Here is a 44,430-nt window from a genome sequence, read left to right as displayed (position 1 = left end):
AAAAAAGCGCGCCGTAATTACAGGCACGTACAAAGAGACATCATTATGGAACTGATATAATAATTCGCTGTTTTTGTGCAGGAGACAGGAACTTTATTTTGCGAGACGACACGGTTTCTCAGCGATCACCAGCTTCATGGTTTTTCTTCCTCCTTTCCCGCAGCCATGCGGTCAGCTGCCGGTGGCAGAATCCCACGCAGGGCTGACCGTCACGGTAATTTCCGCAGCCATAACAGGGGTGGCCGGGAGATAAAGAAGGAGGACGGGAAGTTTCCTTCCCGCCCTCCGGCCTGCGTGTCATCATGCGTTCATAGGGGCTGTCGGTGAAGCGGGTCAAACCGTCTTGTCCTCGCTTTCCTCGTCGCCGCCCCCGTCAGCGTCCAGCTCGTCAGATTCCTCGGTCTCCCAGGAGTCCTCGTCCTCCTGGTCGGTATCATCCTCGCCGTAGTCATAATCGTCCAAATTGTCGTTGCCCTTGGTCTTGGGTTTGTTTTTCACCAGCTTAAAGTAGGCAAAAGCGCCGCCGCCACCCATCAGAGCCAGCACCGCCAAAAGAATGGCCGGATTCAGTCCTGCGGGTTTCTGCGCCGGTTCTTCCGGCTCCGGGGTTTCTTCCGGGGTCTCCGGTTCCGGCTCCTTACCCGTGCAGGCGCTCATATTGATGGCACACACCGGGCAGGCCGTATTCACCGCACCGGCCACACATTTCTCCGTACAGGTACAGGTGGCGGGCTGCTCCTGGGTAGTCTGACTGTCCTCCATCAACGCCATCAGGTCCGCCTCGTCCACCTGGTTCAAGAAGTGGACAGCGGTTTCCTTGTCCTCGTTGGCCCGGTCAATGAGAATGTAGAAGTAGTTGCCCGCCTTGGTGGTGACGGTGATGAGCTGCTTGTTGCCGCCGAAATCATCCACCAGGGCGGCGTTGCCATCCGGGGTCAGGGCCGGACTGTCCTCGGTTTCCTCTACCACCACATTGCTGTCGTTGGTGGCGTCCTCCGCCGGAGGCTGGTCCGTCCCCTGGGCAAAGGCGGTCACCGAAAGGCCCATCATCAGCACCAAGGCGGCGCAGAGGGCCGAAAAGGTCTTGAAAATTCTCTTATTCTTCATGGTCGGTGTCCTCCTGTTCGTCGTAGTCAGCGGAGGCAGCAACCATGCCGGGGACCGTGCCGCCGGAGAGCATGGCATTCAGCTGCTCCGGGGTCAGCCGCAGGGCGCGCACCATCTGGACGATCTCCAGGTTCTCCGCTTCGGTTTTCTGTGCCTCCAGGGTTTTCAGCTTGTCCTGGTACTCCGCGATCTTCTCGCGGACCTTGGCAATCTCCTGGTCAATGCGCTGGATTTTGTTCTTAGCCATTTCAATCACTCCTTTTCTCATAAATCGGCCTTACCAGTTCATCAGGCCGTAGCCCTTGATGCACTCGTAGGTCAGGGAATAACTCTTGATCTTGCAGGCGTCGCCGGAATTGCCCTCCACGGTGTAGACCCGGCTGCCGTCCGTGCCGACCACAAGGCCCACATGGTCGGCGCTGCCATCCAGGTCCCAATCGAAGAAGATGGCGTCGCCGGGGGCAATATTGGCGTAATCACGCCCGCCCCATTGTCCATGGGATTGGAACCACGGGATGCCCTGAGACTGGCAGGCGGCAAAACGCGGCTCAGACAGCCCCATCTGGCCGTAGCACCAGGACACGAAGCAGGCGCACCATTCCACACGGGAATTGAAGCCGTACCAGCTCCAGTAGGGCTGACCGCCCACATTGCCCACCTGACTTTTCGCTATATCCACCACGGCCTGATTGCCGGGGCGGGTGCCGTTGACGAACTCAACACCAGCTAAACTCTCGGAATCGCTGGTGTCGGAGGAACCACCGCCGAAAATCAGCGGCTTGTTGCCCAGCGTCTGCCGGTACACCTGGTACATCTCCAGCTGTTCCGGGGTCAACAGCTCCGAGGCAACAGACGAAATGGGCTTGCTGGTGAGCTTCACATTCAGAATGTAATACTCATACGGGACTTCCACGGTGGTCGTCTCGCCAGTCACGGGGTCCGTGGAAGTTTCGGTGCGGTATCGTATCTCCACTTCCTCGGTAAGCGTCAGCTGATATTGTGCGTCGAATACACGCTCCAGCTCTGCCTGGGCGCTCTGCCGGGTGTAGCCCTGCAAGACAGCGGACAGGTAGGCCGCCAGCTCATGGGGGTCATGCCCGATCATATCCAGGTCGTAGCGGTACTCGTCATACCCCGGATGGCTGCTTTCGATGTTGTCGATCTCGGCTTGCAGCGCCGTTTCTTTAGCAGCGTAGTCCGCCTCCACCGCCACCAGCTCCGGGTCATCCGACGGATAGGTGGTGCCGGACACCACAGAACCGATGCTCTGCGCCATCATGGAGCAGGAGGACATGGTATTGAGCAGCATACAGACCAGCAGGAAGATCGCGCCCGCAATCAGAAAGCCCTTTTTGTGGCGCATGACGAATGACCCGGCCTCCTGTGCCTTCTCTTTGACCGTCTTGGCGGCCTTGCCGGTCTTTTGGGCTGCGGTTGCGGTATTCCCGGCAGCTTGACCGGCGCGCTTGGCGGCAGCGTATTCCTTTTTGATGGCCTGTTTCTGTTGCCAGCGGGAGATGGGGTTGCTGGCAAGCTGGGGATTTTCCCGCAGGGACTTCTGATACAAAGCGTTCACATTGGCCTTTTCCAGCTTCTGCTCGGCCTGGGCTGCCTTGCGGTAGGGCTTTAACTTGTGGCTGCGGTAGCCCTCCCGAACCAACCGTGCGCCGGTCTCAGCAGCCTCCTCGGACTTGTGGGCGCTCTCCACGCCCACATTGTCCTGTTCGGTCTCCCGGATTTCCTTGTGAACTTTCCCCAGGGCGGCATTGGCGGGGGTATCCCGCACCGCATGGGACAGCTTGGAGGGCGGCTTCTTCTTGTCCTCCAGCACCAGCTTGGTGGTCACTTTGCCGGTCTCCGGGTCCACCGTCTTTTGCCGGACCTGTTTTTTCGGGATTTTGGCCTGCGCCTTATCCGCTTTGGCGGCGGCCTTGTCCGCCTTACGGATGGGCTTCTCCATCGCCGGGTCAGCCCGCTCCTCGTCCGTAAAGCGCAGGCGCGGCTCCTTAGTCAAACCAGTTCCCCATCATCAGAGAGGCCGTTATGTAGCGCAGCTCCACATAGACGGCCAGCCCCACAGGGTCATGGGAGGGATGCTGGAGCAGATGGGCGTAGATCTGCGCCACCACATTGGCCAGCAGCTCGGACTGGCCGCCCTCGAAGATGATGACAGCGGGAACGCCGTTCATGGCGCACCAGATTTCCGTCAGGCGCAGCAGGCCCGCCTCGCCGTCCTCGTTCAGCTCCGCAGCCTGATCCACCGCCGTGCGGGTCTCGCTGACGGCATCGGCCAGCTCGGTGAGCAGCTGGGTGCGCTCACTCTCCAGGGCATCGTCAAAAAACATCATGGTATCCAGTTCGGTGTTGGGTTTCATGGTTATTCATCCTCCTTTTTCAGTTCCTGGGGTTTGGTGGTCATAATGCGGTACAGCTCGGTGTTTTTCGGGAAGTGATCCACGAAAGGCAAGATGGTCGCACCGTAGAACAGCAGGCCCTCACCTTCACCGGAATGGGTCACATAGGACAGCTGGTGAGGGGAAATGCCCAGCTGCTTGGCGAGAATCTGCCGGTCTCCACCCGCCTGGTTGAGCATATACACGAAGTCGGAGTTCTCAAAGATGTTCTCCACCTCGCGGGAAGAAAGCAGGTCCTTGACATTCTGCGTGATGCCGGTGGGGATTCCGCCCCATTTTCTGAACCGTTTCCAAATCTCGACGGTATAAGCGGCGGTCTGTTCCTCTTTCAGCAGCAGGTGCATCTCGTCGATGTAGTAGCGGGTGGACTTGTGGGCGGCGCGGTTGATGGTGACACGGTTCCACACCTGGTCCTGGACCACCAGCATACCGATTTTTTTCAGCTGCTTGCCCAGCTCCTTGATGTCGTAGCAGACAATGCGGTTGTTGATGTCCACATTGCTCTGGTGGTTGAACACATTGAGGGAGCCGGTCACATAGATTTCCAGCGCCGTGGCGATGTACTGCGCTTCTTTCTCGTCCTGCGCCCGCAGCAAGTCATACAGGTCCTCCAGAATGGGCATATTCTCCGGGCGCGGGTCGTTCAGATAATCCTGATAGACCAGCCGCACACAGCGGTCAATGATGGTTTTCTGCACCGGCTGCAAACCCTCCTTGCCTCCCACGATCAGCTCACACAAGCTGAGAATGAAGTCGGACTTGAGGGACAGCGGACTTTCATCGTCCGAATAGTCCAGGTTCAGGTCCATCGGGTTGATGTAGTTGGTGGAAGTGGGCGAAATCTTAATGACCTGCCCATGCAGGCGTTCCACCAGGGGCGCATACTCGGCCTCCGGGTCACAGATGATGATGTCGTCATTGGTGAGCAGGAAGCAGTTGGCAATCTCGCGCTTGGCCGAAAAGCTCTTGCCGCTGTTGTGAACGATCAAGCCGTTGGCCAGCAGAAAATTCCCGTACTTGGGTACGGTGAGGTCATAGACCGGCACTTTTTCCGGCAGCCGCTGAAAGGCCACCCGGACCACTACATGGCCGCCGCTGAGCCGCTGGCCATCCGTGATTTTGTTCGCCTCGATAAACTGATCGTCTGCGTCCATAATCAGGTGGGTATCCGTACAGCACAGCCGGGTCCCGTCCTCCAGCTCGATCACCTTCAGCTCGTCCACATATTTTTCAATGCGGATGTCTATGGCCCTGGCGTCCACGATCTCGCCGGTATCGTAGTCATAGGCTTTCACCATTGCTTCCGTGATACCGGCCTCCACCAGCTCGGCAAAGGTCGGGGTGGACCCATCCGCCAGCAGGATACGGGTCTTTCCATCGAAGCAGCCCGGTGTGCCGAGGATCAGGCCGTTGGGGTTTTTGAGCAGCTTGCGGTCCACCATAATCAGGTTGTTGGACAGAGCGTTGATCCCGTAGTACAGCGCCTCCTTGCCGCTCTGGAACAGCTCCTGGGTGGTGAACGGAACAAAGATAGCCGTGGAACTGGTGGTCAGCCCCCGCTGAATCTCGATCTGATTGAGGCCCAGAGGCAGACAGCTCATCAGCCCTTCTTCCTGCTGGAAGTCAAGCCTTGTCAGCTGGCAGTTGTACTTCTGCGCGATGCTGGATGCCTGGAAGATGTTGTTGTCCAGCTGCCGGGGATTGTCCGCCGTGTTCAGCACCAGGAAGGTCACAAGGAACATTCGCTCGTTCCGGCTCTGCAAATCCTGCAAGAGCTTCTTGGCCTCGGCACCGTAGGTGGCAAGGTCGGAGGGAATGATGTCCATGTCATATCCGGCGCGGACGGCCTTTTTCTGCTCCTCGATTTTGGATTTGTCCAGGTCGGTGATTTTCCGCTTGACCGTCTTGATGGCCTTGATCTGGTCCACGGACTGGATATGGAGGCTGACGATCAGAGAGCTTTCCATATCCAGAAAATCCGCCAGCATCCGGTCATTCAGCTCCGGCGCGAGAATCTGCAAAAAAGAAACAGCTCCGTATTTCTTACCCATACGGAACTGCTTGCCGGTGCGGAACTCAAAGCCGGACGGCGCAATGAAGTCCTTGGTGGACAGACCGGACGGAGCCAGCCACTCCCATTCAAAACGGAACGGCACCTGTTCATCCATGTGGAAAATGCCGTGAAGCTGTGCCAGCCGCGCCTTGCCGTCCAGGGACTCGGCGGCCACGCCCACACGCTTAAAGTTATTGAGAATATCGGTCTCAATGCGCTCCAGACGGGGCTTGGCGGCCTTGAGGCTGTCGGCGTCAACCCCGAATGTGAGGTACTTGGTCTTGATAAGGCCGTTGTTGCCCTTTGCCAGCTGGTTTTGCAGCATGGTCATGTACTCCACCCGGATACTGTCAAAATCATCCCCCTGGAGAGGAATGTTGATGGCGCGGGCAAAGGTTTCCTCAGAGGCTGCGAGGTTCAAAAAGGACAGCTGAAACTGAATGGAGCTGTCAAAGTAGTTGAGGAAATCGCACCAGCCCTCGAAGATCGCCGCCTTGTCCTCGTTCTGCGAGAGCTGATAGTTGATGTCCTGGAACTGGATGGTCTTGGTGTAATGGCCGTCTGCCACCCGGCAGATGCCGTCCGGCCACATCCGCTCATAGGGGATGCTGTCCTGGGCCGACTTCTCTTTCCGGTCTGTGCGGTTGGCACGGGCGATGGCGGCCTCGATCTGCCTTCTGTCGGCACGGGACAATCGTTTCTTCTTGGAAACCGGCGGCTGTTTGCCATCCTTATCGGCCTGCCGGTTTTTCGTTGCGGTGAACAATGTCATACACCTCCTTGTCGAGTTTTTCCTGCCGTTCCAGAACGGCATAGAAATTGTTGGTCTTATACGGGCGCTGTTTGGGGCGGATTACGGCCACCTTGATGATGTTGCCCACGATCTTTTCCAGGGGCTGGCCGTGCTTCTCATACATTGCCATCAGAAAGAAAGGCAGCATGACCAGCATCATACACATGGCAGCCACGCTGTTTCCCACAGGCCCCCGGAGCAAAAAGAAAAGCGGTACGCCGATAAGCGCCCCGCTGCCGAAACAGATCAACTGTCTTTTGGTCAGATTAAACGCGACCTTGGTTTTGACTTTCGTCAGGTCTTTGGGTACGGGTACATAAGCCAAAGGGATTACCTCCTTCCTGGTTAGTGTGCATTGAACACGGATTTTGCGAGGCTGCCGGTCTTAAAGAGCGTAAAGCACAACAGTACCGTATAGCCCACACAGCTCCAGATGGCCATGATGATGTCGGATTCGGTGGCGATACTCTGCACCAGCACGGCGTAGATTGCCACACAGACGATGATGAGAAATGCCTGGAAGCCCAGGGCAATCAACGAGCGCAGATAGTTCTGGCCCATGCCGCCCCATTCCTTGCCCATCATGGTGGCCATTGGGATGGGGGCCACCGAGGTCACAAGGTAAATCTCAATCATACGGCCATAGATCACGATAAAGATACAAATGTAAAGCGCCCACATGGTAATGCCGATAAAGAGCGACTGGAACCACAGGCCGAACAGCGGCCCCAGGTCCATATCCATCAGCCGGGACTCCATATCGGTCATGACAGAGGAGATGTCGATGGAAGCGTCGGAACCAATGATGCCCGCCGCCTGCGTCACCACGCTTTGGGCCGCGTCAAACACGCCCATCACGATGTTCCAGGTGTTGGAGACAATGAGGATAGCGGCGGCAGATTTGAACACCCACTTGAAGATCATCCAGGTGTCCACATCGTGCAGGTTGTTTTTGTCGGTAATCATCTGAATCAGCTCCAGCGTCATCACGATAGCCAGGATCACGCCAGCAATCGGCACCATGATGGAGTTGGAGAGGTTCTGGATCATGCTGAAAATACTCCCGTTCCAGCCTTGGGGGGTCTGGCCCACCTGTGTCGCAATGTCTGCGACCTGTTGGTTCACACTATCGAACATCCCCGATAAGTTGCTCATAATGCCGCCTACCAACATTTCCTTGAGCCAGTCAGTAAGGGCATCGAGTAAGAAATCCATACGGTGTCAACCTCCTTTCAGCCGCCCCCGCTTGGGGGCAGGGGCGGCAAGGATTTCTTATGACAGCTTAACGACGGGAACGATCAGACGGTGAACAAGCCGGAAAGCAGGGGTACAAGGACCATGCCGACCACGGCGACGCCAGCGCCAGCCATGAGCTGCTTCATGCCCTGGCTTTTCGCGCCGGGGTTGTCGTTGCCGTAACCTTCCAGGAGGTTGATGACGCCCCAGATGCCGAGGCCAGCGCCGAGGGCGATCACAAGGGTCTGAAGAACGGTGATAGCCTGATTGAAAAATGCCATAAATTATAGTTAGCCGGAATCATTTGAAAAGTTTGATTTAGTCATTCATAGGCATACAAAAGCCGGAACAATCGGCACCCGGGTTCCGGGGCCTGATTCCGGCTGTCCTCCTTTTTTCATTATTTTTTGGTGATTGTCCGCTTTGTACGCCGATGGCCCCAAAAGGGCGGTTGAGGCGGATAGATACGATCACTCCTTTCACAGCGGAACAGATTTAAGCGCCCTCTGCGTCTACTTCGTACACATCGTAGACCTCGTTGGGCTTGAGCTTGAGCCGGGTGGACAGGAACGCCTCGATGTCAAAGGCGTTCTTGGGGTCCGCGTCGGCAGTGTATGGGTAATTGGGGTGCTTGGTGATGTCGTACTTGTCCGAGAGGAAAGGCCGCACACCACGCAGCTGGAGGATGCACTTTCCGCCGTCCATGACAGCCAGTTCATCCTGGCTCATAAGCTCTTTGCCGAGCTTCTGGTAGTTGAGCGAGTGGGAGGTTTCCCGCCCACGGTTCTCGCCGGTGTTGTAGGTGTCGATGGTCTCCTTGCCCAGCACGGCGGCCAGCTCCTTGAGGGTAGTCGGCTCCTTGCCGCCCAGGAAGATGGAGGTATCCATGTTGCCGATGATGGTATCGGCGTTGTCCTTGTAGATGGCCTTGAGCTGGGACTGTGCTTGCAGCACCAGGCAGGCAGAGATCTCGCGGCTGCGGATGGTGGCGACCAGCTTTTCCAGCCGGGGAATCTGGCCGATGTTGGCGCACTCGTCAATGAGACACCGCACATGGACTGGCAGCCGCCCGCCGTACACATCGTCCGCTTTTTCACAGAGCAGGTTGAACAGCTGGGTGTAGCACATGGAGATCAGGAAGTTAAAGCTATCGTCCGTGTCGCTCATAATGAGAAACAATGCAGTCCGGCGATCTCCCAGTGTATCCAGTTCCAGCTCATCGTAGGAAGTGACCTCCCGTAGCTCGGCAATGTCAAATACAGCAAGGCGCGCACCGCAGGAAATCAAGATACTCTTGGCGGTCTTACCGGCGGCCAGCTTGTACTTCTTGTACTGCCGGACCGCAAAATGATTTGGCTTCTCAGCCTCCAGCGCGTCAAACATCAGGTCTACGGGGTTCTTGAACTCCTCGTCATCCTCCCGGACCTCCATCGCGTTGATGAACTCGATAAGGGTGGAGAAATTCTGTTCCTCCACTGGGGCCTCGTAGTGGATATACCCGATGAGGGCGCAGTACAAAAGCGTTTCCGCCTTGACCCAGAAATCGTCCCCGGCCTTGCCCTCGCCCTTGGTGTTGGCAATCAGCGTTGTGACCAGCTTCAAGATGTCCTTTTCGGAGTGGATGTAAGCAAAGGGGTTATAATGCATGGACTTCTTGAAGTTGATGGTATTGAGGACTTTGATCCGGTAAGGCTCATAGATGACCTTGCCGTGCTTATCCTTCATGGGCTTGCCGTCCTTGCCCAGTTTGGGCGTCCCGCGCTGGAGCATCTTGCCGCACTCCACCAGGATGGTGCCTTTGGGGTCTGTGACTACATAGGAGCTGTGCATCTGCATCAGGTTCGGCTTCAGCCAGAACCGGGTCTTGCCGGAACCGGAGCCGCCGATTACCAGAACATTTTTGTTTCTGGCAGTCTTGGGGTCCTTGGGGCGGCTGTTCATGGTCAGGCTCTCGGTTTTGGTCAGAATCACATTGTTCTGGAATACCGGGTCGATGTAAGGTGCAATATCCTCATGGGTTCCCCATCGGGCGGAGCCATACTCCATGCCATGCCGGTACTTCTTGGCGTTCTTGCTTTTGAGATAGACTGCCAGCCGCAGGCCACCGCCGCAGCACAGGCCCACCAGCAGGTCCAGCGGATGCAGACTGGGCCACCAGCTGGCCAGCGCCACCGGCAGCGTGGAGAAAAACGAGAGCATTTTTGCCGAAGCGTCCGCACCTACGGCCATCCGCCATCCTTCACCGAAGTTGGTGGCGAACAGTCCCATCAGGATATACGGCATATTCAGCAAAAGGAGCTTTTTGATGTCAAGCTGCTTTTTCATCGTTCCAGCTCCTTCCGCTTGTTCCGGTCCACGACGGCGTGTTTCACCAGCTCTTTGAACTGGCTAAGCTTTGCCAGCACGGACGGACGCTCTGTTTTCTGCGCCTTTCTGACCTTCTTGCCGGTGTACTCGGTAAAGGCAGCGGTCAGGGCATCCGCATCCCGGCCTTTGAAAAAGATCAGGTACTTGGGCGGGGAGCTGCTGCGGTCCTTCTTCACCGCATAGTCCACGCCGTATTTCCGGGCGATCTTCTCAAACTCTTTGATGGAGGGGTCGGTGATCTCGATGTTGGAAACGCCCTGATTCTGGCCGATCAGCTGCTTCACCGTCTGCTTGCCGTGGGGAATCACGGGGGTATCCCGGCTTTTCTGCTTTTGCAGCTTCTTTTCCTTGCGGTGGGCAAGGTACTTGGTGATGGCGGCTTTCAACAGCCGCCCGGTAAACTTTGTTCCGCTGACTACCAGCGTCAAAGTCCTGTTTTCCACTTCCTCCTGCATAGGTCATCGCCTCCTTTCCACGGATTTTGCAGGGGTGGCGCTTGATACTAAGGCGGGACCACCAGCCGCCGCAGCAGGTATTTCAGCATGGCAGGCTCCTTTCAGCGCAGCTGGTCGGAGCGGTCATAGTACAGATGGCCCTGGCGCACTTTGGCATGGCTGAGAATCTTGATATGGCCCTTTTCCTGGTTCTCCAGGCTTTTCTGGTATCCGGCCTCCGTCAGAAACAGGCGGGTCCGTTCGCCTTTCCAGCCCACCGGCGAATCGTGGGTCAGCACATCGAAGATAATCATGTGCCGGGTGCCCTCGGCAAACCGTTGCAAATCCATGTATTCGTGGCCGTGGTAGTTCTGCGCCCCGGCCTTGAGGCGCATTTCCTCCATCAGCTGGCCCACAGTCTTACGCTCAGGCATGGCGCACACCTCCTTTCCCGCGCCCCTGGCCCTTCACGGTCAGAATGCCGTCCAAGGTGGTGGCGGTAATCCGCAGGCGCTCGGCGGTGGCAATGTCATTCTTCACGGTCTCGTCGATGCCGTGGCCGCAGACCACCAGCACATGGGACCGGCGCAGGTAGTCCCGCGCCATATCCAGCCCGTCCTTGTGTTCCTGGGGAATCTCGTCCTTGAGGAAGGTGGGCAGGAACAGCACCGGGCAGATGGGCGAATACCCGGCGTCGTACACCTGACGGCAGTAGGCCGCAGCGTTCTCGGCATTCTCATACTGGCTGTTGCTCCAGGGAGCCGTAATGTAAGCAAGGGGTCGTTTCATGGCAAAATCCTTTCTCCCGGTGTGTCCGGGTAGCAGAAAAGCGGCTGTTTACCAGCCGCCTGCGTACATATCGTGGTTGACTTGTGCGGTGTAGTGATTGCTGATCGTGGTAGGCGCGTTGAACAGCACCGCAAGCAGATACTGCTTCATGTTGCGGATTTCGGTGGTGTTGTTCCGCAGGCACTCCATGACAAACTCGATATGGGAGCAGTCCAGCTTCAAAAACCGGGAGCGGACTACCTCATGGGGGAAGTCGCTGCCAGCGATCCGGGTGGTTTTCCGCTTGGCGCAGACAGTCTCCACCATCAGCTCCACGATCTCGTCCAGGTCCTCCCGGTAGGTGGTAAACTCCCGGCACAGGTGGTCATACTCGATGTTCTCCAGAATCAAATCCCGATAACTTTCCATCTCTGTGAGCGACATCGTTTCCCTTCCTTTCCGTTCCGGCGGTCTTGCCGCCGCTGTTTCCTGGAAGGGAATGGAATCGGTACTTGATCCATGAGTAATTGATTTTTGGGTATTTGATTTCTCTATATTTAATTCTGCGGGCTTTTCCGTATCCGGTTTATCCAGATACGGGTTTTCCGTATCTGGTGAAGCCGTATCTGGTACATCCGTATCCGGCCCAGGCGTTTCCGGCTGCCGGGGCTGGGGCTGTTCATAAATAACATACTCGGTGTCGCTGATCCGGCCCTGCCGGTCCCGCAGCTGGTGGCGCACGATGTAACCGGCGGTTTCCAGCTCCCGCAGCGCATTACCGATGGCGTCCACGCCCTCCTTGCAGATTTTCGCAAGGCCACGGGTGGTATAGTTCCAGTCATCCGGCAGGGACAGCATCATGGAAAGCAACCCCTTTGCCTTCAGGGACAATTCATGGTTCCGCAGGTGATGATTGCTCATTACCGTATAGTCGCGGGTTCTTTCAATCCGAAAGACCGCCATTGACTTCACTCCTTTCTGCTCTCAGGGCATGAAAAAAGCCACAATCTTTTGTGAAAAAGACTGTGGCGTTTAGCTGTTCTTGATTTTCGTGTTCTTCCGGGGCCGGTAGGGACGCTTGGGCAACGGCGGCTGGTCGAACAACGATTCATGCCCCGAAAACGGGAGGGCCTGCAAAACCCGGTCAATGTCGGTGGATTCCATGTCATACTGAGACTGGCAGTTTTCCCGGATAGCATCCTTGATGCTCTGGACAGTACACATATTCATTCCTTTCCTTTCGTGGTAGTGGCAGGTTTACGGGTGGCGGCGACGCTTGTCCGGCTTGAAGTCGAGAACATGGCCCTCGATCACACGGGCATACCGCTTGATTTTGATTTCCCGGCGCTTCTGGCTTACGAGGGCGGCCTGATACCCGTCCTCGGTGAGAAACAGCCGCATTTCATCGCCGGGGCTTCCGTAGGAACAGGGACGCAGGATGGAAAACTCAATCATCCAGCGGGTGTTGTCCTGAAAACGCTCTACGGCGAGAATGTTATGTCCTTTCAGCTCACGCGCTGCAATATCCCTCATAGGCGGCTCCTTTCATCGTTCCTGGTCTCTCTGGCGCTTTTTCTGCCACCCCTCCAGCAGCTTGATGATGGTTTCCTGCATCCGCTGGGGCGTGTAGCTCTTGGGAAAATACTTCCGCAGGATGTCGGCAGAAAGGGTCACTTTGTCGAGATCGCTTTTCTTTTCCTCGCCCATGATGACGCGCATCATATCGAGGGTCAGATGCCCCTCCTGACTGTATTTCTTGAGCCGCTGGGCCTGGGAGAGAGAGGGGGTAGCCTGTTCGCTGTCCATCGCGTCCAGCAAGTCCCGCTGTTCCTCTTTTTTGAGGAAAGACAGCTCATAGGCCGGATTGAGCGCGATTTTCTTTTCATCCACCATATCCAGCAGTTCGGGAATCAGCTCCGTCAGGCGGATATATCGTTGAACCTGTCGCTGGCTTTCACCGGCTTGGCTTGCAACAAGCTGAATAGAAGTCTGCGACTTCTCGCCAACTTGGCGAGAAGTTAAGTCAGAGCGTTCCCCCTGATGTTTAATAGCCTCCAGCTTCATCTTATAGGCAAAGGCCCTCTCGCTGGGGAGCAGGCTTTCTCGCTGCAAGTTGCTGTCCACCATGATGATGGTGGCGGCATCATCGTCCAGGTCTCGGACAATGACCGGCATGGTTTCTTTCTCGGCCAGCTCACTGGCCCGGTACCGCCTGTGACCGGCAACCAGCTCATAGCCGCCCTCCGGGTCCGGGCGGGCAATCGCCGGAACCAGAACACCGTACTGCCGAACACTGTCGGCGGTCTCCATCATGGCCTCGTCATCCTTGACTTTGAAGGGATGGTTCTTGAAAGGATGCAGCTCAGACAGCGGGATTTCCCGTACTTTTTCCAGCTTGGCATCCTGGCGGCTTTCTTCGGTGGAAAACAAGTCATCGTATGGAGCCAGCTCTACTTTTTTCGCGCTGCTTTTCAAGTTTTATCACCTCCTGGGTCAGATTTTTGTACCCCTCGGCTACCTTGCCATTGGGGTCATGGGCAAAAATGCTCTTGCCCTCGGCGCTGATTTCCTTTGCCCGGACAGAATGGGGAATCTCGCTTTTGAAAACCGTGATTTTGCTGCCGTAGGTCTCCCGCAACAGAGCGGCGATCTCCTTGGCAAAGTTGGTGCGGTTGTCCACCATCGTCAGCAGTATGCCGTCGATCTGGAGCTTGGGATTGATTTGCCGCTTGACCTTATTGACCGTCCGGAGCAGCTGTTCCAGGCCCTTGGCGGGCAGATACTCTGCCTGGACGGGGATTATGATCCTGTTGGCGGCTGCCAGTGCGTTGACCGTGAGCATACCCAGGGAAGGCTGGCAGTCAATTAGGATATGGGAATACTGTCCCTTGAGCGTGTCCAGGTATTGCCGCAGGATGGTCTCTCGGCTCATGGCGTTCACCAGGGAGACCTCCATGCCGGATAGCTGAATGTCAGCAGGCATCAGGTCAACGCCTTCCGGGTGGTGCAGAATACCCTCACCGGGCTTGATTGGCTCGTCCATCAGGATGCGACCCATAGCATCGGACAGGGTAAAGGGCAGCTTGTCCGGCTGGGGATGGTCCAGGCTGATGGTCAGGCTGCCTTGCGGGTCTCCGTCGATCAGCAGCACTTTTTTCCCAGCCTGCGCCAGACCTACACCTAAGTTCGCGCAGGTGGTTGTCTTGCCAACGCCGCCTTTCTGGTTGGCGATGGCGATGATTTGCGTGTTCAATGACTTCACCTCATTTCTGAATTGTTCTATGGCTTCTGGAAATAGAAAAAGCCGCCACTTCAAAAATTGAAAGTGACGGCCTTTTCTTATCCCGGAATGAAATTCCCCGGAAATGCAAAAAGCGCCCAGTAGAAAAATACTGAGCGCTTGGCGATTAGATTTATTCTGTTGTATTCAAATTAGGTCAAATTATCTCAAACCAATCAAATGAAAATGGTCAATAAAGGAGAAGAAAAAGCCACCTCTCCAAAGGGCAAAAAACGGCCTTCGGTTATCCTATTTGGTAACCACTTGGCCCTCTTTTTACCCTATTTTTTGCCGGTTATCCACTTGGTAACCACTGAAAGTTGGGTGAAACTGGATCTTGTTTCGTCAAATCCAGTCAAACTATATCAGCCTTTCAGGGCATAGGAAAAGCCCGGAAAACCTTGATTTTCCGGGCTTTTTGAACCATTTTGATGCAGTTTGAACAGCTGATTATCTCTTGCTGAACTGCGGAGCGCGACGGGCGGCCTTGAGACCGTATTTCTTACGTTCTTTCATACGTGGATCACGTGTTAAGTATCCAGCTGCTTTCAGAACCGGTCTGTAATCAGCATCTGCTTCAAGCAGAGCTCTTGAAATACCGTGACGGATTGCACCAGCCTGTCCTGTATATCCACCACCGTGTACATTTACTAATACATCAAATTTATCAGCTGTCTCAGTTGCAACCAGCGGCTGACGAACTACAACTTTTAAAGTTTCCAGTCCGAAATATTCGTCGATGTCTCTTTTATTGATTGTGATCTTACCTGTACCCGGTACAAGGTATACTCTTGCGATAGATTTTTTTCTTCTTCCTGTTCCGTAGAATTTAGCATTAGCCATTGTAATATCCTCCTTTCACACCTTCAACTAAAATGTTAAAACTTCCGGCTTCTGTGCCTGCTGTTCATGCTCTGGTCCTGCATATACATGAAGTTTCTTAATCATAGTTCTTCCTAAAGGTCCCTTCGGGAGCATTCCCTTAACAGCCATCTCAATAACTGCTTCCGGCTTCTTAGCCATCATTTCTCTTAATGTAGTTTCTTTCATTCCACCTACATAGTCTGAATGATGATAGTATACTTTCTGGTCTAATTTCTTACCAGTTACTTTTACTTTTGCAGCGTTTACAACTACTACGTAATCGCCTGTATCAATGTGCGGTGTGAATACCGGTTTATTTTTTCCTCTTAAAACTTTTGCGATCTCTGCAGAAAGACGTCCGAGTGTCTGTCCTTCAGCGTCAACTACATACCATTTTCTCTCAATCTTATCTGGATTAGCCATGTAAGTTTTCATTGGTTGACCTCCTATGAATTTCCATTTTTACTAATTATTTTCATTGTAGATTCTATTGGAAAACAATCCACTCCGGGGCTTTGGTGTAAATTGTCTCTTCCTCGTGTCATACTTTATCATTATATTATGGTGCCTTTTCCATGTCAACTGTTTTTTTGATTTATTCCTTATTTTTTTCGACTCCCCGCACAATTCGTTATCGTATATACAATCACAGAAATTTTACAGTAGCCCGGTCATCTGTTCCTATGGTATAATAAGCACATATGAAACCACACAAAAATACAAGAAACGAGGTACTGACACATGTGGGCTTATGAAGGCATTTTTTATCAAATCTATCCGATTGGATTTACCGGAGCGCCGACTTCCAATGACGGCAACGTAGTTCCGAGAATTTTGAAGTTGAAGGAATGGAGCAGTTATCTGCAGGAACTTGGTGTTTCTTCTATATTATTGAACCCGATATTTGAATCGGACAATCATGGATATGATACCCGCGATTTCAAAAAAATCGACTGTCGCCTTGGGACAAACGAGGATTTCGCAGAGGTCTGCAAGGATCTGCATGCACATAATGTGAAGATTGTTCTGGACGGTGTATTCAACCATGTAGGGCGCGGTTTCTGGGCTTTTAAGGATGTGCAGGAGAAGAAATGGGATTCTCCCTACAAAGACTGGTTCTGCATCAATTTTGACGGTAATTCTGCCTATAATGACGGCTTCTGGTATGAAGGCTGGGAAGGTCACTATGAACTGGTCAAGCTGAATCTCTACAATCCGGCTGTTGTCGATTATCTTCTGGAATGCGTGAAGGGCTGGGTGGAAGAATTCGATATCGACGGACTGCGGCTCGATGTTGCCTACAGTCTGGAGCGCAATTTTATGAAACGCCTGCGCAGCTTCTGCCAGGAACTGAAACCGGATTTTGCTCTGATCGGCGAGGTATTGTTCGGCGATTATAATCTGATCGTAAATGATGAAATGCTCCACAGTTGTACGAATTATGAGTGCTACAAAGGAATCTACTCCAGTTTCAACAGTATGAATATGTTCGAGATCGCTCATTCTCTGAATCGCCAGTACGGTCCGGAACAGTGGTGCATTTACCGCGGAAAGCATCTGATGTCCTTTGTCGATAATCATGATGTAACACGAATCGCCAGCATTCTGACCAATAAGAACCATCTTCCGCTGGCTTACGGTCTTCTTCTAGGAATGCCGGGAGTTCCGTGTATTTATTATGGCAGCGAATGGGGAGAAGAGGGCGTCAAGGCTCCGAATAATGATTATGCACTTCGTCCATGTTTTGAAGAGCCGAAGCCGAATGAACTGACGGAATTGATCAAGGAATTGATTCATATTCGCACAGGCAGTGATGCGCTTTGTAACGGAACCTATCGCAATGTTGTCCTCACCAACCACCAGCTTGTTTTTGAACGCAAAACGGATTCCGAACGCATGCTGGTTGCAATCAACGCCTCCGATGCACCGTACACCGCACAGAATGGGGAGCTTGGCGGAACGATGACCGATCTGCTGACCGGCGAAGTCATTGAGATGAACGGACATCTGGAGATGCCTCCTTACAGCGTGAAATATCTAAAATAACGGATCCCTTCTTAGCAAAATAGGGATTCAACTCCAAAAGATTCAACAGATCATTTTAGAATATGCATGACAAGATAAAAGGACAGTTAGTGTAAAAACCTTCTGTCCTTCTGTCTGTATTATGTTTTTATAGTCAGCTATTTTCCGGTCAGAGTTCTGCCACAATGAACTGATACGGCTTCAGTGTCAGCAGCCAGCCGTCTTTCACCTTCAGGACTCTTTTCTCGATATTATCCTCCGGATAATTATTGACTAGGATTTTTTTGCTGTCAAACTCCATCGGTATGGTCCGCTCTTCGTTCTGATAGTTGGAAGCTACCAGCAATGTATGGTCTTCATCCTTTCTATAGAAAGCAAAAAGTCTCTTTTCGCCTTCATATGCAGGTATCATCTCTCCATACACAACGGTATTACCATATTCCGGATCTTTGCGGAGACGAATCATTTCTTTATAAAATTCGAGAACAGATCCTTCTCTTCCTTCCTGGTCGGCCACATTGATTTCCTTATAATTCGGATTTTCTTTAAGCCACGGCGTACCATCGGTAAATCCTGCATGCTCAGTGTCATCCCACTGCATCGGTGTGCGGGCATTATCGCGACTGAATTTCGCAACAATATCCAGTGCTTCCCGCTCGTCATAGCCCTGCTCTCTGGCAAGGCGATATTCTTCGATCGTGCTGATATCATTGATATCGGAAATGCTTTCGAAACGGGTATTTGTCATACCGATTTCCTGTCCCTGATAGAGAAACGGAAGGCCATAAGTCATCATCATAAGTCCTGCCAGCATTTTCTTGCTGATTTCCGTCACTTCTCCTTCCGGAATATAACGGCTTACCCCGCGAGGCTCATCATGATTCTCGATGATATTCGCCATCAGTCCTGTTTTTTGCGACGTAAGTTTACTTCTCATCACCGTATCCCGGTATGCATCCGGGTCCACCGGCTCACAGGCATACCATCCCTTTTGATTTCCGCCAATTAAATGCGGCGCAAAATCAAATATGGATTCAAAACAGCCGTTCTCTCCGATATATTTCTCCATCTCTTCCTCGCGAAAATCAAAAAGCTCTCCTATCGTGAATGCCTGATACGGCGCAAAGGCTTTTTCTTTCATCTCCTGAAGAAATTCATGAACCCCCTGCGCATTTTGGAGCATCAGCGCTGCGCTGCACATTCCGTCTTCACGGTCAGCCGGGAAATCCTGGAAACGAAGATCTTTCTTAATATTGATAATTGCATCCAACCGGAAACCGGCCAAGCCTTTTTCCATCCACCAGCGGATCATTTTATAGATTTCTTCCCGCAGCTTCGGGTTCTCCCAGTTCAGATCCGGCTGTTCTTTCGCGAACATATGAAGATAAAACAGATTCTCATATCCCGGAAGTTTTTCCCAGACACTGCCTCCGAAATAGGAGCGCCAGTTGCAGGGCGGTTGCCCGTCTTTTCCTTCTCTGATATAGAAATATTTTCCGTATTCTCCATACGGATCCTGAAGTGCCTTTTGAAACCATTCATGCTGATCTGAGCAATGATTTACAACCAGATCCATGACGATGTACATATCGCGTTTTTTTGCTTCCTCAAGCAGTTCGTCCATGTCTTCCATCGTTCCAAATGCCGGGTCAATAGCATAATAATCAGATATGTCATATCCCTGATCTACAAACGGAGACTGATAGATCGGGGACAGCCAGATGATATCCACGCCCAGATCTTTCAGATAGTCCAGTTTACCGATAATTCCCCGGATGTCACCGATCCCGTCTCCGTTGCTGTCCATAAAGCTTTTCGGGTAAATCTGATATGCTGTTTTTCCATGCCACCATTTCTTCTTCATCGTATTTTTCTCCTTGTTGCTTACATTTTTCATCCAGTCATACGATCATATTTCCATTTTTTTCAGTTCCTGATACACTCTGGCGATCGGAAGTCCGACAATATTGTTGTAGTCCCCCTCTATTCCCCGAATGTAGATTGCGAAACCGCCCTGAATCCCATACGCGCCAGCTTTATCCATAGGTTCTCCGGTTCCAATATAGTCACGGATTTCTTCCTCCTCCATCGGATACACCGCCACGTGACTGCATTCAAAAAATGTATTCTTCTTCTGTCCTTCATTCGTTTTCGCCAGAAGTGTCACTCCGGTATATACCTGATGCGTCCGGTTCTGGAGCAGGGAGATCATGTGGTATGCGTCTTCCTCACTTTTCGGCTTGCCAAGGATCTCTTTACCGGATGCCACAACGGTATCCGCACCAATCACGACAAATTCTTCATCCGGATGCCCTTTCTCATAGCCTGCGTAGACGTCTTCTGCTTTCTGCGCAGAGAGCTCCATGACAACCTCTTCCGGCACCACAGAGCTGATCGTCTCCTCACAGCTTGATGGGATGACTACATGACGAATCCCCGCCTGTCCCAGAAGTTCCGTTCTTCTGGGTGAAGCAGATGCAAGAACGACCGTGATGTTCTGCTTCCATCTACCCATAGCATTAATCCTCTTTTACGAGTACTTTGACAATTTCGCCCATATACATCGTATGCATATCGCGATCCGGATACCATTTTTCCAGATTCTTGCGATCATCAAAGTTTTCTTCTCCCATTCTCTGATGGAACACCTTACGGCAGACAAAGATCAGACGTGCCTCCGCAATCGCTGACGTTCCGTCTATATAGTACGGAGTCAGTCCCGCATCTTTCATCTTGTCCGTATCTCTTCCGGAAACCCTTCCGCAGAGACTCAGCGCCGGTCTGTATGTTTCCTCGAAAAATGATAAAGTATAGTACTCGCTTCCATCTACAAATTCTTTGGTAAAACGGGAATCACGGATATAGGCTGTCGCAGTCGGTTTTCCCCACATGATTCCGACGCCTCCCCAGCTTGCAGTCATCGTATTGCATTTCGTCTCATCGCCCGCCGTGATCAGCATCCACTGTTTTCCGATCAGATCGAATGGATTTTCTTTCAGTTCTTCCGGTTTTATTTCTCTAAAACTCATCACGTATGCCTCCAGTCCGATATTACTTACGCTTTGTTCACTACTTTACGGAAATTCTTTTTACCGCGTCTCAAGACTTTTCCGTCTCCGTCAAATTCTTCTCTGGCAAATGTTGCTGCGATGTCTGTAACTTTCTCACCGTCCACCGCTGCACCGCCCTGCTGAACGGCACGGCGCGCCTCAGATTTGGAAGGGACCAAACCGCTCTTATGAAGGAGGGTCAGGATGTCGATCTTCCCGTCTGTAAAATCTTCCTCAGTCAGCTCTGCTGTCGGCATATCTGCTGCATTTCCGGAGCTGAACAGCGCACGTGCTCCCTGCTGTGCCTTCTCGGCTTCTTCTTCGCCATGAACCAGTTTTGTCAGTTCATAAGCAAGGATTTCTTTGGCCTTATTCAGCTGGGCGCCTTCCCATTTGTCCATCTCATCAATCTGCTCCAGCGGAAGGAACGTAAGCATACGCAGGCATTTTAACACATCCGCGTCTGCCACATTTCTCCAGTACTGGTAGAATTCAAACGGAGAAGTCTTATTCGGGTCAAGCCAGACTGCACCGGACTGTGTCTTGCCCATCTTCTTGCCTTCGGAATTCAGAAGAAGCGTGATTGTCATGGCGCTTGCATCTTTTCCGAGTTTACGGCGGATCAGCTCCGTACCGCCGAGCATGTTGCTCCACTGGTCATCTCCTCCGAACTGAAGATTACATCCGTATTTCTGGAACAGCATGTAGAAATCATAACTCTGCATGATCATGTAGTTAAATTCCAGGAAGCTCAGTCCGCGTTCCATTCTCTGCTTATAGCATTCCGCAGAAAGCATACGGTTTACGGAGAAATGCGCACCGACTTCACGCAGCACTTCTACATAATTCAGATCCAGAAGCCAGTCCGCATTATTTACCATCAATGCCTTTCCATCCGAGAAATCGATAAAACGGCTCATCTGTTTCTTGAAGCATTCACAATTATGCTGAATCGTTTCCTCCGTCATCATCTGACGCATATCCGTACGTCCTGACGGATCTCCGATCATAGCTGTACCGCCGCCGATCAGAGCGATCGGTCTGTTACCGGCTTCCTGCAGACGTTTCATCAGGCAGAGCGCCATGAAATGCCCTACATGCAGACTGTCTGCAGTCGGATCAAATCCGATGTAAAATGTTGCCTTTCCGTTATTTACCAAATCGCGGATCAGCGGTTCATCAGTTACCTGGGCGATTAGTCCTCTCGCCTGAAGTTCTTCGTAAATTCCCATTTTCGTTATCCTCTCTTTCAAAAATTATTTAATCAATTTTTGTTTTTGCGAAAAAAAGCCCCGTCCTTACTTTTTTTCTGTAAGGGCGGGGAATAATCCCGTGGTACCACCTTATTTCACATGCAGCTCGCGCTGTATGCCTCCGTGAGTGACTCTGCCATCGCATCCATCACTGCAGCGGTATAACGTCCGCCATTCCGTCACAGCCTACTTACCTGTTCTCTTCTCTCTGCGTTCGGTGTGATGCTCCAGGATGTATTCATCTCTGACTCTTCCTGCACCTCTCATCAACCGGTAACTTTCTGTTTGAGTCTTGTCAGAAACTACTTCTTCCTATCACAGCATTTAAATATTTCGTCATGGAGTAATACTAACTTATATTGATTCATTTGTCAAGGAAGATTCTGTTTTTCTGTCCCGCTCAAAAAACAAAAAGAAAGCGGTTCCCGTTTCCAGAAACCGCTTTCTTTTCGATTTATAATATGTTAGCCTGATTAGCCTTTTACCGCACCGGCAGCAACACCTTTGATGATATACTTCTGTCCTGCCAGGTATACAATGATGATCGGAATGACAGTAAGCATGATACTTGCCATCATCGGTCCCATTTCCACTTTACCGTAACTTCCTCTGAAGTACTGGATCAGCATCGGAATAGTCTTATATTTCTTGATATCAAGAACCAATGTCGGAAGCAAATAATCATTCCATACCCACATAGCTTCCAGAATACCAACAGAGATCATCGTCGGTTTCAGTATATGTACGTCGATCAGGAAGAAGGTCTGAAGCGGATTGCATCCGTCGATCATAGCAGCCTCTTCTACTTCGATCGGGATTGATTTTACAAATCCACAGAACATGAATACTGCAAGTCCTGCACCAAATCCCAGATAAATAATCCAGATATTCCACGGAGTGTTCAGCTTCAGTTTATCTGCTGTCTGAGACAGTGTAAACATAACCATCTGGAACGGGACTACCATTGAGAATACGAACAGGTAATATAATACCTGTGAAATCACGCCTTTTACACGGGTGATATACCATGCACACATAGAACAGCAGATCAGAATTGCCGTAACAGAGGTGATGGTGATAAATGTACTGAATCCCAAACTGCTCAGGAATCCCTTGGATGCAATCGCATCAATATAGTTTGCAATACCTGTAAAAGAGTCTGCCGTAGGGAGTTTGAACGCAGCAGCTGTACTGATTGCAGATTCTTTTTTCAGAGAATTTAAAAGAATCATGACAACAGGATATATCCAGAGAACAGAAGCGATTCCCAAAATAATGGTCCATATCATACTACCCGGCTTTCTTTTTTTATCCATTACTGCTGCACCTCCTTTGAACGGGTTGCTCTAAGCTGAGCAAACGAAATAACAATTACGATAAGACAGAAAATAACTGCCTTTGCCTGTCCATAACCCTTCCACTGCATACCGGAACGCGCATAGAAAGTCTGGTAAATGTTGAGTGCCAGCATTTCTGTTGTATGGTTCGGATCACCGCCGGTGAGTGCGAGGTTCTGGTCGAACAATTTGAATGAGTTTGTCAATGTCAGGAATACACAAATAGTAATGGATGACATAACCATCGGTACTTTGATCTTAATCAGTGTCTGAAGGTTCGTAGCACCATCGATCTTAGCCGCCTCAATCAAAGAATCCGGCACATTCTGCAGTCCTGCAATATAGATGATCATCATATATCCAATCTGCTGCCAGCACATCAGGATGATCATGCCCCAGTATCCGGCTTTGCTGTTCAGTGCAAGCAGCGGCTGAGCAGTAAGTGACAGCACACAGTTGATCAAGATCTGCCAGATATATCCAAGAACGATACCGCCGATCAGGTTCGGCATAAAGAATACTGTTCTGAAAATGTTGGTTCCTCTCAGATTCTGTGTCAACAGAAGTGCAAGTCCGAATGCAAGCACATTGATAGTCAGAATAGAGACAACCGAGAACATAACTGAAAATTTAAAGGAATCAGTAAATGATGTATCTTTGATTGCTGCAATATAGTTTGTAAGTCCTACCCATGTTGCATTGTCTACCGTCGTAAATTTACAGAATGAAAGATATAAGCCTTCTATAAACGGTACGATAAATCCAATTACAAATGCAAGAAAGGTTGGAAGAATAAAAATCGGTGCGTAACGCTTTAACGCTTTTTCCATAGAGCTCCTCCTCACTCATAACCAGATCTGACAAGGCAGATAACCGTTTGCCTTTCAAATCCTCACATAATAAGGACAGGCAGGAACGCTGCCTGTCCTTTTTCATGTTTACTCCAGTTCCTTATTACTGCTGATTTGCCAGCTCGTATTCTGTTTTCCATCCATCTACGAAAGCGGATACAACACCAGCCCACTGTTCATCAGTCTGATCTGCTGCATATGCTGTAAGAGCCTGGCCTACACCATTCTTCCACTCTTCTGACGGCATTGTCGGGAAATTCCAAGATACAGGTGTTTTTCCTGCTTCTGTCATTTCTTTATCCTGTTTTACGAACAGGTTCTGAGATTCTACTGCATTCTTGAACGGAATAACGAATCCCATATCTTCGCCCATAGCTTTTGTTCCTTTTTCAGAAGTTACACACCAGTTCATGAAATCCAGAGTAGCCTGAATATCAGCTTCGTCTGCTTCTGAGTTTACACACCAGTAGTTTTCAGTACCGGTACACAGTCCCTGATTTGCCTCATCGCCTGCGCCGATGTAGATTGGGATCATAGCAAGGTCATCATCTGTAAATGTTCCGTCTGCTGTAAGGTTGCCGTATTCCCATGAACCATTCTGGAAAAATACTGCCTGGCCTGCCAGGAATTCGTTACGGGAGTCATCACCTGTCTTGGCAGCCAGTTCAGCCGGTGCGCAGGTACTGTTGTTGATGTACAGATCCCAGATATTACGATAGTTGTCAAGGTATGTTCCCTTGATTGCATCAGTTGTTCCGATTCCGTCCTCCTGATATTCGAAATAGATCGGAAGGTTTGCAAGATGTGTCTTAAATCTCCAGTCAGAAGATCCATCCATACCTGCTGATGTAAATGCTGCAAATCCGAGTTCAGAAGAACGTGCTGTGATATCTTCTGCAACTTTCTTCAAATCTGCGAAAGACTGAATATCGTCAATTGTGTAGCCAGCTTTTGCAAGCAGCGTTTTATTCACAATCAGGCCATAAGATTCAATAACGTAAGCGATACCAGCTACTTTGTCGCCATCTTTCAGTGCATAATCTTCGCTTGTCAGCTGTTTGTAAACATCTGAACCTGAAAGGTCATAGCAGTAATCTTTCCAGTTAGCAAGTCCAACCGGTCCGTTTACCTGGAACAGTGTCGGAGCACCGCTCTTACCCATTTCACTCATCAGTGTGGTTTCATACTCTCCGGATGCAGCTGTAACAACTTCAACTTTTACTCCGGTTTCTTCCGTGTAAGCTTTTGCAAGTTCCTGCCACTGTTCATCCTGTTCTGGTTTGAAGTTCAGATAATATACAGAACCTGTTGCTTCTCCGTCGCCACCTTCTTCTTTCTTTCCGCCACAGCCTGCAAGTGTTCCTACTGCCATTGCTGCAACCAGTCCCAGTGCGATCCATCTTTTTTTGTTTTTCATAACAAATTCTCCCTCTTTTCTGAAAACTTGGTTTTCTTTTTTCTGTAATAATCATAGCAGAGAAATATTCCTGTCCGTTATCAAGAAAAAAACCTGAACTATCAAAAAACATACCTTTTATTTTTAATAGTTCAGGTTTACACTTTACTGTTCAGCTTCATATTCCCGGATACTCTCATCCGCTTTTTTCAGGAATTCTTCTACTGTAATCTTCCCTTTAGCCAGTTCCGGAAGACACTCTTCCAAAGTTTCTTCCTGTAAGATGGAATTCCATTTCACCTGGTAATTCGGAACGATCTGTGGGTCCGCCGAAAAAGCGTCAATATAATCACTCAGTGCAGGCACATTCCATCCCTCACCGGATTTCATCAGGCGTTCCCTTTCTTCCCTATTATACTTTGTGCGGAATTTCAAGAATTCCACAGCCCCCTTCTTCACTTCATCACTATAATCAGAAACCACCGCCCATCCGAATGTCTCAGGAGACGAGATCAGTTTATTTCCCGGGAATGCCGAAAAGCGAGTCTTCCCCCGCCATCCATCAGGTATCTGTTCGATCATCCAATATCCATTCGGGATCATGGCCGCCTCTCCCGAAAAGAAATTGGTAAATGAAACATCGAAATCGGCATGCATTGCATCATCTGTTGTATAAGAAAACAGTTTCTTAAGCGTTTCTGCCAGCATAACACCGCTTTCATTCTGATATGTATCCGGGAAAAGCTCTTTCATAAATTCAGCACCATCCGATGTATCAGCAATTACCGCTGTTGCAATCAACATGGGAGCCCATCCTGTTCCTTCCGTATGCAATGCAAGTGGTGTAATACCGCAACTCTGCAGCCTGTCGCAGCATTCCCAGAATTCTTCCCAGGTCTCCGGGAATCGCTCTATCCCTGCCTTTTCAAACAATTCTTTATTCCAGAACATACCGGAGCAGGAAAATGCCGCCGTACTGATCGGTGCCAAGTACACTGCACCATCCTCTTCCATACACGCTTCCATTACCGCAGGCTCAACCATATTTCTCCATTCTTCATCCGCTTCCAGATACGGTGCAAGATCTTCCAGACGGCCATCTTCGATCATCATCTGATAAAATGACGGCAGCATCCGCAGATCTGTGATTACCGCAGGAAGCGAATCCGTCACATTCTGCCGTTTCAGATTCTGCCGGTATTCCTCTTCTGTCTCCAACACCCACTCTACATCAACCTGATAGATTCCGTCATATTCCTCATTGAAAGCTTCTGTAAGCTGTTGGTTACTCTTTTTACCATTCGTAGGATTTACAGTAAAGATTACAGGAATGTGGATTTCTCCCCGTTCTTCTTCCTTGGTCTGTGTCTGTTCGCTCTTTTGGCATCCACAGGCAACCCCTGCCAGCATCACAACACAGAGCAATACTGATAACAGTCTTCTATAATTCTCTATTTTCTTTCCCATCATCCGGAATCCGGATAATACATCTGGTTCCGTCATTTTCTGCTTGATATTCAAAATGTACATCCTCTCCATATTTCAGACGCAGCCTCGTAATAACATTAGTCACGCCGTATCCATGTTTTTTGTCCGGGAAACACTCCCGGAGATCCTTAAGCGGCGCCCCGTTAAGCGCATTGATCTTATCTGCCATTTTACCGTCAATCGGCTTTCCGCTGTTGTAGACTTCCAGACTCAGCTGCCCCGCATCTTCTTTTACCGTAATCCGAATAAATCCCCCTTCGTAGATTTCACAAAAGCCATACTTAATTGCGTTTTCTACAAGCGGCTGCAAAATCAATTTCAAAATCCAGGTCCTCTTTGCATCCACCTGACATTCAATCTCATATCGGAACAGATTTTCATTTCGGATCTGCTGGATCTCCATATAACTCTTTACATTTTCCAGTTCATCTTCCACTGTAACGATATCATTACCCTTGCTGAGTGACAAACGGAGATATTTTGACAATGCCTGTATCATTTTCATTGTCGTTTCCTCACCATTGATTCTTGCCAGCATGTAGATCGTATCCAGAGTGTTATACATAAAATGGGGATTGATCTGACTGATCAGCATATTCATTTCACTAGTCCTCAGTTCACGTTCCTGTAATTTGATCTCATCCAAAAGATTTTCAATATTTACAAGCATCTGATTATAGGATTGTCCGATCTGATCCAGTTCTGTATTCGTGTTCAGTTCAACTTTCCTGCTAAAATCATTTCCGTCAAATCCCGTCATCGCTTCACTGATTGTCTGGATCGGTCTCGTAAATCGTTTGGAAAAATAGATACTCAAATTCAACGCAACGGCAATGACGAGAAGATAGATCCCGGACAAAATGATCAGAATTTTTCCCAAATCCTTAGAAATCACACTATTTGGTACGATCGTGTAAACGATAAGTCCTGTCTCCTTCTGCCGGTAAGCCGACAGAAGGCCACTGTGAATTTTCTCTCCGTTGGCGATCATACCTTCTCCGTCTGTTCTCGCTATTTCTTTCATGATCTTCTGATCTGCATCCGGCAGATCGTATCCGTCCGGATGCCACATTTTCCAAAACTGTCCATTCCCATCCATGATTCCAACCGCAGCATCTGATATGGAAGCCGGATTGCTGCCCAGAATGTCATCCAGAAATTCTTCTTCCATTTTCAGGAACAGCATTCCGGGTTCATGTGCATATTCCATACTGTGCACATACCGCCCGATAAATACCGCCTGCTTTCCTTCTCCGAATAACGTATCCGGGGCAAGAAACCATTTCGTCTTTGCGTACGAATCCCCGAGCCGAGCAGACATTTTACTCTTTTTAAAATCCTCGTAATCAATCTTGGAATATGAACGCGTATATACATTCTGTTTATTATCAACATAACAGTATTCCGATACATGTTCCATGTCAATGTAAGCAAAGTATTTACTGATCGTCGTCTTCTCAACCTCTTCCAGATTTCCCGTTCTGAGGCTGTCCTGCACGTCTGTATTGAGGATACACTCTGCCAGGACTTCATCACTTTTCTGAAACAGAGAATCCAGTGCAATCCCCATTTTCTCATCGAGAGAAGTGTATTTATCCACAATTGCCGAGCTAAGACGACGATAAGTGAACATCCACACACCTATGCTTGACATTAAGAGTGCCAGAATCAAAAGTGCTATGGTGTATTTTAAATATTTTTTTTGAATTCCGGACTTCATTTTCCCGATCTTCATCTCTGGCCGTTACCCTTTCTCACAATTCCGTTTATATTCACTGGGAAGCATTCCCGTGGATTCTTTGAACAAATGAGAGAAATAGGAAGGATTGCTTATTCCCACCTGCTCGCAGATACTTCCTATGCTCTCATCCCCCTCAGACAGCAGTTTCTTTGCCCGCTCAATCCTCTGCTGGAGCAAATATTTCTTAAATGTCATATGAAATGTATTTTTGAAAACTCTGCCAAAATAAACCGGATTCAAATAAATATGAGTTGCTACGGAAACGATGGATAAATTCTCATCATTCAAGTGTTCTTCAATATATCCGACTGCAACAGACATATACTCTTTGAAGTACCGGGTCTCATCTTTACCTGCATGCTTCTTTCTTTCTTCAATGACACTGCCGAGAATCCGATAACATACATCTACCGATTTTGCCGCACTGAGATTCTGGATATTCGAATAATAATTGCGAAACTGCTCTCGTAGACTGTCCACCATTCCATAGGAATCCTTAAGCAAAAATTCCACTCTCAGCATCAATTTGTGCAGGAGCTGGCATTGCATTTCTTCCGCTTCGGGCAAATTGTAGATAAAATGCACAAAAGCCTTTTTCAGCTCTTTTTCATCATTTTTCCGAATAGCATTGACAATCAGAAGTTCGGCATCCTCAAAATCCGTACGTTCCTCACTTTCCTCAATCTCCTCAGGCATAGTAAATGCGCTTGCACCGGACGCACTCGCAAGACCGAATAATTTTTCAGCCTCTTCATAGCTCCGTCCAATCCCTTTCATGCCTTTATAAGGTTTTGAAATTGATGCCACGACCGGACAATTCTGTTCTTCTTTAATATGTTCCATCAGAAGTTTCAATTCTTTGACGGTATCATTCTTACTTGTTTTCACCAGAAAAACAAAATATCCTTCCTCGCTTTCAAAATGCCAGAAGAAATATTTTCCATTCATCACCTGTTCCAGATACCGAATCAGCGACAACTTTGTTGCTTCATAATCAAGCGAATTCGTAATCTTATATGTAAGATCTATATCTACACACAATGTAATAAAACGATCCCCATCCCGGATCACATCATCGACCGTTGCAAAGACCTGTTCCATCTTTTCATATGTAATTTTCTTTTGAAGGTATTTCTGTACAATGACTTGCAGGAAACTGTCAGAATCTTTTTTCACCATCTTCTCCCAACTCTCAATACGCTGTACATTTTCAATCTGTGCCATGCAGTTTTTGTATGCATTCTCCATGGTTTCCTGCAATTTATCGTCCTCAATCGGTTTCAAAAGATAGGCAAAAGCCCCGAGCTCACATGCCTGGCGTGCATATTCGAAATCCCTGTACGCACTCAGCACGATAAAAAGGCAATCCATGTCCTCTTTCTGAATCTCCTCCATGACCATCAGACCAGAAATCTGTTTCATACGGATATCCGTCAGAACCACATGCGGTTTCTTCTCCTTGATCACCTGAATCGCCTGTTCCCCACTCTGTGCAGTTCCCACCACTTCAAACCCCATGCTTCCCCAGTCATAAGTTTTAAGCAGCCCCTGCAGCAGGATTGGTTCATCATCTACTACAACCAGCTTCAGTAATTTCATTTTCCTTCCTCATATTCATCATCCAAATTCTTCCACATAACAAATCGCCGTTTTCCGCCATATTTCTTGACATCAGCAGCGATTTTCATTCCAAACCGTTCTACATTTCGAAGACTGTACACATTTTCCGGATGAACAGTTGCCATCAAGTATCGGATTTCAAGCTCGTTCCATCCATTTTTCAATATCCGCTGTGCCTCCACCAGAAGTTTATATTGCAGGGAATTTCCTCGAAACTCCGGAGAGACTACCGCGATCTCCAAATGTGCGACCTTCTGCATTTCTTCCTCTGAAAGTTCCAGATATTCTCCCAGATTATCTTCTTCACGTTTCGGGAAACGTACAATAAGCAATGCTGCCGTATTTGTCCGGTCGATCTCAGGCTGCGCCAGAATGATAAACCCTTCTTCCGAAATATGCCTGCGTACAAATTCCATATCTTCCGCTTCAAACCAGTCCGGATCCGTGATACCTGACTTCGCCTGCCTGATCATCTTATCTATGGCAGGCACATCCTCAGCTCCTGCTATTCGAAACACAAAATCCATCGTTTTCATATACTATCTCCATTAGACACAATCCCTGAGGAGGTGCAGTGACTGCCTCCTTTTTTCGTTCCCTACCTTCAAGAAGCTCCAAAACCTTCTCCGGTTCATAAAACCCTCTCCCGACGCGAATCAGCACTCCTGCGATGATCCGCACCATATTGTACAGAAATCCATTTCCTGTAATCCGGATTGTAATTTCTTCCGGTTTCAGCGGATTCTGCTGAATTTGAAGATCTGTGACCGTCCGCACTGTTGTCTTTGCGTTGGTCCGGATGCAGCAGAATGCAGCGAAATCATGTTCCCCCAACAGATACTGGGCTCCCTGTCTCATGCGGTTCACATCGAGGTCAAAACTGACGAAGCAGTTATAAAGCCGCTTCGTCGGAACAGGAGTCTTCGTATTCAGAATATGGTATTCATAAGTTTTCAGACTGTTTTGATATCTGGGATGCCAGTCCAGTGAAACCTCCTCTGACTTCGTCACCACAATATCTTCCGGAAGTCTCTGATTCAGCGCATAGGAGAAGCGTTCTGCCGGTATTCTGCTCCCGGTGTCAAACACAGCAATATTCCCCATTGCATGAACCCCTGAATCAGTCCGGCTGGCACCGATTACTGCAATCTCTTCACCGGTAAGTGTGCAAATTGCTTTATTCAGCACTTCCTCTATCGTAATTCCATTCGGCTGCACCTGCCATCCACAATAATTCGTGCCATCATATGCAACTGTCAATTTAATTCTTCTCATTATCTGCTCCGTTTCTGATTACATTATTAGAAGATCCAGATTTTAAACGGAATATATCTTCCTGCCACAAAGGAGATTGCAACATAAGCAATCGTCACCGCATAAGCTGCATAATCCCTGCCTTTATAGATCAGTGGCTTCATTTTTGTTCTTCCTTCACCGCCATGATAACATCTCGCCTCCATCGCCATTGCAAGATCATTCGCTCTCCGGAATGCAGATACAAACAGCGGTACAAGAATCGGTACCAGAGCCTTAGCTTTCTGAATGATATTTCCGCTCTCCAGATCAGCGCCGCGCGCAATCTGCGCTTTCATGATCTTGTCCGTTTCTTCCAACAGAATTGGTATGAAACGAAGAGCGATCGACATCATCATCGCAATCTCATGCACCGGAACATTCAGATGTCCCAGCGGCTTAAGAAGACTTTCCAGACCATCTGTAAGGGCATTCGGCGTCGTAGTAAGCGTCATAAGCGAAGATCCCATAATCAGATAGATCAGCCGGATTGCCATATATACAGCTGTATTTAAACCCTGTTCTGTAATCTTGAGCGGTCCGAAATGAAAAAGCAGCCTTCCTCCCGGCGTCAAAAAGAGATTAAACAAAACTGTAATCATAAGAAGCATTATGATCGGTTTTAGTCCTTTAAGGATATACTTCACCGGAACAGTCGACAATCTGACCACACATACAAGAAACAAGGTCGCCAGAAGATAACCGATAATACTTTTAAACATAAAAAGCGAAATAAGGTACAAAAGTGTACACACAATTTTCACCCTCGGATCCAGGCGGTGAATCCTGCTGTTCGCCGGATAATATTGTCCTATTGTAATATCTCGAATCATTCCGTCTTCTCCTTCTTAGTCACAGCAGCCATGATCTCATCCGCCGCTTCCTCAATCGTTGTCGCATGGACGGACACATCCAATCCGTTCTCCTTCAGTTCGTGCATGATGTAAGTCACCTGTGGAGCCGCCAGTCCAACGGATTCCAGTTCCTTATAATGTGAGAACACGCGCTTCGGCACATCATCAAACATAACTTCCCCATGGTTCATCACAATGATACGATCCACATATTTTGCGATATCCTCCATACTATGAGAAACCAGGATCACCGTCATATCACTCGTCTTATGCAGATATGCGATCTGATCCAGGATCTCATCCCTGCCTTTCGGGTCAAGTCCTGCTGTCGGTTCATCCAGAACCAACACTTTCGGACACATGGCAAGCACTCCGGCTATTGCCACTCTTCTCTTCTGTCCACCGGAAAGTTCAAACGGAGACTGCTCATAGTATTTCTCCTTGAGTCCTACCAACTTCAAAGCTTCCCGGGCACGTTCTTCACACTCTTTCTCCGAGAATCCCTGATTTTTCGGTCCGAAACATACATCTTTGAGCACATCCACTTCAAAAAGCTGATGTTCCGGATATTGGAACACCAATCCCACCTGGCTGCGCAGTTCTTTCATATTATAACCGTCTGCGTAAATGTTTTCTCCGTTATAATAAACCGTTCCGCTCGTCGCTCTGATCAGGCCATTGAGATGCTGGATCAGAGTAGATTTTCCCGAACCGGTATGCCCGATAATTCCGACAAACTGTCCATGCGGGATCTCCAGACAGATATCTTTTAAAGCCTGTTTTTCATAAGCAGTATCTGCGCTGTAAATATAATTCACATGTTCTAATTTTATCGACATAATATTTCCACCAATTCTTCTTTTTTCAAAATACCTGCAGGAATATCAAGCCCTCTCTTGCGAAGCTCATCCGCAAGGATCGTAACCTGCGGCACGTCCAGTCTGTACTCTTTCAACAAATCAACCTGTGAAAAGATCTCTCTTGGAGTTCCCTGCATCACAACATGTCCATGATCCATAACGATCACCTGATCCGCGTCCACAACTTCTTCCATATAATGCGTAATCAGAATGACCGTAATATGTTCTCTCTTTCTCAATTCCTGTACACTTTCCAATACTTCCTTGCGTCCGTTGGGATCGAGCATTGCAGTCGGTTCATCCAGTACAATACACTTCGGGCGCATAGCCATAACTCCTGCGATTGCCACCCTCTGTTTCTGCCCTCCTGACAGCTTATTGGGAGAGTGATGCCGATACTCGATCATCCCGACCGCCTTCAGGCTTTCCTCCACTCTCTTCCAGATCTGTTCCGTCGGCACTCCGAGATTCTCCGGGCCAAATCCGACATCTTCTTCCACCACTGTACCGATGATCTGATTATCCGGATTCTGAAAAACCATCCCCGCACTCTGCCGGATATCCCATAAATACTCTTCTTCTTTTGTATCTTTTCCGTCCACCCACATCGTTCCTTCTGTGGGTACCAGAATCGCATTCATATGCTTTGCCAGCGTAGATTTTCCCGAACCGTTATGCCCAAGAATTGCTATAAACTGCCCAGGCTCAATATCCAGATCCACCTCATCCACAGCACGGCTCATTCCGATGATATTGCCTTCCTCGTCACGTTTTGCATATTCAAATACCAGCTTATCTGTCTTAATCATCTTCATGCCATTTCCTCATATTTATCAAGGCAGCGCCTATATCAAACGCTGCCTTTCCCGTTTTTCTTATTAGCACTTCTCCGGTTCCGGATATTCTGTACCAAATGTTTCAACCGTCACCTTTTTCATCTTCTGATCTGTAATCGGTTTATCTCTGAAATCAGTGTCCGTCTCAGCAATCTTATTTACCACATCCATGCCTTCGATGATCTTACCAAATGCTGCATAAGCACCGTCCAGATGTGGAGAATTCTTATGCATAATAAAGAACTGTGATCCCGCTGAATCCGGATTCATTGCCCGAGCCATGGAAATCACACCCGGTTCGTGTTTCAGTTGATTGTCGAAGCCATTCTGAGCGAACTCTCCTGCAATAGAATACCCCGGTCCGCCCATACCGGTTCCATTCGGGCATCCGCCCTGAATCATAAATCCATTGATGACACGATGGAAGATCAGCCCATCATAGAATCCTTTATTTACCAGTGAAATAAAGTTATTAACTGTATTCGGTGCAACTTCCGGATACAATTCCACCTTCATTACATCACCATTTTCCATCTCAAATGTTACGATTGGATTTGCCATATTATCAATCTCCTTTTTTTCTTATTACTGTACCCTATTTTAACGAAACTCTCCCGGTTCGTAAATAGTTTTCTTCCAATTCTCTTATATTTCCGCTCATTCAGCCACTTTTTGTGTAGAATAAAAAACAACTGCAAGGATCAGAGCACCGCCTGCGATCTCCCTGATTCCGGGGATCTCTCCGAGAAAAATCAAAGCACTTACGATTCCGTAAACTGATTCCAGTCCGGAAATAATGCCGGCCGTCTGCACGCGTACCGTGCGAAGTCCATTTATAAAAAGGGAATGAGCAACGGCAGTAAACACAACGCCGAGAAGCATCAGCACACCCACATCTTTCAATGTGACTTGCGGTCTCAAAATCAACAACATCGGGAACAACACGACCGCTGCCGTTACCTGTTCATAGAACGATACGACCGTTGCCGGGTAACTCCCCGAAAACTTCCGATTCATCAACGACAGCACTGCATAAGTCACTGCACTTAAAAGTCCCCACAGAACACCCCTTGTCATCGTATTCTGAAGCGTAAATTCCGGAACGATCAGAAATACACCTGCCAGCATGACAACTGCACAGACAACATCCGATGCTTTGAGTTTCTCATGAAATACATATGGTTCCATAATTGTAACGAAAAGGGGAAATGTAGAAAATGCCAAAGTTCCAACTGCCACCGTGGAACTCTGAATCGCCTGCATGAAACTGCTCCAGTGTACCGCAAGAATCACACCGGCTGCGATCATCCACAGATAATCTGCTCGCCTCTTTAATCGGATTCTCTGTCTTCGTACCAACAAAAAGCCCCATAAAAACACCGACGAGAAAAGCACTCTTCCCAAAACAATAATAACCGCAGGGAGATCCACCAGTTTGGCAAAAAGCCCGACCACTCCGAACAAAAATACGGCCAGATGCACTGACAAAAGTCCTTTATTGTCACTCTTTTCCATGCCCTCGTTCCTTTCCGCCTATTGTTTAACCCGGAAATGCTCCATCAAAATCGGCATATATTCCTTACTGTATTCCGCAAGCGAATAGCTTCCTCTGTTCAGGCACCAGTCTGAAACAAGCGCGCGTTCACAAAGCGAATAATACTTTGTGATTTCCTGGATCGACTTTTCCCTGCTGATCTGGTTTCTCACATGCCCTTCTTCCACAATTCTGCTGATCAGGCGATAATATGTCCGGTTCTGATCCAGAAGATTACGTTCTCCTTTTGCGATCAGCTGTGTGGAATACAAAGATGCCAGAAGCGTCACATCAATCTTCGTCTCCATAAACAAATGCGACTTATAATTCAAAAACATCAGCTTATCAAAGCTGTTCATATTTTCATCAAGCTCTTCCTCCAGATTTGCATAATACTCATCCAGAATTGTCGAAAGCGTGTCCAGCAACGCATCTTTTCCAGAAAAATAATAATAAAACGATCCTTTAGAAGTATCAGATAATCGAATGATATCATCCACAGTTGTATCGTCATATCCTTTTTCATAAAACAATTCCCACGCTGCATCTACGATTCGACGCTTAACATTTTGCTTTGATGCCACTTACCTAACCTCCTCAAACTGCCTGCATCCAGCCGGCAGACGTTCTGGAACTCCAACATTTCAGAACATATATAGAAATGACCGGATGCACAAGTACACCCGGCCTCTTTCATTATTGTATCATAATTATAAGTTTTTTGCAACCTCTGCACAAGCTTCCATCGCCTCAAAAACAGCACTTCTAAGCCCTCTCTCTTCAAGAACACGAACCGCTTCAATCGTTGTTCCTCCTGGTGAGCATACCATATCTTTAAGTACACCCGGATGCTCGCCTGTCTGAAGAATCATTTTTGCACTTCCCAGCACTGCCTGTGCAGCAAATTTATACGCCTGATTTCTCGGCATTCCTTCTTTCACCGCTGCATCGGCCATTGCTTCAATAAATATAAAGATATATGCCGGTGAGCTTCCGCTTACAGCGACAACCACATCCATAAGGTTTTCTGTAATCACTTCTGTCTTTCCAAATCCCTGAAGAATCCGACATACATAATCCAGTTCTTCCTTCGTCACATTTTTATTCGGAGTCACTCCAGTCATACCTTCCCCTACCATCGCCGGAGTATTTGGCATTGTACGGATAATTTTTACAGTATCACCAAACTGCTCTCCCAACCATTCAAGTGTCTTTCCCGGAGCAATCGTAACGATCAGCTGTTCCGGCCTTACCAGAGATTTTATTTCTCCAATCACGCTTTCATAAAACTGTGGTTTAATGGATAAGATCACAACCTCAGATTTCTCCACAACTTCCTTATTATCGTCTGTCACATGAATTCCATACTGCTCTTTCAAACGTTCTCTTCCCGGAGCAAATAAATCGGAACCAATTATTTCATCTGGTTTAAAAATATGATTCTCAATGATTCCTTTCATCATAGCTCCTGCCATGTTTCCACACCCAATAAATCCTAATTTCATACCCTTCTCCTCCTGAAATATCCTGCATACGGCTTTTGACCGATTGTGCTTCTTTAATTCTGTTGGCTGTTTTTTGCGTTGTTTCATTGTATACAATCATTCAATTTGTATACAATTTCCTCATTTGCATACAATTTACCATTTCTTATCGCAAAAGTCAATACTGCTGCGTCACAAAAATATCCATAAGACAATTTTCTACAAAACCTTGAATTTCCCTTCTCTTTTTTATACAATATATACAATACTTTTTTTAAAAACAGAAAGGGAAAATCATGGTTGCTCCAAGAAAATCACTTGCCGATCAGGCTTATGAAAAAATCAAGAACAACATACTGAATCTCACTTATGCCCCCGGTATGACACTCACGGAATCAATGTTGACTCAGGAACTGGGCATGAGCCGTAATCCGATTCGGACTGCACTCAAAATGTTGCAGTCAGAAGGACTGATTGTGACGGATTACTACAAATCCATGCGTGTAAAAGAGATCAGTTACCAAGCCGTCACAGAAATCTATCAGATTCGTGAACTGTTCGAAGGTGCTGCTTTCAAGCTGATTTTTGACAGCGGTCGTGCAGAAGAATTCTCCTATAAAATAGAGGCCCGTGTTGTTCGCATGTGTGCTGTGGCCGCCGACCCTTTTGAATGGGAACTTGCAGATACCCAAATGCACCTGGAAATCATCAGCATTTTTGAAAACGAACGTATTACCCGTTTTTACGAATCGAATCTTGCAGAATTGGTTCGTATCGGACTCTATTCAGTCCGAAACGGTATGCAGATTGACGCTACAAATACAAATCTAAAAAAAATGATCACATATATGCGCGAGAATGATTATGAACACGCTTTCAGCATTCTCCATGATGATCACTTTACACTGGGGAAGGATAATGCACTCGAAAATCTTCTTTCCACAAGCTAGTACGAATTATTTTTCATTTTTAAAAAAGATCATTGATTTTCTCCTTACTTTTCTCTATACTCTAAATGTTAGATGAATATATTTCCAAACAAGGGGGAAACAGTATGTCATTCAATTTACCAATTTCAAAAGAGCAGCGCCATGCGATTACATCTCTTGGCACTGCTGTTTTCGGTGCTGTCATGTTTGCCTTTGGGTTGAATGTGATGATCATTCCGCTTTCATTATATAACGGCGGTTTCATGGGTATTGCACAGTTAATCCGTACCCTGCTCATCGCAATCACCGGTATTTCATTTGGGCAAACAGATATTGCCGGTATTATTTACTTTCTGCTCAACCTGCCACTCATCTATCTGGCATGGTCAAAAATGGGGAAAGGCTTTTTTGTGCGGTCCATGATCGTAATCGTAGTTCAGACTGCGGCACTTACCTTGATTCCGATTCCATCCACACCGCTCATCGAGGACTATCTGACCGCATGTATCATCGGTGGCATTATTGCAGGTGCAGGTTCCGGACTTATTCTTCGCGGAGAGAGTTCAGGCGGTGGGCAGGACATTCTGGGGATCTATATGACCCAGCGCTTTCCAGGCTTTAGTGTAGGAAAAGTAGGACTGTTGATTAACATTTTTGTGTACAGTATCTGCTTTTTCATGTTCAACATCGAAATCGTAATCTACTCATTGATCTATGGCGTTGTGTACGCAACAGCATGTGACCACATACATATTCAGAATATCAATGTCAGCGTTATGATTTTCACTAAGAAAGCGGGTATTGCTGAAGCAATCATGGAGCAGACGCGGCGTGGTGTTACGAACTGGGATGGAGAGGGCGCATACACACATGCAGATTCCTCTATCCTGATGGTTGTCGTTTCAAAATACGAAGTCAACGAGTTGAAACGCATTGTAAAATCTATTGATCCGAACGCATTTATGATTTTCACCGAAGGATGCGATATAGACGGTAATTTCGAAAAAAGACTTACATAAGCTTGACAAAAAGGACAGTCCGATTGGAACTGTCCTTTTTTCTATGCTTCTTTTCCATCACAATTTGCAAACTAATGTCCCATGATCCCTTCAATCTGCTCGATTGTTCTCGGGATTGCATGAGAAAGATTCTCACATCCATTTTCTGTAATCAGGCAGTTATCCTCCAGACGGAAGCCGATTCCCCACTCTTCGTGATATATTCCGACATCCACACAGAATACCATGTTCGGTGCGGTCAATCTTTCTTTCGCATCTACCACATCATGTACATCGAATCCGACATGATGCGCTCCACCATGCCACATATAAGTACCGATATCTTCATAATTGCTGCACACTCCGGCCTGTTTCAACTGCTCAAAGTTGTATTTACGAACCATATTGTCTACTTCCTTCATCGGAATTCCCGGTTTCAGTGTACGGAACATATATTCAGATGTATTATATGCACACTGATACAGCAATTTCTGACGCTCAGAGAATTTTCCGTTACACGGCCATCCTCTGGAAACATCATTGATTTCATAATCCCAGACAGCGCCCACGTCATTCAGAATCATATCTCCATCCTTTGACTGTCCGCGATAGTCATAATAATGGATACAGAAGTTATTATTTCCCGCTGAGATAATAGACGGAAATCCCGGTGCAAGGACCCCTCTCTGTGCCAGCGCATAATCAAACTCTGCTTTATACTGATATTCATACATACCCGGTTTGGACGCACGCATCATGGCTTCGATTCCGGCACCGGTAATGATCTCGGCCTTTCTCATCGCTTCAATTTCACATGGCTTTTTAATCGTACGCTGACGTTTCAACTGTGGATGAATATTTTCAAGCGCAATATACGGTGCAGTTTCCTTCAGTTCTCTTGCAAGTGCAAATGCTTCATTACCCCCATCATTCTGGAAGGCTTCATCAAAGTCAAGGCATACACGTTTCACATTGCCTGAACGGATATTTTTTTCCATATCTTCTTTAAAAGTTCCCACATAACCAAACGCATGAACTCCAGATAACTCCTCCGCTTCCGCCTCTTTGATTCTTCGTCCTGTCCATCTTTCTTTCATGGCATCCGGTGGCAGAATATACAGTTTTTCTTCATATTCCCCTTCTTTGCCTGTCACTGCCATAAGAACGGTATCAGCCTGTTCAACACCTGTTAAGTACAGGAAATTACGATTTGTAAAAAACGGGTAGTCTTCATCATTTGTTTTGCGTGGTGCATGTCCCGCAAACATAATGACAAGCGACTGCGGTTCCAGACTCTTATACAATTCTTTTCTGTTTTCTTCGAAAAACTCTCTCTTCATTTTTCCATTGCCTCCTGAAGTTGTATTATAAAATGTTCGTAACTGTTCATGAAAGGGACGTAACACAATACAATGTTACGTCCCTGCCTTATGCATTTTTAATTAAGATTAATTAAAGCTCTGCTCTGTACGATTGATAATTTCATCCTGGAGCGCTTTACTCAGGTTTCTGAAATGATCACTGTATCCGGCAACACGAACGATTAGGTCTTTGTATTCCTCTGGATTCTTCTGTGCTGCGATCAGAGTCTCACGGTCGATAACATTGAACTGGATATGATGTCCATCCATATTAAAGTATGAGCGGATCAGGTTTGCCATCTGATCAAGTCCTTCTTCTCCGGCTACTACACTTGGAGTAAACTTCTGATTAAGAAGCGTTCCTCCGGTCATCAAATGATCCATCTTTGCACATGATTTGATAACTGCAGTCGGTCCATTTGTATCTGCACCCTTTTCCGGAGAGATTCCTTCTGAAACCGGAACATGAGCAAGACGTCCGTTCGCACTGGCCATCATAACATCTCCGAAGTAAACATGGCAGGTAGTCGGAAGCATGTTCACGCGATATGTTCCGCCCAGCATATTCTTTCTTCCGGTTACTTCTCCCTGATAATATCCGAATACGCTCTTCATGATATCATCTGCATAATCATCATCATTTCCGTACTTCGGTGTATGATTCTTCACCAGATTCAGAATTCTCTCATGTCCTTCAAAGTTGTCATCCAGAGCCTGCATCAATTCTTCCATGGTAAATGTCTTCTTATCGTATACATTATATTTTACAGCTGCCAGACAGTCTGTGATAGTTCCGATACCAACGCCCTGAAGATACTTGGTATTGTATCTTGCTCCGCCTGCATTGTAGTCCTTTCCTTTGGAAATACAGTCATTTGTAATAATAGAAAGGAACGGTGCCGGCATATATTCTGCGAAAATCTTTTCGATTACATTACTTCCTTCGATCTTGATGTCGATGAGATACTTCATCTGCTTCTTAAATGCATCAAACAGCTCATCATATGTCTTAAAATCCGTTGCATATCCCAGCTTTAATCCAAGCTGTTTGCCGCTCATCTTATCAAATCCGTTGTTCAGTGTCAGTTCAAATACTTTCGGAATATTGAAATATCCGGTCAGGATATATGCTTCATTTCCAAACGCTCCGGTCTCAACACACCCGCTGGTACCACCGCGTCTTGCATCCTCCAGCGACTTTCCTGCATTCAGGAGCTCCTGAATAATTGCTTCCGTATTATAGAATGCCGGCTGTCCCCATCCTTTACGAGAAATCTCACATGCTCTCTTAAGGAATTTCTGTGGAGTCTTGCGGCTGATCTGAACATTGGAGCTTGGCTGAAGCAGTTTCATTTCATCCATGCAGTCCAGAATCAAATAACTTACATCATTTACACCGTTCTCTCCGTCCGGCGTAATTCCACCTGTATTAATATTTGCGAAATCAGTATAGGTGGAGCTCTCTTTCAAAGTAATTCCAACTTTCGGCGGTGCCGGCTGATTATTAAATTTCACCCACAGACATTCCAGAAGTTCCAGTGCTTTCTTTTCATCCAGAATTCCTGCCTCTGTATCCTTTACATAGAATGGATTCAGGTGCTGATCAAGACGTCCCGGCGAATAAGCATCCCATGGATTTAACTCTGTAGTAACTCCCAGATGAACGAACCAGTACATCTGAATTGCCTGCCAGAATGTCTCCGGTTTGTGTGCCGGAACAACATCACAGTTTGCTGCAATCTGAAGCAATTCTGCTTTTCTCTGTTCATCCGTCTCTTTTTCTGCCAGTTCTCTCGCATATGCCGCATAACGTTCACCAAGTTTCATAATGGCATCACATGCTTTAGACATACCGCGAAGCTGGTTTCTCTTATCAAATGCTTCCGGATCATTCTGGAAATCCAGTGCCTCGATAGACTTCTGAATATCTTCTTTATAATCAAGGAATCCTTTTTCATAGATCTTCACAGATCCTACCGTATGTCCCGGTCCTCTCTGCTCCATGAATTCTGTAAAGATACCTGCTTCGTAACAATCCTTCCACTCCGGTGTCATATTTGCAATGATCTTGGAACGGGTAGAACGGTTATCCCAATACGGAATAACAACTTTCTCCTGATAGTCATAATCTTCTTCCTTTACAGAAAAATTGATCAGTTCACGATCATTCATTACATGCATATCTTCTACAGTATGGCAGCAAAGCTCCGGAAATGTCGGTGCCGCCTGCGGGCTGTCACCTTTCTCACCAACAATTAATTCTCCTTCTCCAATGTAAAGAGTCTTGGTTGAGAAATAGTCATAGAGAACCTGTCCACGAAGTTCCGGAATAGACAGCTGTCCTTCATATTTCTTATAAGTCTCCGTTTCACTCTTTGCACGTTCCAGGTCAATGTGCGGCTGAGTGCTCACACTCAATTCACGAAGTGCCTGAACTCTTGCATTCATACCTCTTTTTTCCATAGCTTTACCCTCCTATTTTTGTGTTTTGAAATCCTGCTTTTTTAAACAGTTCTGTAAAATGTTCCATTTCTTCCTTGGCAGGTGTCTGTAGTGCTTCCCCCGGATAATCCGTCTCCAGCCGTCCGTACTTACTGCTTCCAGTATTATGGTAAGGCAGGAGGTTCACCTGCGCCACCTGTATATGATGAGATTTCAGCCAGTCGATGACCGCCTGCATACTCGCATCATCTGCATTTACCCCCTTGATTGTAGGAATACGAATATAGATTTTTGCTTTCCGTGCCGGATCAGCGCTCAGTTTTTCAAGATTCTCCAGAATCAGCTGATTGCTGACTCCGATATATTTCTGATGTACTTCATCGTCCATCACTTTTATATCATAGAGAAACGTATTGATATATGGAAGAATCTTTTCAAAATTCTCATAAGGCGCATAGCCGCATGTATCAATCGTAACCGTGATTCCATGCCGATCCAATTCCTTTACAAGCGGAAGAATATAGTCCATATCCATGCACATCACTTCTCCGCCGGACAGGGTTACTCCTCCTCCAGATTCTTCATAGAACATTTCATCTTTCTTCAGCTCTTTTACGAGCTCTTTTATCGCATATTCCTTTCCCGCGACTTCCCGGATGTTAGCCAGGCAATACTCTGTACATTTTCCACAACCATCGCATTTATTGTGATCAGTAACCGCTTTACCGTCCTCTATCCGAATCGCTCCATTCGAGCAGGCCTGCACGCAGGCTCCGCATCCGGTACATTTCTCCCGATTCGTCAGAATCTGTTTCTTAAAATTCTGTGTTTCCGGATTGTGGCACCATGCACATTTAAGCGGGCAACCTTTAAAAAAAACACTGGTTCGAATTCCATCTCCGTCATGTATGGAATACTTTTGTATATTCGTAATTAACGTCATAAGTTCTGTCTCCCTTGAACGCTTTAGACCATTGTTTGAACTTTGGTCTAATTTTACCATTCTTCCCTATTGCTGTCAATAGCTTTTCACGTTTAAAGGAGGCATACGCAAAACCGCATACCTCCTTTATGAGTAGTATATCAAAATTTTACAAAGCGTCTTTTCCTCGTTCGCCGGTCCTGATACGAACAATATCTGCCACATCTGTAATGAAAATCTTTCCATCTCCATACACACCTGTTCGTATTTCCCGACAAACCTTTCGAATAATCGGTTCAGATTCCTCTGCAGTAACAACACATTCCACCTTCAGTTTCGGGATTGTATTGCCCGACTTGGGCATCACTCCACGCCACATGTGCTGATCTGTGACTCCCTTCTGATTACCATATCCCATAATATTCGTAATCATAATTCCATGATATTCGCATACTTCCAGCAATTCTCGTAAATCATCCAATTTACCTGGTCTGATGATAATTTCTATTTTTTTCATTTCTCCTCTCCTATGCTCTACCTGCCCTTTGCCAGCAATACGACTGCTCCGGACAGTATATTTAGAAAACACAAAAGCGCACTACATGTTACTGTAATGCGCCCTTACATTTCCGTCAGATAAAATTTAGAGTCCCGGGATAAAAACAAAGGCATTGCACGATGAATGCAACGCCTTTGTTCGCTTCGTTCTTTATGAACTTGTGATTATTCTACCCTAAACTCCCATGCCCGCACACTTGGCACCACCATAAATGAAACTGTGTAAGCCGGAAGGTATTGAGTTTGTTTATGCCGTTCTGTATACTTATAGTAACGGCAAAG

At 47.8% G+C, this 44,430-nt stretch carries 44 protein-coding genes; 3 read left to right on the top strand and 41 right to left on the bottom strand.

Translation table 11 applies throughout. The features are described 5' to 3' along the window. Positions 1 to 333: 333 nt before the first annotated feature. The 18 genes from ACTNBR_RS11905 to rplM form a co-directional block, all read right to left on the bottom strand. The gene (locus ACTNBR_RS11905; protein ID WP_441018398.1) at positions 334 to 1,107 is read right to left on the bottom strand and encodes a DUF4366 domain-containing protein; all 774 of its coding nucleotides are present in this window, start codon (positions 1,105 to 1,107) and stop codon (positions 334 to 336) included. Continuing rightward, positions 1,097 to 1,354 (bottom strand): DUF4315 family protein, encoded by a 258-nt coding sequence (locus ACTNBR_RS11900; RefSeq protein WP_096920752.1) that lies wholly within the window; start codon positions 1,352 to 1,354, stop codon positions 1,097 to 1,099. Before ACTNBR_RS11900 ends, ACTNBR_RS11905 begins: the two co-directional genes overlap by 11 nt. 30 nt (positions 1,355 to 1,384) lie before the next feature. After that, positions 1,385 to 3,121 (bottom strand): CD1108 family mobile element protein, encoded by a 1,737-nt coding sequence (locus ACTNBR_RS11895; RefSeq protein WP_441018396.1) that lies wholly within the window; start codon positions 3,119 to 3,121, stop codon positions 1,385 to 1,387. Then, positions 3,114 to 3,482 carry a DUF3851 family protein gene (locus ACTNBR_RS11890; protein WP_441018394.1) on the bottom strand — a complete coding sequence of 123 codons (369 nt, stop codon included), beginning with the start codon at positions 3,480 to 3,482 and terminating at the stop codon, positions 3,114 to 3,116. The genes ACTNBR_RS11895 and ACTNBR_RS11890 overlap by 8 nt, the downstream gene beginning before the upstream one ends. Before the next feature lie 2 nt (positions 3,483 to 3,484). Then, positions 3,485 to 6,346 (bottom strand): VirB4-like conjugal transfer ATPase, CD1110 family, encoded by a 2,862-nt coding sequence (locus ACTNBR_RS11885; RefSeq protein WP_441018392.1) that lies wholly within the window; start codon positions 6,344 to 6,346, stop codon positions 3,485 to 3,487. Further along, complete coding sequence (locus ACTNBR_RS11880) at positions 6,306 to 6,692, bottom strand: PrgI family protein (protein ID WP_441018390.1); 387 nt, start codon at positions 6,690 to 6,692, stop codon at positions 6,306 to 6,308. Before ACTNBR_RS11880 ends, ACTNBR_RS11885 begins: the two co-directional genes overlap by 41 nt. Positions 6,693 to 6,712: 20 nt before the next feature. Then, complete coding sequence (locus ACTNBR_RS11875; protein ID WP_412619984.1) at positions 6,713 to 7,582, bottom strand: VirB6/TrbL-like conjugal transfer protein, CD1112 family; 870 nt, start codon at positions 7,580 to 7,582, stop codon at positions 6,713 to 6,715. Positions 7,583 to 7,665: 83 nt separating this feature from the next. Beyond that, positions 7,666 to 7,884 carry a Maff2 family mobile element protein gene (locus ACTNBR_RS11870; protein WP_027644084.1) on the bottom strand — a complete coding sequence of 73 codons (219 nt, stop codon included), beginning with the start codon at positions 7,882 to 7,884 and terminating at the stop codon, positions 7,666 to 7,668. A gap of 214 nt (positions 7,885 to 8,098) precedes the next feature. Then, positions 8,099 to 9,928, bottom strand: coding sequence for a VirD4-like conjugal transfer protein, CD1115 family (locus ACTNBR_RS11865; protein ID WP_441018388.1), 1,830 nt, complete (start codon positions 9,926 to 9,928; stop codon positions 8,099 to 8,101). Beyond that, entirely contained in the window at positions 9,925 to 10,425 is a 501-nt protein-coding gene (locus ACTNBR_RS11860; RefSeq protein WP_441018386.1) for a PcfB family protein, read from the bottom strand. Before ACTNBR_RS11860 ends, ACTNBR_RS11865 begins: the two co-directional genes overlap by 4 nt. Positions 10,426 to 10,526: 101 nt before the next feature. Continuing rightward, positions 10,527 to 10,838: a DUF5720 family protein gene (locus ACTNBR_RS11855; protein WP_441018384.1), complete on the bottom strand. Its 312-nt coding sequence runs from the start codon at positions 10,836 to 10,838 to the stop codon at positions 10,527 to 10,529. Continuing rightward, a complete protein-coding gene (locus tag ACTNBR_RS11850; RefSeq protein ID WP_441018382.1) occupies positions 10,831 to 11,193 on the bottom strand; it encodes a DUF7768 domain-containing protein in 363 nt (120 codons plus the stop codon). Before ACTNBR_RS11850 ends, ACTNBR_RS11855 begins: the two co-directional genes overlap by 8 nt. A 48-nt stretch (positions 11,194 to 11,241) precedes the next feature. Then, positions 11,242 to 12,135: a DUF6017 domain-containing protein gene (locus ACTNBR_RS11845; RefSeq protein ID WP_441018381.1), complete on the bottom strand. Its 894-nt coding sequence runs from the start codon at positions 12,133 to 12,135 to the stop codon at positions 11,242 to 11,244. Positions 12,136 to 12,429: 294 nt separating this feature from the next. After that, positions 12,430 to 12,705 (bottom strand): DUF5720 family protein, encoded by a 276-nt coding sequence (locus ACTNBR_RS11840; RefSeq protein WP_441018379.1) that lies wholly within the window; start codon positions 12,703 to 12,705, stop codon positions 12,430 to 12,432. 12 nt (positions 12,706 to 12,717) lie between these two features. Next, entirely contained in the window at positions 12,718 to 13,647 is a 930-nt protein-coding gene (locus tag ACTNBR_RS11835; RefSeq protein WP_441018377.1) for a ParB/RepB/Spo0J family partition protein, read from the bottom strand. Beyond that, on the bottom strand, positions 13,604 to 14,425 hold the full coding sequence (locus tag ACTNBR_RS11830) for a ParA family protein (protein WP_441018400.1): 822 nt from the start codon (positions 14,423 to 14,425) through the stop codon (positions 13,604 to 13,606). The genes ACTNBR_RS11835 and ACTNBR_RS11830 overlap by 44 nt, the downstream gene beginning before the upstream one ends. Before the next feature lie 477 nt (positions 14,426 to 14,902). Continuing rightward, complete coding sequence (rpsI, locus tag ACTNBR_RS11825; RefSeq protein WP_427806969.1) at positions 14,903 to 15,295, bottom strand: 30S ribosomal protein S9; 393 nt, start codon at positions 15,293 to 15,295, stop codon at positions 14,903 to 14,905. A 27-nt stretch (positions 15,296 to 15,322) separates the two neighbouring features. Beyond that, positions 15,323 to 15,751, bottom strand: a complete 429-nt coding sequence (rplM, locus tag ACTNBR_RS11820) for a 50S ribosomal protein L13 (RefSeq protein WP_427806968.1) — start codon at positions 15,749 to 15,751, stop codon at positions 15,323 to 15,325. A gap of 306 nt (positions 15,752 to 16,057) precedes the next feature. On the opposite strand from rplM, the gene ACTNBR_RS11815 reads away from it, so the two are divergent. Then, positions 16,058 to 17,362, top strand: coding sequence for an alpha-amylase family glycosyl hydrolase (locus tag ACTNBR_RS11815; RefSeq protein ID WP_427806967.1), 1,305 nt, complete (start codon positions 16,058 to 16,060; stop codon positions 17,360 to 17,362). 148 nt (positions 17,363 to 17,510) lie between these two features. On the opposite strand, the gene ACTNBR_RS11810 is transcribed toward ACTNBR_RS11815, so the two are convergent. The 19 genes from ACTNBR_RS11810 to proC all read right to left on the bottom strand — a co-directional run bounded on the left by ACTNBR_RS11810 (position 17,511) and on the right by proC (position 36,959). Further along, complete coding sequence (locus ACTNBR_RS11810) at positions 17,511 to 19,205, bottom strand: glycoside hydrolase family 13 protein (protein WP_441018375.1); 1,695 nt, start codon at positions 19,203 to 19,205, stop codon at positions 17,511 to 17,513. A 45-nt stretch (positions 19,206 to 19,250) separates the two neighbouring features. After that, the gene (locus ACTNBR_RS11805; RefSeq protein ID WP_441018373.1) at positions 19,251 to 19,856 is read right to left on the bottom strand and encodes a Maf family protein; all 606 of its coding nucleotides are present in this window, start codon (positions 19,854 to 19,856) and stop codon (positions 19,251 to 19,253) included. A 4-nt stretch (positions 19,857 to 19,860) separates the two neighbouring features. Then, the gene (locus ACTNBR_RS11800; protein ID WP_427806964.1) at positions 19,861 to 20,370 is read right to left on the bottom strand and encodes a flavin reductase; all 510 of its coding nucleotides are present in this window, start codon (positions 20,368 to 20,370) and stop codon (positions 19,861 to 19,863) included. A 26-nt stretch (positions 20,371 to 20,396) separates the two neighbouring features. Further along, positions 20,397 to 21,623 carry a tyrosine--tRNA ligase gene (tyrS, locus tag ACTNBR_RS11795; RefSeq protein ID WP_427806963.1) on the bottom strand — a complete coding sequence of 409 codons (1,227 nt, stop codon included), beginning with the start codon at positions 21,621 to 21,623 and terminating at the stop codon, positions 20,397 to 20,399. A 494-nt stretch (positions 21,624 to 22,117) separates the two neighbouring features. Then, the gene (locus ACTNBR_RS11790) at positions 22,118 to 22,960 is read right to left on the bottom strand and encodes a carbohydrate ABC transporter permease (RefSeq protein ID WP_427806962.1); all 843 of its coding nucleotides are present in this window, start codon (positions 22,958 to 22,960) and stop codon (positions 22,118 to 22,120) included. Further along, entirely contained in the window at positions 22,960 to 23,811 is an 852-nt protein-coding gene (locus ACTNBR_RS11785) for a carbohydrate ABC transporter permease (protein ID WP_427806961.1), read from the bottom strand. The genes ACTNBR_RS11790 and ACTNBR_RS11785 overlap by 1 nt, the downstream gene beginning before the upstream one ends. A 124-nt stretch (positions 23,812 to 23,935) precedes the next feature. Then, positions 23,936 to 25,249 (bottom strand): ABC transporter substrate-binding protein, encoded by a 1,314-nt coding sequence (locus ACTNBR_RS11780; RefSeq protein ID WP_427819615.1) that lies wholly within the window; start codon positions 25,247 to 25,249, stop codon positions 23,936 to 23,938. A gap of 144 nt (positions 25,250 to 25,393) precedes the next feature. Continuing rightward, the gene (locus ACTNBR_RS11775; protein WP_441018371.1) at positions 25,394 to 26,749 is read right to left on the bottom strand and encodes an ABC transporter substrate-binding protein; all 1,356 of its coding nucleotides are present in this window, start codon (positions 26,747 to 26,749) and stop codon (positions 25,394 to 25,396) included. Next, positions 26,670 to 28,451 carry a sensor histidine kinase gene (locus ACTNBR_RS11770; RefSeq protein WP_441018369.1) on the bottom strand — a complete coding sequence of 594 codons (1,782 nt, stop codon included), beginning with the start codon at positions 28,449 to 28,451 and terminating at the stop codon, positions 26,670 to 26,672. The genes ACTNBR_RS11775 and ACTNBR_RS11770 overlap by 80 nt, the downstream gene beginning before the upstream one ends. Positions 28,452 to 28,460: 9 nt before the next feature. Further along, positions 28,461 to 30,056, bottom strand: coding sequence for a response regulator (locus ACTNBR_RS11765; protein WP_427806957.1), 1,596 nt, complete (start codon positions 30,054 to 30,056; stop codon positions 28,461 to 28,463). Continuing rightward, positions 30,053 to 30,613 carry a GNAT family N-acetyltransferase gene (locus ACTNBR_RS11760; RefSeq protein WP_427806956.1) on the bottom strand — a complete coding sequence of 187 codons (561 nt, stop codon included), beginning with the start codon at positions 30,611 to 30,613 and terminating at the stop codon, positions 30,053 to 30,055. Before ACTNBR_RS11760 ends, ACTNBR_RS11765 begins: the two co-directional genes overlap by 4 nt. Further along, positions 30,573 to 31,352, bottom strand: a complete 780-nt coding sequence (gene truA, locus ACTNBR_RS11755; RefSeq protein ID WP_427819611.1) for a tRNA pseudouridine(38-40) synthase TruA — start codon at positions 31,350 to 31,352, stop codon at positions 30,573 to 30,575. The genes ACTNBR_RS11760 and truA overlap by 41 nt, the downstream gene beginning before the upstream one ends. A 26-nt stretch (positions 31,353 to 31,378) precedes the next feature. Beyond that, positions 31,379 to 32,203, bottom strand: coding sequence for an energy-coupling factor transporter transmembrane component T family protein (locus tag ACTNBR_RS11750; RefSeq protein ID WP_441018367.1), 825 nt, complete (start codon positions 32,201 to 32,203; stop codon positions 31,379 to 31,381). Further along, on the bottom strand, positions 32,200 to 33,063 hold the full coding sequence (locus tag ACTNBR_RS11745) for an energy-coupling factor transporter ATPase (RefSeq protein ID WP_427806952.1): 864 nt from the start codon (positions 33,061 to 33,063) through the stop codon (positions 32,200 to 32,202). Before ACTNBR_RS11745 ends, ACTNBR_RS11750 begins: the two co-directional genes overlap by 4 nt. Continuing rightward, positions 33,054 to 33,899: an energy-coupling factor transporter ATPase gene (locus ACTNBR_RS11740; protein WP_427819609.1), complete on the bottom strand. Its 846-nt coding sequence runs from the start codon at positions 33,897 to 33,899 to the stop codon at positions 33,054 to 33,056. The genes ACTNBR_RS11745 and ACTNBR_RS11740 overlap by 10 nt, the downstream gene beginning before the upstream one ends. Before the next feature lie 63 nt (positions 33,900 to 33,962). Further along, entirely contained in the window at positions 33,963 to 34,481 is a 519-nt protein-coding gene (locus ACTNBR_RS11735) for a peptidylprolyl isomerase (RefSeq protein WP_427806950.1), read from the bottom strand. Positions 34,482 to 34,577: 96 nt separating this feature from the next. After that, entirely contained in the window at positions 34,578 to 35,435 is an 858-nt protein-coding gene (locus tag ACTNBR_RS11730; RefSeq protein ID WP_441018365.1) for a DMT family transporter, read from the bottom strand. A gap of 18 nt (positions 35,436 to 35,453) precedes the next feature. Then, complete coding sequence (locus ACTNBR_RS11725; RefSeq protein ID WP_427806948.1) at positions 35,454 to 36,038, bottom strand: TetR/AcrR family transcriptional regulator; 585 nt, start codon at positions 36,036 to 36,038, stop codon at positions 35,454 to 35,456. A gap of 126 nt (positions 36,039 to 36,164) precedes the next feature. Next, positions 36,165 to 36,959: a pyrroline-5-carboxylate reductase gene (proC, locus tag ACTNBR_RS11720; protein WP_427806947.1), complete on the bottom strand. Its 795-nt coding sequence runs from the start codon at positions 36,957 to 36,959 to the stop codon at positions 36,165 to 36,167. 275 nt (positions 36,960 to 37,234) lie between these two features. Between proC and ACTNBR_RS11715 the strand changes: the two genes are divergently transcribed. Continuing rightward, a complete protein-coding gene (locus ACTNBR_RS11715) occupies positions 37,235 to 37,888 on the top strand; it encodes a GntR family transcriptional regulator (RefSeq protein WP_427806946.1) in 654 nt (217 codons plus the stop codon). Positions 37,889 to 37,992: 104 nt separating this feature from the next. Beyond that, positions 37,993 to 38,886, top strand: a complete 894-nt coding sequence (locus tag ACTNBR_RS11710) for a YitT family protein (protein ID WP_441018363.1) — start codon at positions 37,993 to 37,995, stop codon at positions 38,884 to 38,886. A gap of 71 nt (positions 38,887 to 38,957) precedes the next feature. Here ACTNBR_RS11710 and ACTNBR_RS11705 read toward each other — a convergent pair whose 3' ends face one another. From ACTNBR_RS11705 to ACTNBR_RS11690, 4 genes are all read right to left on the bottom strand, one after another. Continuing rightward, the gene (locus tag ACTNBR_RS11705; RefSeq protein ID WP_427806944.1) at positions 38,958 to 40,205 is read right to left on the bottom strand and encodes an aminopeptidase P N-terminal domain-containing protein; all 1,248 of its coding nucleotides are present in this window, start codon (positions 40,203 to 40,205) and stop codon (positions 38,958 to 38,960) included. 108 nt (positions 40,206 to 40,313) lie between these two features. Next, positions 40,314 to 42,689 (bottom strand): trans-4-hydroxy-L-proline dehydratase, encoded by a 2,376-nt coding sequence (gene hypD, locus ACTNBR_RS11700; RefSeq protein WP_427806943.1) that lies wholly within the window; start codon positions 42,687 to 42,689, stop codon positions 40,314 to 40,316. Between the two features lie 4 nt (positions 42,690 to 42,693). Continuing rightward, positions 42,694 to 43,611, bottom strand: coding sequence for a trans-4-hydroxy-L-proline dehydratase activase (locus ACTNBR_RS11695; protein WP_441018361.1), 918 nt, complete (start codon positions 43,609 to 43,611; stop codon positions 42,694 to 42,696). Positions 43,612 to 43,759: 148 nt separating this feature from the next. Continuing rightward, a complete protein-coding gene (locus ACTNBR_RS11690; RefSeq protein WP_441018359.1) occupies positions 43,760 to 44,107 on the bottom strand; it encodes a P-II family nitrogen regulator in 348 nt (115 codons plus the stop codon). Positions 44,108 to 44,430 lie beyond the last annotated feature (323 nt).

Source organism: Bariatricus sp. HCP28S3_F11 (genome assembly GCF_052065395.1).
Taxonomy (GTDB): Bacteria; Bacillota; Clostridia; order Lachnospirales; family Lachnospiraceae; genus Allocoprococcus.
The sequence above is the reverse complement of the archived record's forward strand: the minus strand, read 5'-3'. Positions and strand labels throughout refer to the sequence as shown.

What these genes read in the sequence shown, in the direction of transcription:
- ACTNBR_RS11905 (WP_441018398.1), bottom strand. Translation starts at nt 1,107, where the DNA reads ATGAAGAATAAGAGAATTTTCAAGACCTTTTCGGCCCTCTGCGCCGCC.
- ACTNBR_RS11900 (WP_096920752.1), bottom strand. Translation starts at nt 1,354, where the DNA reads ATGGCTAAGAACAAAATCCAGCGCATTGACCAGGAGATTGCCAAGGTC.
- ACTNBR_RS11890 (WP_441018394.1), bottom strand. Translation starts at nt 3,482, where the DNA reads ATGAAACCCAACACCGAACTGGATACCATGATGTTTTTTGACGATGCC.
- ACTNBR_RS11885 (WP_441018392.1), bottom strand. Translation starts at nt 6,346, where the DNA reads ATGACATTGTTCACCGCAACGAAAAACCGGCAGGCCGATAAGGATGGC.
- ACTNBR_RS11875 (WP_412619984.1), bottom strand. Translation starts at nt 7,582, where the DNA reads ATGGATTTCTTACTCGATGCCCTTACTGACTGGCTCAAGGAAATGTTG.
- ACTNBR_RS11870 (WP_027644084.1), bottom strand. Translation starts at nt 7,884, where the DNA reads ATGGCATTTTTCAATCAGGCTATCACCGTTCTTCAGACCCTTGTGATC.
- ACTNBR_RS11865 (WP_441018388.1), bottom strand. Translation starts at nt 9,928, where the DNA reads ATGAAAAAGCAGCTTGACATCAAAAAGCTCCTTTTGCTGAATATGCCG.
- ACTNBR_RS11860 (WP_441018386.1), bottom strand. Translation starts at nt 10,425, where the DNA reads ATGCAGGAGGAAGTGGAAAACAGGACTTTGACGCTGGTAGTCAGCGGA.
- ACTNBR_RS11855 (WP_441018384.1), bottom strand. Translation starts at nt 10,838, where the DNA reads ATGCCTGAGCGTAAGACTGTGGGCCAGCTGATGGAGGAAATGCGCCTC.
- ACTNBR_RS11850 (WP_441018382.1), bottom strand. Translation starts at nt 11,193, where the DNA reads ATGAAACGACCCCTTGCTTACATTACGGCTCCCTGGAGCAACAGCCAG.
- ACTNBR_RS11845 (WP_441018381.1), bottom strand. Translation starts at nt 12,135, where the DNA reads ATGGCGGTCTTTCGGATTGAAAGAACCCGCGACTATACGGTAATGAGC.
- ACTNBR_RS11840 (WP_441018379.1), bottom strand. Translation starts at nt 12,705, where the DNA reads ATGAGGGATATTGCAGCGCGTGAGCTGAAAGGACATAACATTCTCGCC.
- rpsI (WP_427806969.1), bottom strand. Translation starts at nt 15,295, where the DNA reads ATGGCTAATGCTAAATTCTACGGAACAGGAAGAAGAAAAAAATCTATC.
- rplM (WP_427806968.1), bottom strand. Translation starts at nt 15,751, where the DNA reads ATGAAAACTTACATGGCTAATCCAGATAAGATTGAGAGAAAATGGTAT.
- ACTNBR_RS11815 (WP_427806967.1), top strand. Translation starts at nt 16,058, where the DNA reads ATGTGGGCTTATGAAGGCATTTTTTATCAAATCTATCCGATTGGATTT.
- ACTNBR_RS11810 (WP_441018375.1), bottom strand. Translation starts at nt 19,205, where the DNA reads ATGAAGAAGAAATGGTGGCATGGAAAAACAGCATATCAGATTTACCCG.
- ACTNBR_RS11805 (WP_441018373.1), bottom strand. Translation starts at nt 19,856, where the DNA reads ATGGGTAGATGGAAGCAGAACATCACGGTCGTTCTTGCATCTGCTTCA.
- ACTNBR_RS11800 (WP_427806964.1), bottom strand. Translation starts at nt 20,370, where the DNA reads ATGAGTTTTAGAGAAATAAAACCGGAAGAACTGAAAGAAAATCCATTC.
- tyrS (WP_427806963.1), bottom strand. Translation starts at nt 21,623, where the DNA reads ATGGGAATTTACGAAGAACTTCAGGCGAGAGGACTAATCGCCCAGGTA.
- ACTNBR_RS11790 (WP_427806962.1), bottom strand. Translation starts at nt 22,960, where the DNA reads ATGGATAAAAAAAGAAAGCCGGGTAGTATGATATGGACCATTATTTTG.
- ACTNBR_RS11785 (WP_427806961.1), bottom strand. Translation starts at nt 23,811, where the DNA reads ATGGAAAAAGCGTTAAAGCGTTACGCACCGATTTTTATTCTTCCAACC.
- ACTNBR_RS11780 (WP_427819615.1), bottom strand. Translation starts at nt 25,249, where the DNA reads ATGAAAAACAAAAAAAGATGGATCGCACTGGGACTGGTTGCAGCAATG.
- ACTNBR_RS11770 (WP_441018369.1), bottom strand. Translation starts at nt 28,451, where the DNA reads ATGAAGATCGGGAAAATGAAGTCCGGAATTCAAAAAAAATATTTAAAA.
- ACTNBR_RS11765 (WP_427806957.1), bottom strand. Translation starts at nt 30,056, where the DNA reads ATGAAATTACTGAAGCTGGTTGTAGTAGATGATGAACCAATCCTGCTG.
- ACTNBR_RS11760 (WP_427806956.1), bottom strand. Translation starts at nt 30,613, where the DNA reads ATGAAAACGATGGATTTTGTGTTTCGAATAGCAGGAGCTGAGGATGTG.
- truA (WP_427819611.1), bottom strand. Translation starts at nt 31,352, where the DNA reads ATGAGAAGAATTAAATTGACAGTTGCATATGATGGCACGAATTATTGT.
- ACTNBR_RS11750 (WP_441018367.1), bottom strand. Translation starts at nt 32,203, where the DNA reads ATGATTCGAGATATTACAATAGGACAATATTATCCGGCGAACAGCAGG.
- ACTNBR_RS11745 (WP_427806952.1), bottom strand. Translation starts at nt 33,063, where the DNA reads ATGTCGATAAAATTAGAACATGTGAATTATATTTACAGCGCAGATACT.
- ACTNBR_RS11740 (WP_427819609.1), bottom strand. Translation starts at nt 33,899, where the DNA reads ATGAAGATGATTAAGACAGATAAGCTGGTATTTGAATATGCAAAACGT.
- ACTNBR_RS11735 (WP_427806950.1), bottom strand. Translation starts at nt 34,481, where the DNA reads ATGGCAAATCCAATCGTAACATTTGAGATGGAAAATGGTGATGTAATG.
- ACTNBR_RS11730 (WP_441018365.1), bottom strand. Translation starts at nt 35,435, where the DNA reads ATGGAAAAGAGTGACAATAAAGGACTTTTGTCAGTGCATCTGGCCGTA.
- proC (WP_427806947.1), bottom strand. Translation starts at nt 36,959, where the DNA reads ATGAAATTAGGATTTATTGGGTGTGGAAACATGGCAGGAGCTATGATG.
- ACTNBR_RS11715 (WP_427806946.1), top strand. Translation starts at nt 37,235, where the DNA reads ATGGTTGCTCCAAGAAAATCACTTGCCGATCAGGCTTATGAAAAAATC.
- ACTNBR_RS11710 (WP_441018363.1), top strand. Translation starts at nt 37,993, where the DNA reads ATGTCATTCAATTTACCAATTTCAAAAGAGCAGCGCCATGCGATTACA.
- ACTNBR_RS11705 (WP_427806944.1), bottom strand. Translation starts at nt 40,205, where the DNA reads ATGAAGAGAGAGTTTTTCGAAGAAAACAGAAAAGAATTGTATAAGAGT.
- hypD (WP_427806943.1), bottom strand. Translation starts at nt 42,689, where the DNA reads ATGGAAAAAAGAGGTATGAATGCAAGAGTTCAGGCACTTCGTGAATTG.
- ACTNBR_RS11695 (WP_441018361.1), bottom strand. Translation starts at nt 43,611, where the DNA reads ATGACGTTAATTACGAATATACAAAAGTATTCCATACATGACGGAGAT.
- ACTNBR_RS11690 (WP_441018359.1), bottom strand. Translation starts at nt 44,107, where the DNA reads ATGAAAAAAATAGAAATTATCATCAGACCAGGTAAATTGGATGATTTA.